The organism is Streptomyces sp. HSS9-12, assembly GCF_054963655.1.
Map to the genome: position 1 here is coordinate 1 of NZ_JBUEGC010000048.1, position 51,447 is coordinate 51,447.

Genomic DNA, 51,447 nt, shown 5'->3' on the forward strand with positions numbered 1-51,447 from the left:
CGCCCTCTGCACCGCAACAGGCTGACCCTCACAAGATCGCCAACAGAGTCCTGGCATTGCAACTAGCCCCGGACTTCGCAGGTCACCCGATCGTGAAGATCAAGTGGTCGTAGTCGATCACTCGCCAATCGGGACCGTAGCGACGATAGCGGTCACCGTCCGGCTCGGTCGAGATCGGACACCGAGAGGCCGCTGCGGCGAACCTTTTCGGTGACCTGCGAAGTACGGGAACTATGCCGCGTCAGCCGACTGACGGCGGCAAGCCCCGAAGACAACAAGGCCCGCCCCCACCGATTGGTGGGGGCGGGCCTTCGTCGTACCCGTGGTCCTCGGGGCCGTCAGCTGCCGGTCGGTCCGGTGTCCGTCAGCGCTGCCCGGCCAGGGCGTACGGCTGAAGTTCCGCGGCCAGCTCCTCATGGACGCGCGCCTTGAGGAGCGTGCCCTTCTCGGTGTGCTCGGCGGAGATCACCTCGCCGTCCGCGTGCGTGCGCGAGACCAGCTGGCCCTGCGTGTACGGCACCAGCACCTCGACCTCGACCCGCGGCCGCGGCAGCTCGGCGTCGATGAAGTCCATCAGCTCGTCGATGCCCTGCCCGGTACGGGCCGACACCGCGAGCGCGCGCTTCTCCATGCGCATCAGCCGCTGGAGCACAAGCGGGTCCGCCGCGTCAGCCTTGTTGATCACCACGATCTCGGGCACGTTGACGGCGCCCACATCGCGGATCACTTCGCGCACGGCCGCGAGCTGCTCCTCCGGAGCCGGGTGCGCACCGTCCACCACGTGCAGGATCAGGTCGGCGTCGCCGACCTCCTCCATGGTGGAGCGGAAAGCCTCGACGAGGTGGTGCGGCAGGTGCCGTACGAACCCGACCGTGTCGGCGAGGGTGAAGGTCCGCCCGTTGGGCGTCTCGGCCCGGCGCACGGTCGGGTCGAGGGTGGCGAACAGCGCGTTCTCCACCAGGACTCCCGCACCCGTCAGCCGGTTGAGCAGCGAGGACTTCCCGGCGTTGGTGTATCCGGCGATGGCGACCGAGGGCACCTTGTTGCGCCGGCGCTCCTGCCGCTTGATGTCGCGGCCGGTCTTCATCTCCGCGATCTCCCGGCGCATCTTCGCCATCTTCTCGCGGATCCGGCGCCGGTCCGTCTCGATCTTCGTCTCACCGGGGCCACGGGTGGCCATACCGCCGCCCGAAGAACCGGAGCCACCGCCACCCATCTGCCGGGACAGCGACTGACCCCAGCCGCGCAGCCGCGGCAGCATGTACTGCATCTGCGCCAGCGAAACCTGCGCCTTGCCCTCTCGGGACTTGGCGTGCTGGGCGAAGATGTCGAGGATCAGGGCGGTGCGGTCGACCACCTTGACCTTGACAACGTCCTCGAGGTGGATGAGCTGGCCCGGAGTGAGCTCACCGTCGCAGACGACGGTGTCGGCCCCGGTCTCCAGCACGATGTCGCGCAGCTCCTGGGCCTTGCCCGAGCCGATGTACGTGGCCGGGTCCGGCCTGTCGCGGCGCTGGATGACGCCCTCCAGCACCAGCGCGCCCGCGGTCTCGGCGAGCGCGGCCAGCTCCGCGAGGGAGTTCTCCGCGTCCTGCACGGTGCCCGAGGTCCAGACGCCGACCAGCACCACACGCTCAAGGCGCAGCTGCCGGTACTCGACCTCGGTGATGTCCTCAAGCTCGGTGGAAAGGCCCGCAACGCGGCGCAGCGCCGCCCGGTCCGAGCGGTCGAACTGATGGCCGTCCCGCCCCTCGTCGATCGCGTGGCCCCAGGCGACGTCCTCTTCCATCAGGGCGTCGGCCCGAAGGCTTGCGGAGAAGCGCTGGGCGTCCTGGGAAGGGGAAGAAGAGGAGGTCATTTGATCCTTACGTCGATGGGATTCTCATCGGGGACAACAGCGACCGAGTTCGGAAGATTCCCCGCCCGGCCTCGCCTCGCGTCGCCGACGTGAAGATGGTCCCACGGCGGACCGCGGCCGTCACCTGTGTTTTCCGTGCACCACAGTGTTCGCCGGCGCGGCAGGCGGGTCGGTCTTCCAGTCGGGGTGGCCGGGCATCGGCGGAGTCTTGGTCCCGTACAGCCACGGCCGCAGAAAGCCCGAGAGGTCCTGTCCGGAGACTTCGGAGGCGAGCGCGATGAAGTCGGCGGTGGAAGCGTTGCCGTCCCGGTGCCGGCTGACCCAGGCGCGTTCGAGCCGGTCGAAGGCCGCCGCGCCGATCCGCTGCCGCAGGGCGTAGAGCACCAGCGCGGCACCGTCGTAGACGACCGGACGGAAGATGCCGATCTTCTGGCCGGCGCCGGATGGCTTGGGTGCGGCGGGTGGCCCGCCGGCGGCGCGCCAGGCGTCGGACCGGGCGTAGGCCAGACGCATCCGCTCAGTGAGCGGCACTCCGGCCTTCTCCTGGGCATACAGCGCTTCGTACCAGGTGGCGTGGCCTTCATTCAGCCATACGTCGGACCAGCGGGCCGGGCTGACGCTGTTGCCGAACCACTGGTGGGCCAGCTCGTGCACCATGATCGATTCGACGATCGGCTGCGCCCGCCCGGTGGTCGTGAACAGGCTGCGCTCGAAGAGCGAGAGCGTCTGGGTTTCCAGCTCGAAGCCGGTGCGGGTGTTGGCGATCAGCACTCCGTACGCCTCGAAGGGGTACCGGCCGACCTTGTGCTCCATCCAGGCGATCTGCCCAGGGGTTCTGGCCAGCCAGTCGGCCAGCCGCGCTTTGTCCGCCGCCGGGACCACATCGCGGACCAGGAGCCCGTGCGGGCCGGTGTGCCGGAGTACGGCGGAGCGGCCGATGGAGACCTGCGCCAGTTCGGTGGCCATGGGGTGGGCGGTGCGATAGGTCCAGGTGGTGGAGGTCGTACCGGGGGTCCGGTTCAGAGGCAGTCCGCCCGCGACGGCGACGAGGTGGTTGGGGGCGGTGATCCGGAAGGTGAAGACTGCCTTGTCGGAGGGGTGGTCGCTGCAGGGGAAGACCCGGTGGGCGGCGTCGGCCTGGTTGGCCATGGCCAGCCCGTCCTCCGTCCGCACCCAGCCGCCGTCCGCGCTGGCACGCGGATCGCTGGTGTGCTCCACGGTGATCCGCATCCGCGTGCCGCCACGGACCGGTCTCGTGGGAGTGACGGCCAGGTCCTCGCCCGCGGTCGCGAAACGTGCGGGCTTGCCGTTGACGGTGACGGACCGTACCTCCCCGCGGGCGAAGTCGAGGTTGAAGCCCCTCAGCGGCGAGGTGGCGCGGGCGTCGATGCGCGTGACCGCCCGCAGCGGCTTGGTGTTGTCACCGGTGTAGTCGAAGGCGATGTCGTAGGCCAGAACGTCGTACCCGGGGTTTCCCAGGTGTGGGAAGAGCCCGTCGCCGATCCCCAGTGGAGTGGGCGCCGGCACACCGGCCGCGACGAGGGTGGCCATGGCGGCAGCGACGAGGGCTGCCCTGCGCTGTGGGGATCGGATCATGTCCTCATCGGTATCAGCGCACGTGATGCCTGTTGCGGCGCCGCGCGCCGCTCCACCCGAACGGGCGGATCCGGGAACCGCTCGGGACCGCCGCCACTCAGGTCGTGGCCCGCCGCACCGCGGGGGCGGGGCTCTGGGCGCGAGACACGTCGTACACCCCAGGCACGTTGCGCATGGCGCGCATCAGGGCGGGGAGCCGGGCGGCATCGGGGAGCTGCAGGGTGTAGGTGTGGCGGACGCGTTGCTGCCGGGGCGGTTCGATGGCTGCGGAGACGATGGTGGCGCCCTCCAGCGCGATGACTTCGGTGAGATCCGCGAGCAGGTGGGGCCGTCCGAACGACTCCGCGAAGAGCGTGACCCGGTAGTCGCCCATGGCCCCGTCTGCCTGGCCGCGCCAGTGCACCGGGACGGTACGGTGCCCGGACAGGGTCATTCGCACCACGGCGGGGCACTGCGAACGGTGGACGGTGACGGTTCCGCCGCGGACGGCGAAGCCGGTGACCGCGTCCGGCGGCACAGGGGTGCAGCAGCCCGCGAGCCGTACGGTCGCGCCCGGCAGGTCCGCAACGGCGGCCACACGGGTCACCCTGCCCGCTCCGTCCCCGCTCTCCCCATCAGCCGCCGCTCGCCCGCGCTCCGCGGACGGGCCTGCCGCGGGGGCGCCGTCAGTCCCGGTTCCGTCGGCCGCCACCGGATCGGCCGGGGCCGCAGGGTCCTTCGGATGCTCGGGGTGGGCCCGCAGCCAGCGGCTGATGGCGATCCGGGCCGCCGGGGTGCGGGCGTGCTCGAGCCACTCCGGGGAAGGCCCCGCGGACGAGTCCTGGGTCATGATCACCTGGAGGGTGTCACCGTCGCCGAGGACAGTGGCGAGCGTCGCGAGACGGCCGTTGACGTGCGCCCCGACGCAGGCGTGCGCGGCCTCACCGTGCAGCGCGTACGCCGCGTCCACGCAACTGGCCCCGGCCGGGAGGCGGAAGGCCCCGCCATCGGCCCGGAACACCGTGATCTCCCGGTCCTGCGCGAGGTCGTCACGCAGCGAGGTCCAGAACGTGTCCGGGTCGGGGACCGCCTGCTGCCACTCCAGGAGCCGCGAGAGCCAGCCGGGACGGGTGGGGTCGGCACGCTCGCCGTCCGCCGCCTCGCCGCGGTCCCACGTGCCGGAGGCTGCGGATGCGTCCGTGGCCTCGGGTGGCGCGGCGTACGGGTTGCCGAGGGCGACCACGCCGGCCTCGGCGACCCGGTGCATCTGGTGCGTACGGATGAGGACTTCGGCGACCTCGGCGCCGGGCCGGGTGGCCACGGCGGTGTGCAGCGACTGGTAGAGGTTGAACTTGGGAACGGCGATGAAGTCCTTGAACTCCGAGATGACCGGTGTGAAGCAGGTGTGCAGTTCACCCAGGACCGCGTAACAGTCGGCGTCCTCAGCGACGAGCACGAGCAGCCGTCCAAAGTCGGTACCGCTGAGCTCGCCGCGTTTGAGGCGTACCCGGTGGACCGAGACCAAGTGCCGCCGTCTGAGGAGGACTTCGGCGGCGATCCCGGCCTCGCGCAGCACCGACCGCACCTCCCGCGCGATTCCGGCCAGCGGATCGGGGCGCCCCGCGTTCTCGAGCACCAACTCACGTGCCAGGGCGTACTCCTCGGGGTGGAGGATGGCGAAGACCAGGTCCTCCAGTTCGGTCTTGAGAGCCTGGACCCCGAGCCGCTCGGCGAGCGGGATGAGGACGTCGCGGGTGACCTTGGCGATCCGTACCTGCTTCTCCGGGCGCATCACTCCGAGGGTGCGCATGTTGTGCAGGCGGTCGGCGAGCTTGATGGACATCACGCGGACGTCGTTGCCGGTGGCGACGAGCATCTTGCGGAAGGTCTCCGGCTCGGCCGCCGCGCCGTAGTCCACCTTCTCGAGCTTGGTGACGCCGTCGACGAGATAGCGGACCTCCTCGCCGAACTGCTCCCCCACCTGCTCCAGCGTCACATCCGTGTCCTCGACCGTGTCGTGGAGCAGCGAAGCGGTCAGCGTCGTCGTCTCGGCGCCGAGTTCGGCGAGGATCAGGGTCACGGCCAGCGGGTGCGTGATGTACGGCTCGCCGCTCTTGCGCATCTGACCGCGATGGGAGGACTCGGCCAGGACATACGCCCGGTGCAGGGGGCCGAGGTCAGCCCTCGGATGGTGTGCGCGGTGCACCTTCGCCACGTGTTCGATCGCATCCGGCAGCCGGTGCCGGGGTGCGGGACCCAGCGCGGCGAGGCCGAGTCTGCGCAGGTCGATGCGGGGGCGGCCGCGCCTGCGGCCGAGAGGACCAGGGTTGGTGGCCTCTGCGCTCATGGGCACCTCCGGCGGCGTCGACCGGCGGGGCTGCTCCGGGCCCGTGCCCGTCGGCGTCCCGTCGGGCATCCGGATCCGGGCGCCCCAGGACGCCCGGTGGGCGCCCAGGCCGGTAGTTGATGCTACCGAGCCCACCACCTAGCGGAGTACGGCTCTCGCTGAGCGTGAACCAGATCACCCATCCGAGCGAATCAGACGAATGCCGTGGCGATCCACGCGGGGTCGATGACGCCTTCGGCCACGATCTCGGCGGGGCCGGTCATCTCGATGGTGCCGTCGGGCTGCTCGGAGATCACCAGCCGCCCGCCGGGGACGTCCACGGTGTACGTGGCGGGGCGGCCGGTGTCGGCCGGGTCGACGCCGTCGCGGCGGGCGGCGGCGACCATCACGGCGCAGGCGCCGGTGCCACAGGAGCGGGTCTCGCCGGAGCCGCGCTCGTGCACGCGCATCGCGACGTGGGACGGACCGCGGTCGACGACGAACTCGACGTTCGTACCGTCCGGGTACGCGCTCGCGGGCTGCACCTCGGGAGCTGTGAGCAGGTCCCCGGCCTGGTCGAGGTCATCGACGAACGCGACGGCGTGCGGATTGCCCATGTTGACGTTGCGGGCGGCCCAGCGGCGGTCCCCGACGGCAACGCTGACCTCGCCCTCGGGGAGGAGGGCCTTGCCCATACCGACGGTGATGTCACCGTCTGCGGTGGAGCCGCCCTGGGGCGCCGCCTTGGCGATGTGCACATGGCGCACTCCGGCGCGGGTGGCGATCGCCAGGTCGCCCGCGTCGGCGAGGCCCGCGCGCTGCAGGTAGCGCGCGAAGACGCGGACGCCGTTGCCGCACATCTCGGCGATGGACCCGTCGCTGTTGCGGTAGTCCATGAACCACTCGGCCTCGGCGGCCATCCCGGCCGCCTCGGGGTGGGCCTCGGACCGTACGACGCGCAGCAGACCGTCTCCCCCGATGCCGGCCCGCCGGTCGCAGAGACGGGCGACGGCCGCCGCGGGCAGGTCGAGGCTGTTGTCGGGGTCGGGAACGATCACGAAGTCGTTCTCGGTGCCGTGGCCCTTGAGGAAGCGGATCTGTGCGGTGCTCACCCCACGATCCTAAGGGGCGGCGGTCCGAGGGGCCCGCTCGCGGCGGCGGGCGCTGCCCCGGCCTCGGCGGGAGCCGTCAGCGCAGGCGGGCGACCCGCCAGATGGCCAGGGCGGCGACCGTGCCGACGATCACGACGTAGCAGGCGACCACGCGCCAGTCCGGTCGGGCGCCGGAGCCCCGGGGCGGCAGGCCCGGCCAGGTGTAACCGACGCGCCGGGCGGCCATCATGCCCCACCCCGCCGCGCAACTGCTGATCAGCAGGCCGAGCATCGCCACGACCGCCCCGCCGTCGCCGAATTCGAAGGCGAGCGGGAAGGCGAACATCAGCGACCCGAGAGCCGCGAGCCCGACGATCGGTGCGAGCTGCCAGATCCGCAGCCGCCGCGGCGGGCGGAGTTCGCGGAACGACTCGCCGCCGGGGACCACGCTGTCGGGCCCGTCGGGTGTAAGTTCTTCCGGCTGTTCGCCCTGCGGCAGCGGCTGATCCGGTCTGTCGCGAGGGCCGGCCTCCATCGCCACGCGCCCTCCCAACTCAGACATCACGGCTCGATCGAAGGTCGATGATGACACGCCCGCCGAGGCCCGGAAGACGGCTGGAGCGTCCCGATGCCATCACGTGATCAGGCTGTGACCGCCCGTTCGACCAACGTCAACGCCTCACCCGGAAGTTCCGGAATCCGGTCGCCGGCGCCGCAGAGCCAGTGCACGCGGGGGTCGCGGCGGAACCACGAGTCCTGCCGGCGTGCGAAGCGTTTGGTGGCGCGTACGGTCTCTGCGCGCGCCTCCTCCTCGGTGCACTCCCCCGCGAGGAAGGCGAGGACCTGCTGGTAGCCGAGGGCCCGGGAGGCGGTACGGCCCTCCCGCAGCCCCACTGCCTCCAGCGCGCGCACCTCGTCGACGAGCCCCGCCTCCCACATGCGGTCCACCCGCGCCGTGATCCGCTCGTCCAACTCGGGCCGCTCGACGTCGACTCCGATCTGGATGGTGTCGTAGACCGCCTCGTGCCCCGGCAGATTCGCCGTGAAGGGGCGGCCCGTGATCTCGATGACCTCCAGCGCGCGCACGATGCGACGGCCGTTGCTGGACAGAATCGCCCGCGCGGCCTCTGGGTCGGCGGCGGCGAGCCGGGCATGCAGCACGCCGGAGCCGTGAGCCTCCAGTTCGGCCTCGAGCCGGGCGCGTACGTCCGGGTCGGTGCCCGGAAATTCCAAGGCGTCGATGGCCCCGCGTACGTACAGTCCCGAGCCGCCGACGAGGACCGGAGTGCGCCCCTCTGCGAGCAGCCGGTCGATCTCCCGCCGAGCCAGCCGCTGGTACTCGGCGACGCTCGCCGTCTCGGTGACGTCCCAGATGTCGAGCAGCCGGTGCGGCACCCCCTTCCGCTCGGCAGGTGTGAGCTTGGCGGTGCCGATGTCCATCCCGCGGTACAACTGCATCGAGTCGGCGTTGATGACCTCGCCGTCGAGGTGCTGGGCGAGGGCGACACCCAGATCGGACTTTCCGGCCGCGGTGGGCCCGACAACGGCGATGACCCGCGGCGCGGGCGTTGTGCTTCTCACCGCCACAGTCTCCCAAACCTCCAGGCCTCTCCTCGAACGAGTGACGTGACGGCCTGCCCCCGGGGGTCGTTGCCTGTTTCGAGGTTCCACAGGCCGGTATCCGGGCGGGCGCCACAGGGCGAGCAAGCAGGCGCCCCCGATCGGCGCGGTGATCGCCCACACGAGTACGGGATGGAGTTGTTATGGGTATTTTCGCTCGATTTCGCCGTCGTTCGTCCGAGGCGTCAGGCGGGGAGGCGGCGACCACCGCTCGGACGGGGGAAGCCGCGGAGCCCGCAGTCGAAGAGACGGTCAGAGGCATGACCTCACCCGAGTCGGGGGACGCGGTCGGAATCCCCAAGCAGCAGTCCGCTGAGGAGGCTGCCGACAGCGAGGCCGGTGAGACCGCTCGCCCGTAGTCGTCGGGGCTGATCGCGGAACGAGACGCATGGCCGCGAAGCCCCTGGTTTCGCGGCCGTCTCCGTGCCCGGCGCCGGGGCCTTCGTGACGGACCGGCGGCTACGACCAGCTGGCGACGAAGTAGCCGACGCCGTACGGAGCGTCGTCGTAGAGCAGCTTTCCGCTCAGCCCGGCCCCCTCACCCGCACCGGCGAGGACCTGCCAGGGGGCGCGGCCCACGGCCTTCAGCTCGGACGCCAGCTCCTCGTCCAGCGCCATCAGCGCCACCGTGTCCGCCGCTCCCAGCGCGCGTGCGGCCTCCGCGTCGAACCCGGCTGCCCGGTCGTCGAGGTAGCCGGGCGCCTTGACCGTCCGGCAGGCGCTGCCGTCGCCCATGACCAGCAGAGCGATCCGCTCGGCACCGGCCACGATCTCGCGGCCCGTCTGCGCGCACCGCTCCGCGGCGAGCGGTTCTCCGACTCCCAGCCCCTCAACCGGGGCCGCGTCCCAGTCCGTACGCTCCAGCAGCCAGGCGGCCACGGCGAGCGACGGCGGCAGCGGCTCCTGGGCGCCGTGGCCTCCCGCTCCGAGACGGACCTCGTGGTCGACGCCGAAGCCGCGGAAGGATCCGGTCGCGCCCTGCGGGTACGGGCCCCGGGCATTCTGCTCCGCGGGACCGATCACCACGAGGCGGTCCGGGCGGGCTCCGGCGAGCACGGCGACGGCGTCGACGCAGGCGGCGCGCAGCGGCTCGAGCTCGTGTGCGGCACCGGCCGCGACCTGCGGAACGAGGAGTGGCGGACAGGGGCAGACAGCGGCGGCGACGAGCATGGGCCGCAGCCTATCTCCGGGCTCCCGGCGAATGCGTGCTGCCAGCGGTGCGGGCGACGGGTCTGTGGACGCTCGCGCGGGTTCAGTCGCAGCCGCAGCCCGCGGCAGGCACCGCCGGGGCGGGCGCCGGGACGCCCACCGTCGGCAGGCCGAGCATCACGCCCTTCGGCGCCGGGGGCGCCGCGTTGCGCATCTCCCAGGCGTCGCCCGCGCGCGTACGGCGCACGCCCTTCGCCGGGCCTTCGGCCAGCAGGTGGTGCGGCGCTGCGTAGGTGATCTCGACGGTGACGACATCGCCCGGGCGGACCGGCTCCTCCGGCTTGCTGAAGTGCACCAGCCGGTTGTCGGGCGCGCGGCCGGACAGCCGGTGGGTGGCCTCGTCCTTGCGACCCTCGCCCTCGGCGACCAGGACCTCCAGCGTCCGGCCCACCTGCTTCTTGTTCTCCTCCCAGGAGATCTCCTCCTGGAGGGTGACCAGCCGCTCGTAGCGCGCCTGCACGACCTCCTTCGGGATCTGGCCGTTCATCCCGGCGGCCGGCGTGCCGGGGCGCTTGGAGTACTGGAAGGTGAAGGCCTGCGCGAAGCGGGCCTCGCGCACGACGTGCAGCGTCTGCTCGAAGTCCTCCTCGGTCTCTCCGGGGAAGCCCACGATGATGTCGGTGGAGATGGCGGCGTCCGGCATCGCGGCGCGCACCTTCTCGATGATGCCGAGGTAGCGGTCCTGCCGGTACGAGCGGCGCATCGCCTTCAGTACGGCGTCGGAGCCGGACTGCAGCGGCATGTGCAGCTGCGGCATGACGTTCGGTGTCTCGGCCATGGCGGCGATGACGTCGTCGGTGAAGTCGCGCGGGTGCGGTGAGGTGAAGCGGACCCGCTCCAGGCCCTCGACCTTTCCGCAGGCGCGCAGCAGCTTGCTGAAGGCCTCGCGGTCGCCGATGTCGGAGCCGTATGCGTTGACGTTCTGGCCAAGCAGCGTGATCTCGGTGACGCCCTCGGCGACAAGCGCCTCGACCTCGGCGAGGATGTCGCCCGGCCGCCGGTCCTTCTCCTTGCCGCGCAGCGCTGGGACGATGCAGAAGGTGCAGGTGTTGTTGCAGCCGACGGAGATGGAGACCCACGCGGCATAGGCGGACTCACGGCGGGTCGGGAGCGTGGAGGGGAACTGCTCCAGCGACTCGGCGATCTCGACCTGCGCCTCCTGCTGGACGCGCGCCCGCTCCAGCAGCACCGGCAGCCTGCCGATGTTGTGCGTGCCGAAGACGACGTCCACCCAGGGCGCCTTCTTGACGATGGTGTCGCGGTCCTTCTGGGCCAGGCAGCCGCCGACGGCGATCTGCATCCCGGGCCGCTTGGCCTTGATCGGGGCGAGCCGGCCGAGGTTGCCGTACAGCCGGTTGTCGGCGTTCTCCCGGACCGCGCAGGTGTTGAAGACGACGACGTCGGCTTCGCCCTCCGCGGTGCCCTCGGGCGCCCGCACATACCCGGCGTCCTCCAGCAGACCGGAGAGCCGCTCGGAGTCATGGACGTTCATCTGGCACCCGTAGGTGCGCACCTCGTATGTCCCCTTGACGTCCACTGCCTGGCTGCGGTCGCTGCTGCTCATGCCACAAGGGTAGGCGGTGCCGGAGCGTCTCCCGACCGCCGAGCCCAGCGCGGACTCTGCGCTGAACCGGCGCTTTGATGGCGCCAAGGTCATCGTGATCAAGTGGCCCGGCCCACATGCCTGGCCCTCTCGGGGAGTGGGCTGGCAGGATCGCGCGCATGGCCACAGCACTCACCAGAACCATCTGCAGGCGTCGCGCCGTACAGGCCGCGGGCGTCGGCGCGCTGGTGCTGGCGCTGCTGCTGTGGTGGCTGGTGCCCTTCGGGAAGGGCACCTCGCCACGGGGGACGGTGGTGTTCACCACAGGTGTGCCCACGGGGGTGTACGCGCGCTACGGCGAGCTGCTCAAGCGCTATCTGGCCAAGGACCTCCCGGACGTGGACGTGCGGCTGCAGTACAGCGAGGGGTCCGTGCAGAACATACGGCGGGTGGTCGCGGGCAAGGCCGGCTTCACCATAGCCACCGCCGACGCGGTCGCCGCCTACCGCGACAAGGGCGGCAAGGGGGCGGAACGGCTGCGGGCATGCGCCCGGCTGTACGACGACTACATGCAGCTCGTCGTCCCGGCCGGTTCGTCGGTGCGCAGTGCCGCCGACCTGCGCGGGCGGCGGGTCGCCGTCGGGCAGCCGGGCTCGGGCGTGAACCTGATAGCCGGGCGGTTGCTGCGGGCCGCGGGGCTGGATCCGGAACGCGACATCAAGCCGGTGCGGGTGGGGATCGACAAGATGCCCGAGTTGCTGCGCGAGGGGAAGATCGACGCCTTCTTCTGGTCCGGAGGGCTGCCGACGGGCGCGGTCTCAGACCTCGCGGACGACTTCCGGATCCGGCTCGTACAGCTCGGCGACCTCGTCGACAAGCTGCAGCGGCAGGGCGCGGCCACGCGCTACTACCGGGCCGCGGTGATGCCGGCCGACGCGTACCCCAAGGTGCAGAAGGGGGAGGCGGTGAAGACGATCGCGGTGGCCAATCTGCTGGTGACCACGGACCGTACGGATCCTGGGCTCACCGAGGGCATCACCCGGACGGTGATCGACAGCCGCGACCGGATCGGCAGCCGGGTGCACGCCGCGCAGCTGGTGGACCTGCGGACGGCGATCTTCACCGATCCGCTGGCACTGCACGAGGGCGCACGCCACTACTACCGCTCCGTGAAATCCTGACAGCACGCCGCTCCGGGCCCCGACGGGATCGTGCGGCCGGCCACCCCCGCCGCACAGGAGAAGGGCCGGAGCCACCGGTCAGTTCTGCGGCGCCGTACGCGGGACGGTCAGCGTCACCCGCAGGCCGTGCGGCTCGTTCGGCGCGTAACCGATCGAGCCGCCACCGGCCGCCAGCAGCACACGGGAGATGGACAGCCCCAGCCCCGAACCGGAGACGTTCTGGTGGCGGCTGCTGCGCCAGAAGCGGTCGCCGATGCGAGCCATCTCCTCGTCGTTCAGCCCCGGCCCCTCGTCGGCGACCGTGACGGCGGCCGTCTCCCCGTTCGCTCTGACGGACACCGTCACCCCCTTCCCCTCGGGCGTGAACTTCAGCGCGTTGTCGACCACCGCGTCCAGCGCGCTGGACAGCGCCACCGGGTCGGCCCACCCGGTCGCCCCGCACGGCCCCTCGTACGCCAGGCTGACGCCCTTCTCGTCCGCGACCGGCCGCCAGGCGCCGATCCGCTCCTTCGCCAGCTCGGCGATGTCCGTGAGCTGGAGGTCCGCGGCCGCGTGCTCGGCCAGGGCCAGGTCGAGGAGGTCGTCGAGCACACGGGCCAGCCGCTTGCCCTCCGTACGGACCGAGGCGATCTCCTCATTCCCCTCGGGAAGTTCGAGCGCGAGCAGTTCGATCCGCAGCAACAGCGCCGACAGCGGATTGCGCAGTTGGTGGGAGGCGTCGGCGACGAACGCGCGCTGCTGCTCCAGGACCTGCTCGACGTTGTCGGCCATCTCATTGAAGGAGCGGGCCAGCCGGCGCAGTTCCGGCGGCCCCCCGGCGGCCGCGACCCGGGAGTTCATCCTGCCCGTGGCGATGTCGTGCGTGGCCGCGTCCAGGATGCGTACGGGTCGCAGCACCCACCCCGTGAGGCGGACGGCCGCCCCCACCGCGAGCAGCATCGCCGCGAACTCGCCCGCGGCGATCCAGACCCAGCCGTGCAGGATGCGGGAGCGCATCTGGCCGGTGGGCGAGTCGGTGAACACGACCGCGATCACATCGCCGTCCCGGACCACCGGAGAGGCGACGGCCAGCCGGCCCTCCTGCCATGGCCAGACCTGGTGCGGGTCGTGGCTGCGGCGGCCGGCGAGGGCCTCACGGAAGGCCTGGGCGCCCTCGCCCTTGTCGGGTACGGCCCAGCCGCGCGGAGCCACGGCCATCGCCGTCCGGTCGCGGTAGAAGACACCGGCCCGGATGCCGTACAGGCCGTGGTAGCGGATGAGTTCGGAGCGCAGCGTGGCCAGGCGCCCGCTCTCGTCACCGGGGCCCTCGGCCGCGGGCCGGGCGGTCACGAACTGGGCGAGGGCCGCGAAGCGCGCCGTGTCGTCGATCCGGTCGACGACCACCCGCTGCTGCTCGGCCGCGGCCAGGCTTCCGGCGAGCGGGAACCCGAGCGCGAGCAGCACGCCCGCCATGAGGACGATGAGGAGCGGAAGAAGTCGGGTGCGCACCTGGCCGTACGGTCCTTTGGTCCCTAGGCCTGGACAGCCGGGGCGACGAGCCGGTAGCCGACCCCGCGCACCGTCTCGATCAGGGCGGGCATCCGCAACTTGGAGCGCAGAGAGGCAATGTGCACCTCGAGGGTGCGTCCGGTGCCCTCCCAGCTGGTGCGCCACACCTCGCTGATGATCTGCTCGCGCCGGAAGACGACGCCGGGGCGCTGGGCGAGCAGCGCGAGCAGGTCGAACTCCTTACGGGTCAGCGATACGAAGGCTCCGTCGACGGACACCCGGCGCGTGGGGAGTTCGATCACGACGGGGCCGATGCGCAGCGGCTCGGCCGGGCCGTTGGCCGTGTCGTCGGAGCCACTGCCGCCACCGCCCTCACCGGTGACGGTGCGGCGGCTGACCGCGTGGATACGGGCCAGCAGTTCGCCGGTGTCGTACGGCTTGACGACGTAGTCGTCGGCGCCGAGGTTCAGGCCGTGTATCCGGGAACGCACGTCGCTTCGGGCCGTCACCATGATCACGGGGGTGCTGGTGCGCGCACGGATCTTGCCGCAGACCTCGAAGCCGTCCCGGTCGGGCAGGCCGAGGTCGAGCAGTACGACACCGAAGGGCGCGCCCGCGTCGGGCAGCAGCGCCTGGAGGGCCTCTTCGCCGCTGCGGGCGTGGGTGACCTCGAAGCCGTGCCGTGCCAGCACCGCGGACAGGGCCGCGGCGACATGGTCGTCGTCCTCGACGAGCAGCAGTCTCATCGGTCCCCCTTCCTCCCCGGTTGCGGTGCCATTCCGTCCATATTGTCCGTTTCGCACATTCGGTGGTGCTGTGCTCTCAGGGCATCCAGCCCGATGCCCGCGGCGCACGTCAAGAGCTGTCCGGCCGCAGGCAGCCATCCGTTACGGAGACGGTAAGAAACGGGTCATGCGTGGATGCTTTCCACCGTCACCCACGGTCGCGGCCGGTAGCCGTATCGTTATGCTCAATTTCCGCTCAGATGTAATGACGCTGATCCGCGCGGCTCACTAAGGTCCTCCCAACCGAGGAGGACGGAGCAACAAGCCGATGACCGACGTATCGGTGACCAAGGACGCCGTGTCCGCGGCCGACGACCTTGTCGTGCTGAGCAATGTCAACAAACACTTCGGCGCGCTGCATGTACTCCAGGACATCGACCTGACCATCGCGCGCGGCGAGGTGGTCGTCGTCATCGGACCGTCCGGGTCCGGCAAGTCGACGCTGTGCCGCACGATCAACCGGCTGGAGACGATCGACTCCGGCAGCATCACCATCGACGGGAAGCCGCTGCCGCAGGAGGGCCGCGAGTTGGCCCGGCTGCGCGCCGACGTCGGCATGGTCTTCCAGTCCTTCAACCTCTTCGCGCACAAGACGGTGCTGGAGAACGTGATGCTGGGCCAGCTCAAGGTCCGGCGCACGGAGAAGAAGGCGGCGGAAGAGAAGGCCCGCGCCCTGCTCGACCGGGTGGGCGTCGGCACCCAGGCGGACAAGTACCCGGCGCAACTGTCCGGCGGGCAGCAGCAGCGCGTGGCGATCGCCCGCGCCCTGGCCATGGACCCCAAAGTCATGCTCTTCGACGAGCCGACCTCCGCCCTCGACCCGGAGATGATCAACGAGGTGCTGGAGGTCATGCAGCAGCTCGCCCGGGACGGCATGACGATGGTCGTCGTCACCCACGAGATGGGCTTCGCCCGCTCCGCGGCGAACCGCGTCGTGTTCATGGCGGACGGCCGAATAGTCGAAGAGGCCACGCCCGACCAGTTCTTCAGCAATCCGCGCAGCGACCGCGCCAAGGATTTCCTGTCGAAGATCCTGCACCACTGACGGCCCAGCGTCCTGCCCACGCCTGACGAGACAAAGGATGTCCAGATGAAGTTCCGCAAGACCGCCGCCGCGGCGTTCGCCGTCCTCGCCCTCACCGCCACCGCCACCGCGTGTGGCGGAAAGGAGGGCGCGGCGGGCGACAAGCAGTCCGCCAAGCCCGGTGACAAGAACGCTCCCAAGGCTCCGACCTACACGGTGGCCAAGGACGTCAAGCTGGACTCGGCGACGCTGAAGAAGGCCCAGAAGCGCGGCAAGATCATCATCGGCTCCAAGGCCGACCAGCCGTACCTCGGCTTCGAGGACCAGGCCACCAAGGAGCGCTCCGGCTTCGACATCGAGATCGCCAAGATGCTCGCCGCCGACCTGGGCTTCTCCGAGGACCAGATCGAGTGGAAGACGGTCGACTCCGGCGTTCGCGAGACCGCGATCTCCAAGGGCCAGGTCGACTTCTATGTCGGCACGTACACGATCAACGACGAGCGCAAGAAGCTCGTGGGCTTCGCGGGCCCGTACTACAAGGCCGGCGCCGACCTTCTCGTCCGCAAGGACGAGAAGAGCATCCAGGGCAAGGACTCCGTCAAGGGCAAGAAGGTCTGCTCCATCGTCGGGTCCACCCCGCTGCAGGAGATCAAGAAGCCGGAGTACGGCGCCAAGGTCGTCGAGCTCGCCAAGTACTCCGACTGCGTGCAGCAGCTGCTCACCCAGCAGGTCGACGCGGTGACCACCGATGATGCGATCCTCAAGGGCTACGCCGCCCAGAACCCCGAGAAGCTGCGGGTGGTCGGCAAGCCGTTCACCGACGAGCCGTACGGCGTCGGCCTGAACAAGTCCGACAAGGCGCTGCGGGACTTCTTCGCCGACAAGCTCGAGGCGCACGCAAAGGACGGCACCTACAAGAAGATCTACGACGCCACGCTCGGCCTGTCCGGCTCGGCGTTCGTCGAGCCGCCGGCCGTCGAGCGCTACTGATCGGCACTGCACGATCCGTACCGCCGGTGACCGAACGGCCCCGTGCGCCCGCCTCCGGGCGTGCGCACGGGGCGCGGTGCTGACCCCTGTCTGCCCTCTGCTGCCGCCCGACGCGGAGACCTCATGAACGTACTGCTCGACTACTGGCCGGAATTCCGCGCCGGCTTCATAGGAACCGTCTCGATCACGGCGGTCAGCGCGGTGATTGCGCTCGTGCTCGGCGTACTCATAGCCGGCTTCCGCGTTTCCCCTGTCCCGCCGCTGCGGTTCTTCGGTTCGGCCTGGGTCACGCTGCTGCGCAACACCCCGCTGACCCTGCTCTTCCTGGTCGCGACCTTCGTCGTGCCGGAGATCCTCTTCCCCGGTCTGAGCCCCTTCCTGCTCGCCGCCCTCGCGCTCGGCTTCTACACCTCCTCCTTCATCTGTGAGGCGGTGCGCTCCGGTATCAACACCGTGCCGCTCGGCCAGGCCGAGGCCGCCCGCAGCATCGGTATGACCTTCGGTCAGACTCTGCGCCTGATCGTGCTGCCGCAGGCCACCCGGACCGTGCTGCCGCCGCTGAGCAGCATCTTCATCGCGCTCACCAAGAACTCCGCGATCGCGGGCGCCTTCAGCGTCACCGAGCTGTTCGGGGTGCAGAAGCTGCTCAGCGACAAGGGCTACAACATCGTCCCGATCTTCTTCTGGGTCACCTGCGGCTATCTGATCGTCACCTTCGCCATCAGCGGCGTCTTCCGGCTGCTGGAGCGCCGACTGGAGGTCGCCCGATGAGCGCCAGCGTTCTCTACGACGCACCCGGTCCCAAAGCCGTCGTCCGCAACCGCATCTACGGGGTGCTTGGCACCGCCGCCATCCTCGGGCTGATCGCCGTCAGCGTCGTACGCCTCTACGACAAGGGGCACTTCGCCCCCGAGATGTGGGACATCTTCAACTACGCCGGCATCCGGCAGAACATCCTCGACGGTGTCATCGCCACGCTCAAGGCGTTCGGGATCGCCGCAGTGGGCTCCCTGGTGCTGGGCGTCATCCTGGCCGTGAGCCGGCTCTCCGAGCACCGGCCCATCAGCTGGCTGGCCACCGGCTTCATCGAGGTCTTCCGGTCCGTCCCGCTGCTCATCACCATCTACGCGGTGTGGGTGGGCTTCCTGTCCGACTACTCGATGTGGGCCCTGGCCCTCGGGCTGACGATCTACAACGGCTGTGTACAGGCCGAGGTGCTGCGCGCCGGAGTCAACGCGGTGCCCAAGGGCCAGCGTGAGGCGGCGTACGCCCTGGGTTTGCGCAAGAGCCAGGTCATGACCAGTGTCCTGCTGCCCCAGGCCGTGCGGGCCATGATGCCGACGATCATCAGCCAGCTGGTGGTGACGCTGAAGGACACCTCGCTCGGCTTCATCATCCTCTACCCGGAGCTGCTGCAGAGCGCGCGGCTGATCGCCAGCAACACCCTGGTCAACGGCCTCTACCCCTACGTCTCGACCATCACGGTCATCGGCGTCATCTATATCGCGATGTGTCTGGCGCTCTCCGGTCTCGCCAACTGGATCGAGAAGCGCGGGCGGCGTACGAAGACCGGTATCGCGGTGGCCGCGGCCGCCCAACCGGTCGTGGACATGGGTGGTCATGTCGATACGCCCGACATCCCCGAAGGGCCCACTGACAAGGCAAACTGACGACATATAGGCAGCGGCGACCGCGCCGCTGCCTACGTCACTTGACGCAAGCACCCGCAGTGGGTTGCATACGTTCTGTGATCGTGCACCGGGCCCCAACTGCCAGCTCCCGCAAGACCCGACCGGTCGAAGGAGCCGCGCCGTGGACCCGGTGATCGTCGTCGGGGCGGGGCCTGTCGGTCTGTCCCTCGCTCTTGCCCTCACCCGCAACGGCGTGCCCGTCGTCGTCCTCGACGAGGGCGCGGGGCAGGAGGACGCGCGCCCCGCCCGTACCGCCGTGCTCCGGCAGGACACCGCGGACTTCCTCGCACGGCTCGACTGCGTCGCGCCGCCGTCCGCCACACAGGACGATGGGTGGACGGCATGGCGGACGATGCGGCGGCGGCAGCTGCTGCGCCGGGTGGAGTTCAGCGCTGACGGCTCTGCCGGGGTACAAGCGCCGCCCCTGCATCTGCCGCAGCATGTACTGACCCGGCGGCTGCGGGCAGCCCTCGAAGAGGAAAGCCTCGCCCAGATCGCCACCGGCAGCCCGCTCGACTCCCTGGAACAGGACGAGAGCGGCGTCACCGCACACACCCGCGGCCTGTCGGGCACCTGGTGGCGAGGCAGCTATCTGGTCGGCTGCGACGGCGCGCGGTCCACCGTCCGCAAGCTCCTGGACGTCCGATTCCCGGGGCGTACGGCCGTCGAACGGCACGCCGTGGCAGTGCTGCGCACCGAGCTGCCCTGGCCCGGGGAGGCCGTGCTGCACCGGTCGCCGCCCCGCACCGGGGAAGTCCGCGCGGAGGTGACGGCCCGTCCGCTGCCGGACGGCACCTGGCGGATCGACTGGCTGCTGCCGCCGCGCGGCGACCTCGTCACGCCGGACATGCTCGTCGCCCGGATCCGCGACACCCTCGCGCTGTGGTGCGGCGACGTCGTCCCGCCATACGAGCTGCTGGACACCGGCGTGCACACCGTGCACCACCGGCTCGCCCGGAACTGGCGGGTCGGCCGCGCCTTCCTCGCCGGGGACGCCGCCCATCTGCTGGGCGCGCTCGGCACACAGCAGCTCGACGAGGGACTGCGTGACGCCGCCAATCTCGCCTGGAAGCTGGCGCTGGCCTGGCACCGCAGCGCTCCCGACACGCTGCTCGACAGCTACCAGGCCGAGCGCCGCGGGGCGGTCGGGGCACGGCTGCGCGTGGCTGACGAGGCGCTCGCACAGCTGCGGGCCGACGGCAGCTGGCCAACCGTACGCCGCGCCCTGCCGGGGGCGGCCCGCGGGCATGACGCGCTGCTGACCGACAGCCATCTGGGCCACGGTCTGCTGGGCGCACTCCCGGTGTACGCACGCTCCCCGCTCACGCCTCCCGCGCCGGCCAGTGCCGTGCCGGTGGACACGGCGCCCGGTGCCCAGGTGGCGGATGTGGAGGTGACCGCGCCGGACGGCTCGCCGGCCCGGCTGCGGGACCGGCTCGGCCGCGGCATGCTGGTGGTCCTGATCGCCCCCGGGACAGGAGTGTGGGAACGGAAGCACTGGCTGCGCGCCGGGCTGATGCCACGGCTCGCGGCCGCGGTCACCGCTCTTCCCGTACGGGCCGAACTGCTCGTCGCCGAGGGGTACCCGGGCGCCCCCGCGCACACCGTGCTGCTCGTACGGCCGGACGGGCATCTGGTCGCGGCGATGTCCGGCGTGCGACCGGCGGATCTGTACGCGTGCGCCGACCGGGCCCGCGGGGGTACGTCGGTCCCTCCGCAGGCCACGGTAGAGCGCGGGACGGATTCCGCGCGGAAGGCATCGACGCACGGCTGACCGAACCGCCCAGCTGGAAACAGGCCCGTTCGGAACTGGACCGGCTCTGCCCGCGGGAGGCCGCCGATGCGGCGGCGTCGGGCGCGCTGCTGGTCGACATACGGTATGCCGCGCTGCGCGAGCGCGACGGCACCATCCCCGGTGCGCTGGTCGTCGAGCGCAACGAGCTGGAGTGGCGGCTGGACCCGCTGTGCGACTACCGGCTCCCCGAGGCGCCGACCACGATCTGACCGTTGTGGTGGTGTGCAACGAGGGCTACGCGTCCGGCCTCGCGGCGGTGTCCTTGCGGCAGTTGGGCCTGCACCGGGCTACGGATCTGGACGGCGGATTCCAGGCGTGGCGGGCAGCGGGCCTGCCCGTGGTGGTGCCATCCGCCGCGCGCTGACGGCGGCATCCCGGCGGTCGGAGCCCTGGCCGCCGGGTCAGAGGTCAGGCAGATGCTGCTCCAGCAACTCCGGGTCCTCGCCCTCCTCTTCCAGCGCGCGCCGTACGACCCGCAGGGCCAGCCCCTCGGAGTAGCCCTTGCGGGCCAGCATCCCGGCCAGCCGACGGATGCGCTTCTCGCGGTCGAGGCCGCGCGTGGTGCGCAGCTTGCGCTCGATGAGCTGCCGGGCGGTCTCTTCCTCCTGCTCGGGGTCGAGCTGTCCGACGGCCTCGTCGATCAGCGCCGAGTCCACGCCCTTGGTCCGCAGTTCGCGGGCGAGGGCGCGGCGGGCGAGGCCCCGGCTGTGGTGGCGCGACTCCACCCATGCCTCGGCAAAGGCGGCATCGTCGATCAGCCCGACGTCCTCGAACCGGGCCAGCACCTCGTGCACCACATCGCCGGAAATGCCGCGCTTGTGCAGGGCGTCGGCAAGCTGCCTGCGGGTGCGCGGGGTTCCGGTGAGCAGACGCAGGCAGATCGCCCGCGCCTGCTCCTCCGGTGTGCGCGGTGCCCCCTGCTCGGCCCTCGACGAGCAGAGGCCACCGCTGTCTGCGCGTGCTCCCTCGGGGGGCGCTGCCGCTGGGGGTGCCCCCATACCGCTGTCTCCCCAGTCGGTCCGCCGCGTCACGGCCGGCTAGCTCTTGGCCGCGGCGGCCTTGGTGGCCTTGGTGGCCTTGGCCGCTGGGGCGGACACCGCCTTCGCCGGCGCGGCCTGCTCCGCCGCGGCACCCGCTGCCGCGTCCGCGCCGGGCTCCGCCACCGGGTCCTGCGGCTTCACCCCGATGCCCAGCTTCTCCTTGATCTTCTTCTCGATCTCGTTGGCGAGGTCGGGGTTGTCCTTGAGGAAGTTGCGGGCGTTCTCCTTGCCCTGGCCGAGCTGGTCGCCCTCGTAGGTGTACCAGGCACCGGACTTACGGATGAAGCCGTGCTCGACGCCCATGTCGATCAGACCGCCCTCGCGGCTGATGCCCTGGCCGTAGAGGATGTCGAACTCGGCCTGCTTGAAGGGCGGGGCGACCTTGTTCTTGACGACCTTGACGCGGGTGCGGTTGCCGACCGCCTCGGTGCCGTCCTTGAGGGTCTCGATCCGGCGGATGTCCAGGCGGACGGAGGCGTAGAACTTCAGCGCGCGCCCGCCAGTCGTGGTCTCCGGGCTGTTGTGGACCATGACGCCGTCCACAAAGTAGTTGTGCGTACCGTCGATCTCGATGTCGAACTTCTTCATCGAGCGGGTCGGCGGCTTGACGCGGATGTCCAGCACTCGTGCAGGGACCAGCCGTTGGGTCTCCTCCTCGAACTCCGGCTCGACTGCGAACTGTCCCTGGTAGCGCGGCAGCAGCTTGTAATCCATGGAGGGGTGGATGTACGGAGCCACCATCTCATGGAACCGGGCCGAGGATTCAGTACTGAACGTCAGCACTGCCACCTGCCGCTCGCCTGCGAAACGCACCTTCACGTCGAGCCCATGAGTGTCCCGCAGGTAATCGACGATGCGCTCGCGAGAACCCTCACTCAGTGCCTCAACACAGATCTCGACACGGCGGCCGCTGCCGCCCTCGGTGCGGGCCTGAACGCCCTTGGAACGCAATGCGAAGCCGCCGTCGTCCATGTACCAGATGGCAAGTGCCAAGGGCGTCAGAGCCTTCAGGTACTCCCACGTGATGTGCTTTTTACCGTCGCCGAAGTAGACGACCTGGCGCAGCTCGTCGAGTTCCGGGAGCGGGGTGAAATCGGCGAAGACCGCACCCTTCTCGTTCTTCGTACGACTGCATGGGATGGTGCCGAGGAGCGAGACCTTCCAGTCGAGGTAGTCAGCTTGCTGGGCCCCGTGCCCCATCCTGAAGCGCACCCCAGTGCGCCCACGACGGTTCGGCGAGAGATTTCCATCGCCCAAGATCGAGCCCAGCACCACCTGGAACTGCTGGTCGCTGAGCCGCTTCGGCTCGGCCACCAGAACCCGGTCGCCGGCGATGAGCTCACCGGCCTCGCGCCATCCGCCGGGGGTACGGACCAGGTGGTTCTCCGTCGCAGCGAACTGCGCCTTGCCATTTCCACCGGACTTGGCGACGGTGAACTGCAGAAACCGCTCGGCGTTGCCGTTATCGAACCAGTTGGTGATCCGTCGAGGCACGATCCGGTCGGTCTCCGGGTCGTATGACAGGACCTCGACGTCCATCTTCTGATTGACGATCTTGCCGATCTTCTCCTGCGTGCCGTCCGCGAGCGTCACGCGTGTCCCGTAGGACATGCAGCCGAACATGACGCCGACCTTCTCGCGGAGCTGGTTGATGAAGATCGCGGTGGTCTTGGACTGGTTCAGCGCGCCCGTGATCTTGCGAAGCGCCTGGCTCATGAGCCGTGCCTGGAGGCCGACGTGGGAGTCGCCCATCTCGCCCTCGATTTCCGCGCGCGGCACCAGGGCGGCGACGGAGTCGATGACGATGAGGTCGAGCGCGCCGGAGCGGACCAGCATGTCGGTGATCTCGAGCGCCTGCTCGCCGTTGTCCGGCTGGGAGAGGATCAGCGAGTCGATGTCCACGCCGAGCTTCTTGGCGTACTCGGGGTCCAGGGCGTGCTCGGCGTCGACGAACGCGACCGTGCCGCCGGCGCGCTGGGCGTTGGCCACGGCGTGCAGCGTCAGGGTCGTCTTACCGGAGGACTCCGGGCCGTAGACCTCCACGACCCGGCCGCGCGGCAGGCCGCCGACACCGAGGGCGACGTCGAGAGCGGTCGAACCGGTGGGGATGACCTCGATGGGCTCGTTCGGCCGCTCCCCCAGACGCATGACGGCGCCCTTGCCGAATTGCCGTTCAATCTGCGCGAGCGCGGCGTCGAGCGCCTTCTCGCGGTCGGTTCCTGCCATGGGTTCCACCCGGTTTGCTTGAGTCGATCGCTTCACGTCCACGACGCTAACGCCTGCCACTGACAATGCGCCCGGGCGTCGTGCGGCCTGTGGAAAACCCGGCCGCCAGACCATAAGAATGGATGTTCGATTTTGGTGTCAAGCGCACCACAGGCCCCAGGCGTTGGGGCCTCCCGGCCGGCCCGTCAGCGGCTACGGCGCAGCGCCCGCCGCATCCGTACCAGAGCCGTGACGCCGCGGCCGCGGCGCGGCCGGCCGTGCACCCTCGGGTCGTCCGTCACGTCGTAGCGCTTCACATACGCCCCGAGGAAGGCCTGCAGCGTCGCGGTCGCCGGGATGGCGATGAGCGCGCCCACGGCGCCCAGCAGGGCAGTGCCCGCGACCACCGAGCCGAAGGCGACGGCCGGGTGGATGTCCACGGTCCGGGCGGTGATGCGCGGCTGCAGCAGATAGTTCTCGAACTGCTGGTAGATCACGACGAAGCCGAGCACCCACACCGCGTACCAGGGGTTCACGGTGAAGGCGAGCAGCATCGGCAGAGCTCCTGCCAGATAGGTGCCGATCGTCGGGATGAACTGCGAGACCACGCCGACCCACACCGCCAGCGCCGGCGCGTAGGGAACGCCCAGGATCTGCAGCAGGATGTAGTGCGCGACCCCGGAGATCAGCGCCATCAGGGCGCGCGAGTAGAGGTAACCGCCGGTCTTGGCCACCGCGATCTCCCAGGCGCGCAGCACCTCGGCCTGCCGGGCCGGCGGCAGGACGGAGCACAGAGCACGTCGCAGCCGGGGCCCGTCGGCCGCGAAGTAGAACGAGAACAGCGCCACGGTGAGGATTTTGAACAGCCCGCCGAGGACGGTCGCCGATACATCCAGGACGCCGGACGCGTTGTTCTGCACATACTTCTTCAGCCAGGCCGAGCGGAGCAGGCTGTCCTGGATCTCCAGGCGGGACAGGCTCGTGTGGAACGTGGAGTTGATCCAGTTGATCACCGAGTCCAGGTACGAGGGGAAGTGCTCCACCATGGTCACGATCTGGTCCGCCAGCATCGAACCCAGGAGGATGACGAACCCCGCGAAGAACACCGCGATGCCGGAGAAGACGGTCGCGGTGGCGAGGCCACGGCGCACTCCCCTGGCCGCCATCCGGTCCACGGCGGGCTCGACCGCGAGCGCCAGGAAGAACGCGATCAGGATGTTCAGGAGCAGCCCGATGAGCTGGTGGAGGGCCCAGCTCGCGAACTGAAAGCAGGCCACGAGGGCAAGCGCCAGCACCATGGCCCGCGGCAGCCAGCGCGGCATCCGGTCGCGGGGGGCCGCGGGCGGATTCGGTCGGGTGTCGTCCGGGAGAGTGTCGTCTGCTGCCACCCGGCAAGTGTGTCGTACCCCGCGGGCCGGCTCCCCCGCCGACCTCGGAACGGCCGCGGCTCAGCGCTTGTCGGCGGGGATCTCCATGGCCGCGCAGACTCCGCGCCACACGTCCTTGGCGTCCCACCCGGCTGCCAGCGCCTGGTACACGGTCCGGCCTCCGAGCTCGGTCATCACATGGTCGCGGGCGAAGGAGTCGGCGTACGCATCACCGAAGTAGTCCGCCATCCGCTGCCAGAACACCGTCAACCGCATGCGCTCAGTATCCCGCTATCCCGCTCCGGGAAGGCAGCCACGCCCGTGCCTCCCGCCGACGGGCACGGCCGCGCGCCGGAGCCCGGTCTGCGCGGCCCGGCCGGCCAGCCGCCGCACGCCGCGTACGCCCTGTCCGTCCTTGACGGCATCGGACGCTGCGGCCGGCAGCGGGTGGAGCGCGCGTGCCGCCGTCTGACCGCGATCTCGACGAGGACGCGGCCGACGGGGCGGCTATCCGCCCAGCGCGCGTATGGCCGCTGTGACCACCACCGCGACGGCGACCACCAGCAGGAAGGGGGCGCGCAGCAGCAGTGCGAGCGCCGCTGCCGCAAGCCCCGCCGCGCGGGCGTCCAGCACCAGCACGCTGCCGTCGCTGAACGTCTGCTGGGCGGTGAGCGCGGCCAGCAGGGCGACGGGCAGGAGGGCGGCGAGCCGCTTGACCAGAGGGCGTTCGAGCGCCCCGGCCGGTACGGACAGGCCGAGCAGCTTGACCAGGTAGCAGCCGACAGCGGTCAGCCCGATGGCGATCCAGGTACTCACCGGGCCTTCCCCTCCCGGACATTGCCGTCACGGACCTGGGACGCGCGCCCTCGCAGCGCGAGCACGACAGGCGCGGCCAGCGCCGCCACCAGCACCGGCACGCCGGCCGGCAGCAGCTGCACACAGCCGAGCACCAACACCACCGCCAGTCCGGCGACCGCGCGCTCGACCGTCGTGCGCAGCATGGGCGCGAGCAGGGCGAGGAAGACGGCGGGACCCGCAGCGTCCAGTCCCCAGGCCTTCGGGTCGCCCAGAGCGGAGGCCCCGAGCGCCCCGAGCAGGGTGGTGAGGTTCCAGAGCAGGTAGAGGCTCACACCGGTGACGGTGAAGCCGATCCGGGCGCGGCGCCGGTCGGTCTGCGCCAGTGCGACGGCGGAAGTCTCGTCGATCACCCAGTGCGCTGCGAGCGGGCGCACGGCGCGCGGCAGGCTCAGCAGCTGCGAGAGGCGCAGCCCGTAGAAGGCGTTGCGCACCCCGAGGAAGAAGGCCCCGGCCGCGGCGGTGAACGGGTTGCCGCCCGCGGCGAGCGCGCCGACCAGGGCGAACTGCGAGGCACCGGTGAAGACGAGCAGGCTGAGCGCACAGGTTTGCAGGAGGGTGAGGCCGGAGCCCGCGGAGGTCACGCCGAAGGCGAAGCCGGACAGACCGACGGCGACGCCGACGCCGAGCGCGTCCCGCACCACCGCCGCGTCCGGGCGCGGCGCCGGTTCTGTAGGTATCTCTGCCTGTGCTGTCTGTTGTGCCACGCCCGCATTCTAGGAACTCGGCGCGGCGGGTCTTGTACGTTCTTGCGCCCGCGGCGCCCGCCGCGGGCGGAGCCTTTAGGCCGCCCGCTCACGCTGTACGCCCCGGGCGGCACCCCGACGATGCGGCTGAAGTGCCGGGTCATCCCAAGTTCGGGTGATCGCCGGACCGGACCGGGCCGGCACGCTCGAGCGTCCCCCGGTGGTGGAAGGCCTCGACACCTTCGGTGATCGCGGCGACGACGAACGACTCGTGGGTGCGCCGGACGAAGGCCTTGCGGACGTACCGGGCGCGCAGCAGGTCGACGCCCGGCAGCCCGGGGTACTGCCAGTGCCGCGCGCTCTCCCGCCTGCCCCGCTGTCCCACCCGGCCATTGTGCCTGAGCCCCGGATCCTCGCCGAAAGGGCCTGTGACCTGCGAGGCCGGTCGATTGTCGGTGGCGGGGTGCACGATGGAGGGCACGATGAAAGACACAGACGACCCGATCTCGGCCCTCGACACCTTCTCCCCCGCGACACGCGCCTGGTTCACGGGGGCCTTCAGCGCGCCCACCGCCGCGCAGGCGGGCGCCTGGCGGGCGATCAACGAGGGTTCGGACGTGCTGGTCGTCGCCCCGACCGGCTCGGGCAAGACGCTTGCCGCGTTCCTCGCGGCCCTGGACCGGCTGGCGAGCGTGCCGCCGCCTGCCGAGCCGAAGAAGCGCTGCCGTGTGCTGTACGTCTCACCGCTCAAGGCCCTGGCGGTGGACGTGGAGCGCAACCTGCGCAGCCCCCTGACGGGGATCCGGCACGAGGCCGTGCGCCTCGGCCTGCCCGAGCCGGAGGTGCGGGTGGCCATCCGCTCCGGCGACACCCCGGCCGCCGAGCGCCGCTCGATCGCCAACCGTCCGCCGGACATCCTGATCACCACCCCCGAGTCGCTGTTCCTGATGCTCACCTCCTCGGCGCGGGACGCCCTGAGCGGCGTGGAGACGGTCATCCTGGACGAGGTGCACGCCGTCGCGGGCACCAAGCGCGGCGCGCACCTGGCCGTATCGCTGGAGCGGCTGGATCAGCTCCGCTGTGCTGAATCTGCGCGGCTCCGCCACGACCGCCCGGCGCGGCGGATCGGGCTGTCGGCGACCGTACGGCCCGTCGAGGAAGTCGCGCGCTTTCTCTCGCCCCAGCGCCGGGTGACGATCGTGCAGCCGCCGTCCGCCAAGGAGTTCGACCTGTCGGTGGTCGTTCCGGTGGAGGACATGGGCGAGCTGGGCGGCTCCCCGGCCTCGGACCCGGAGTCCGGGGGAAACGGTGAGAAGCCCTCGATCTGGCCGCATGTGGAGGAGCGGATCGCGGATCTGGTGGAGGGGCATCGCTCCACGATCGTCTTCGCCAACTCCCGCCGCCTCGCCGAGCGGCTGTGCAACCGGCTCAACGAGATCGCGTACGAGCGGGCCGTGGGCGAGCCCCTGCCCGAGCACCACTCTCCGGCCGAGATCATGGCCGAGGCGGGCGCGGCCAAGGGAGCGCCGCCGGTGCTCGCCCGGGCGCACCACGGATCGGTGTCCAAGGAGCAGCGCGCGCTGGTCGAGGAGGACTTGAAGGCGGGCCGGCTGCCCGCCGTCGTCGCCACCTCCAGCCTGGAGCTGGGCATCGACATGGGCGCGGTCGACCTGGTCGTGCAGGTCGAGTCGCCGCCCTCGGTCGCCTCCGGACTGCAGCGGGTCGGCCGCGCGGGCCACCAGGTGGGCGCGGTTTCGACCGGTGTGGTCTTCCCCAAGTACCGGGGCGATCTGGTACAGGCGGCCGTGGTGACCGAGCGGATGCGCGTCGGGGCCATTGAGGCGCTGCGCATCCCGGCCAACCCACTGGACGTTCTGGCCCAGCAGCTCGTGGCGATGACGGCGATGGACAGCTGGGACGTGGACGAGTTGCTGGCGGTGGTGCGGCGGGCGGCCCCGTTCGCGTCGCTGCCGGAGTCGGCGTACACCGCGGTCCTGGACATGCTCGCGGGCCGCTATCCGTCGGACGCTTTCGCCGAGCTGCGGCCGCGCGTGGTGTGGGACCGGGTGGCGGGCACGGTCTCCGGCCGGCCGGGGGCGCAGCGTCTGGCGGTGACCTCGGGCGGCACGATCCCGGACCGCGGCCTGTTCGGGGTCTTCCTCGCCGGGTCCGACCCCAAGAAGGGCGGGGGCCGGGTCGGGGAGCTGGACGAGGAGATGGTCTACGAGTCCCGGGTGGGCGATGTGTTCACGCTGGGCACGACCAGCTGGCGGATCGAGGACATCACCCGCGACCGGGTGCTGGTCTCCCCCGCCCCCGGGGTGCCGGGCCGGCTGCCGTTCTGGAAGGGCGACCAGCTGGGTCGCCCGCTGGAACTGGGCCGCGCGGTGGGCGCGTTCCTGCGCGAGATCGGCGGCCTGGCTCCCGACGACGCCCGGCTGCGGCTGCTCGCGGCGGGGCTGGACGCCTGGGCCGCGGACAACGTGCTCGCGTATCTGGCCGAGCAGCGCCAGGCGTGCGGGCATGTCCCCGACGACCGGACGATCGTCGTGGAGCGGTTCCGGGACGAGCTCGGCGACTGGCGGGTGGTGGTGCACTCGCCGTTCGGCGCCCAGGTGCACGCCCCGTGGGCGCTCGCGCTCGGCTCCCGGCTCTCCGAGCGTTACGGCATGGACGCGCAGGTGATGCACGCCGACGACGGCATCGTGCTGCGGCTGCCCGACGCCGACCTGATGGGCCTCGACCTGCTCGATATGGACTCCGACCCGGCGCGGCGCGGCACGGAGTACGACACCGAGCAGTCCCCGGTCGGTGCCGCCGATGTCGCCTTCGACCAGGGCGAGATCGAACAGATCGTCACCGACCAGGTCGGCGGATCCGCCCTGTTCGCCTCCCGCTTCCGGGAGTGCGCCGCGCGCGCCCTGCTGCTCCCTCGCCGTAACCCGGGCAAGCGCACCCCGCTGTGGCAGCAAAGACAGCGCGCCGCGCAACTGCTGCAGGTCGCGAGCGAGTTCGGCTCGTTCCCGATCGTCCTCGAAGCCGTCCGCGAATGCCTCCAGGACGTCTTCGACGTCCCTGGGCTGCGGGAGCTGATGGGCGACATCGAGGCCCGCCGGGTCCGGCTCGTCGAAGTCACCACCCCCGAGCCGTCCCCGTTCGCGCGCTCCCTCCTGTTCGGCTATGTCGCGCAGTACCTGTACGAGGGCGACTCCCCGCTCGCCGAACGCCGCGCCGCCGCCTTGTCGCTGGACTCCCGTCTGCTGGCCGAGCTGCTGGGCCAGGCCGAGCTGCGCGAGCTGCTCGACGCCGAGGTGCTGGCCGGGCTGGAGCGCGAGCTGCAGTGGCTGACCGAGGACCGCCGCGTCAAGGACCGCGAAGGGGTCGCCGACGCGCTCCGCGTCCTCGGCCCGCTCACCGACGCCGAGCTGGCCGAACGCGGGGCCGAAGCGTCATGGCTGCGGGAGCTGGCGGACGCCCGCCGCGCCATCCGGGTGCGGATCGCCGGAGCCGGCCACTGGGCGGCCGTGGAGGACGCCGGCCGGCTCAGGGACGCGCTGGGCACGGCACTGCCGGTTGGCGTGCCCGAGGCGTTCACCGAACCGGTCAAGGATCCTCTCGGCGACCTGCTGGCCCGCTATGCCCGCACGCACGGCCCGTTCACCTCCGCGGAAGCCGCCGAGCGCTTCGGGCTGGGAACGGCCGTCACGGACGGGGCCCTGCACCGCCTCGCCGCCGCGGGCCGGGTCGTTCAGGGCGAGTTCCATCCGGCCGGCATCGGCCAGGAGTGGTGCGACAGCGGCGTGTTGCGCCGACTGCGGCGCCGCTCCCTGGCGGCGCTCCGGGAGGAAATGGAGCCGGTGCCGCCCGCGGCGCTCGCCTCCTTCCTCCCCCAGTGGCAGCACGTGGGCACCCGCAGCCTGCGCGGCATCGACGGGCTGGTGCGCGCCATCGAGCAATTGCAGGGCGCCGCCGTTCCGGCCTCGGCGCTGGAAAAGCTGGTGCTGCCGTCCCGGGTCGCCGACTACTCCCCCGCGATGCTCGACGAGCTGACCGCCGCCGGAGAGGTCGTGTGGTGCGGCGCCGGAGCCCTGCCCGGCAAGGACGGCTGGGTGTCACTGCTGCTCGCCGACAGCGCACCCCTGCTGCTGCCCCCGCCCCACCCGCTCGAGATCGGCCCGCTGCACCAGGCGGTGCTCGACGCGCTCTCCGGCGGTTACGGCCTGTTCTTCCGCCAGATCGCCGACCAGGTCCGCGCCACGGATCCCGGCGTCACCGACCAGCAACTGGCCGAGATCATATGGGATCTGGCCTGGTCCGGCCGGCTCACCAACGACACCCTGGCCCCGCTCCGCTCTCTGCTGGGCTCCGGCCGTACCGCGGGCGCCACGGCCCACCGGGCAAAGCGCTCCGTCCCCCGCGGCCGCTACGGATCGTTCACGAGCCTCGCCCCCCGTACGGTCCGCGGCACCGCCTCCCGGTCCGGCCCGCCGACCGTCGCGGGCCGCTGGTCGCTGCTCACGGAGCGGGAGACCGATCCCACCCACCGCGCGCACGCGCTGGCTCATACGCTTCTGGACCGGCATGGCGTGGTCACACGTGGCGCGGTCGCCGCCGAGGGCGTGGAGGGCGGCTTCGCAGCCGCGTACCGCGTTCTGTCCGCCTTCGAGGACAGCGGGCAGGCCCGCCGTGGCTATGTCGTGGAGGGGCTGGGCGCCGCACAGTTCGCGATGGACGGGGCCGTCGACCGCCTGCGGGCGGTGGCCACCGCTCGCGACCGCCAGGCGGCGGAGAGCCCGGAAGGCCCGTACGCCCCCGGTGGCGGATGGGCCGGAGGCCGGGGAGACCGGGCGGCCAACGGCAGGGCCACTGTCCTGGCCGCCGCCGATCCGGCCAATGCGTACGGCGCGGCGCTGCCGTGGCCGGAGCCGCCGACCGGAGCCGGCCACAAGCCGGGCCGCAAGGCGGGTGCGCTGGTCGTGCTGGTCGACGGCGACCTCGTGCTCTATGTGGAGCGGGGCGGCAAGTCTCTGCTGGCCTGGCCGGGGCCCGACGCCGACGCCCCGGAGGCCGACGCCCGGCTGCACCTGGCGGCCGAGGCGCTGGCGCACGCCGCCCGAGACGGGGCGCTGGGCACCGTCACCGTGGAGCGCGCCAACGGCTCTCCCGCCCTGTCGTCGCCCATAGGCCGCGCCCTGGAGGCTGCGGGCTTCCACCCGACCCCCCGGGGACTGCGCCTGCGCCCGCTCTGAGGCGGAAGCCACGGCCGAAGACTTTCCCGGTCTGCGGCGAGAAAGCGACCGTCCTTGGAGCGGCGCCGGGCTGCATCATGGCTGCATGCCCGAAGGAGACACCGTCTGGCGGACCGCCCAGAAGCTGCACGAGGCCCTCTCGGACAAGGTCCTCGTCCGCTCTGATCTGCGCGTGCCCAAACTGGCCACCGTCGATCTGTCCGGTCGTCGGGTCGTCCAGGTCGTCCCCCGTGGCAAGCATCTGCTGACCCGTATCGAAGGCGGCCTGACCCTTCACTCCCATCTGCGGATGGACGGCGCCTGGTACCTCTACGCCGCGGGCGAGCGCTGGCGCGGCGGGCCGGAGCACCAGATCCGTGCCGTGCTGGCGACTCAGACCCGGGCCGCCGTCGGCTACCGCCTCCCCGTTCTGGACCTCCTGCGCACCGCGGACGAGTCCACCGTCGTGGGCCATCTCGGCCCCGATCCGCTCGGCCCGGACTGGGACCCGGACGAGGCACTGCGCCGACTGCTGGCAGATCCGTCGCGCCCCCTCGGTGAGGCGCTGCTCGACCAGCGCAACCTGGCCGGCCTCGGCAATGTGTACAAGTCCGAGCTGTGTTTCCTGCTCCGCTCCACCCCCTGGCTGCCGTTGGGCGAGGTGCCGTCTCCGGAGCGCCTGGTGGCCCTGGCCAAGCGGCTCCTGGAGGCCAACAAGTCCCGCACCGCCCGGATCACCACGGCCCACGCCCGCCCCGACCGCCGGCTGTGGGTGTACGGCCGGGCCGGCAGGTCCTGTCTGCGCTGTGGCGCGGCCGTACGCGTCGCCGACCAGGGAACCGCGGGCCAGGAGCGCACCACCTTCTGGTGCCCGAACTGCCAACGTGGCCCGGCCCCTGAGGGCTCATAGCCGTTACGGCTGCCGACAGCACCCGTCATTGACGACCCGTCACAGATCGGGCACTTCATCGTTCACAGCGGGCCGGAATCCCCTCCCGACCGGCGGAGTCGCGATGCCGTGGTCGTCGCGGTCGTGGCGCGCCACCAGGCCCTGGCGGCCGCGGCACGCCACCACGGCCCGTCACTCCTGCCCGCCTCACCGGCCCCGGTGTGCCTCCCGGGTCTCGTGGCCGACCGCGGAACGCAGTGCACGGGCAGCAGGCTCAGCCCCCAGCCACCGGCGGCCACGGCCACCTCCACCGGACCGGAGTGTGCGGGCTCCAGCGCCAGCCGCAGTACGGCTCCCCACCACACCCCGCCGAGAGCCGTAGTGACGGCCCAGCGAACCCTCCGATGGCCCCAGACGTCACGCCACGCCATGGCTGCCTCCTCCGGCCGACGCTAGACGGACGCAATCACGCCGCGGGAGGGCGTACAGAAGCGCGACGAGCGCCCGCCGTGACTGGCACACGCCGCGCTCCACCGCCCGCAGAACCGGTCAGGCCCCTACGCCGACACGTTCTCGGCCGCGAACATCCACCGGTGCTTCTCGAGGTCATGCGTGAGCCCGAGGAAGATGTCCTGCGAGACCAGGTCGGGCTCCTCCGTCGCCTTGATGCGCTCGCGCATCCGCGCGATCACGCCGTCCAGTGCGGCGACCATGCTCTGCACGGCGTCGGTGTCCTTGATCCATCCGTCCTTGACGTGGTCGACCCCGCTGCTCTTCGCCACAGTCTCGGCCCGCCCGTCCGGAGGGACGCCCAGCGCCGAAGCCCGCTCGGCCACCGTGTCCGAGTACGCGCGCGCGGTGGCGACAAGCTCGTCGAGCTGGAGGTGGATGGGGCGGAAGCGCGGACCGACTATGTTCCAGTGCACCTGCTTCGCCACCAAGGAGAGGTCGATCAGGTCCACCAACGCGCCCTGCAGTGTGTCAACAACGGTCCGGCGGTCCTCATCGGAGAGCGGGCTCTTCACCACAGACATCCCATTCCTCCTCTTCGTCCGAACAGTCCTTCTCCACCATCGCACACCCCTCCAGCACCAGGCATGCGGACGAATTCCAGGGCAGAGACGCCCGAGCCCCGGTCGGCGGTGCCGACCGGGGCTCGACGGAATGCTGTTCCGGCTGGGCTGACTGTCAGGCTGCGACGACGTCCACGGCCTCCGCAGGCGCCTTGATCACGCGCTCCTCCGGGACACCTGTCACGGACGTCACCGAGACCGAATTGAACATCGGCCGCATCGGTGCGGGTACCGGCTCGCTCGCCGCGGCCGACTGCGCCAGCTCGGCGAGCGACAGCTCGTCGCTCACCTCACGCATGACCTCGGACATCCGCACGTCCAACGCGTCACAGATCGCGGAGAGCAGCTCGGAGGATGCCTCCTTCTGCCCTCTCTCGACCTCCGAGAGATAGCCGAGGGAGACCCGCGCCGACGAGGAGACTTCGCGCAGGGTTCGGCCCTGGCGCTGGCGCTGCCGACGCAGCACGTCACCCAGCAGGCGACGGAGCAGAATCATCGGTGGCTCCCTCCTAGGACCTCGGATCCCGATCCTTCTCGCCCCACCGTACCGCCTTGGGCCGCGGCCGTGCGGGGAGCGATGATGTGTTCACTCAGGGCTGCAAACATCAAATCCCCCCGTGTTGTTCCGTATCCTGTGCCCGCTCATTTTCGATCAGTTCCCCCAGAAGCAGTCCGAGCGCCTCCTCGACGCTTTTCTTACGGATACCCGCTCTGTCTCCATCGAGCCTCAGCTCGCGCGTCGCGTTGCGGCCGCCAGGCCCTGCGACGGCCACATGGACCGTGCCGACCGGCTGTCCGTCCTGCGCTTCGGGCCCGGCGACCCCGGTGGTCGCGGCGCCCCAGTCGGCTCCCAGCAGCCGCCGTACGCCCTCGGCCATCTGCCGCGCGACCTCGGTGTCGACCGCCCCGCGTTCGGCGAGCAGGGCGCCGTCCACGCCCAGCACGGCGCGCTTCACCTCGGTCGCGTACGCCGTCACCGAGCCCTGGAAGACCCGGGAGGCCCCCGGCACACCGGTCAGCTCCGCGGACACCAGCCCGCCCGTGAGCGACTCGGCGACGGCGAGCGTCTGGCCACGCGCGACGAGCTGCTCCAGCACCTGGGCGGCCCGTGCGCCGGTCATCGCCCCGCGCCCCCAGCTGCCGCACGCCGCTGCTCCCGCTCCACGGCCAGGCCGGCCCTGCGCAGGGTGACGGCCTGCCGTACGTAGTCCAGGCCCGTCGCCACGGTCAGCACCACGGCGACCGCCATGACCCAGAACCGCAGACTGGCCAACGGCCCGGTCAGCGCCAGGATATACATCCCGACCGCCGCGCCCTGCGCGAGCGTCTTCATCTTGCCACCGCGGCTGGCCGGGATGACGCCATGCTTGATCACCCAGAACCGCATCAGCGTGATGCCGATCTCCCGGAAAAGGATCACGCCCGTCACCCACCAGGGCAGGTCGCCCAGGGCGGACAGACAGATCAGCGCGGCTCCCATGATCGCCTTGTCGGCGATCGGGTCGGCGATCTTCCCGAAGTCGGTGACCAGGTTGTACCGGCGGGCCAGATGCCCGTCGAACAGGTCGGTGATCATGGCGATCGCGAACGCCGAGAAGGCGAACGCCCGCCATGCCGGGTCGTACCCGCCATTGTGCAGCATCAGCAGGACAAACGCGGGCACAAGGAACAGCCGCAGCATGGTGAGGATGTTGGCGATGTTCCACAGCCCGGCCTGCTGGGCAGCCGGCGCCGAGATCCTGCCGCCGCGCGCGGGCACCCGTCCGGCACCGCCCGCCGCGGACGCGGGGGCCCCGTTCATCCGCCCGCCTCCTCACAACACGCCACGCCGGCCAACGGCTCGGCGACCAGGTCCACGCCTTCCGTCGCCACCACCTTGGCCTCGACCATCCGCCCGGGGGTGAGCCCCTCCCGGGCCGTGAGGATGGTCTGCCCGTCGGTCTCCGGCGCCTGGTGCGCGCCGCGCCCGACCGCACCGTCCTCGTCATCGTCGACCGACTCGACGAGCACATGGACGGTCTCGCCCAGCCGCTCCTCGGCGCGCTGCGCGGTCAGCTCCTCCGCCAGCTGCGAGATGTACGCCAGCCGCTCGGCGACGACGTCCTCATCCAGCTTGTTCTCGTAGGTCGCCGCCTCCGTGCCCTCCTCGTCGGAGTATCCGAAGACGCCGATGGCGTCCAGCCGCGCATGGCTCAGGAAGCGTTCCAACTCGGCGAGGTCCTCCTCGGTCTCGCCGGGGAAGCCGACGATGAAGTTCGATCGCACGCCCGCCTCCGGCGCCTTGGACCGGACCTGGTCGAGCAGTTCCAGAAAGCGGTCGGTGTCGCCGAAGCGGCGCATCGCGCGCAGCACGCCCGGCGCCGAGTGCTGGAAGGACAGGTCGAAGTACGGCGCCACCTTCGGCGTCGACGTCAGCACGTCGATCAGGCCGGGGCGCATCTCGGCGGGCTGGAGGTAGCTGACCCGGATCCGCTCGATGCCGTCGACCGCCGCCAGCTCCGGCAGCAGCGTCTCCAGCAGCCGGATGTCGCCGAGGTCCTTGCCGTACGAGGTGTTGTTCTCGGAGACCAGCATGACCTCCTTGACACCCTGCTCGGCGAGCCAGCGCGTCTCGGTGAGCACATCCGAGGGGCGGCGGGAGATGAACGAGCCGCGGAAGGACGGGATGGCGCAGAACGAGCAGCGCCGGTCGCAGCCCGAGGCGAGCTTCACCGAGGCCACCGGACTGGAGTCCAGGCGGCGGCGCAGCGGCGCCCGCGGCCCGGAGGCCGGGGCCACGCCCTCGGGCAGGTCTTCCGGCCCCTGGGGGAGGTCACCGTGGCCGGGCAGGGCGACGGCCGCTCCCTGCCGCTGCACCGGGCTGATCGGCAGCAGCTTGCGCCGGTCACGCGGCGTGTGCGGAGCGTGCACGCCCCCGGAGAGGATCGTCTGCAGGCGGTCGGAGATGTTGGCGTAGTCGTCGAAGCCGAGCACGCCGTCCGCCTCGGGCAGGGCGTCCGCGAGTTCCTTGCCGTACCGCTCCGCCATGCAGCCGACGGCGACGACGGCCTGGGTGCGGCCCTGTCCCTTGAGATCGTTGGCCTCGAGGAGGGCGTCGACGGAGTCCTTCTTCGCGGCCTCGACGAAGCCGCAGGTGTTGACGACGGCAACATCCGCGTCGGCGGCGTCCGGGACGAGATCCCAGCCATCCGCCGCCAGACGGCCTGCGAGCTCCTCCGAGTCCACCTCGTTACGGGCGCAGCCAAGAGTGACAAGAGCGACGGTACGGCGTTCGGGCATGAGCTCAGACTACTTTGTCCCGGCCGCGATCTTCGCTGCCAGGGTTCTCTCCTGCCCTTCGCCGGCTACCTTCTGGCTACCTCCCCAAGGTGCCCCAGGGCCGGCGTGTCAGCCCGCCTCAGGATCGCCCTTGGTGTAGCTCAGCCGCTGCACCTGCCCGGCTCCGCCCCGGTCGTGGATCTCCTTGCCGTTGACGTACAGCTGGACAGCCGCCGCGTTGCCCAGCACCAGATCGATCCGCTTCTCGTCGGTGAAGGTCTTGGAATCGCTCTGCTTGAGCACGCCTTCGTACAGCAGCCGGCCGCTGTGGTCCTTCGCCGAGATCCAGCTCGCTCCGTCGTCCGCGGTGAGCTTCACGGTGACCTTGTCCGCCGGTACTGCGGCGATGGCGCTGTCGGTCGGTTCGGGCTTCGGCGGGGCGGGCTTGCTGGAGCTCTTCGTCGGGCTGGGCTTCGCCGACGCGCCCGAGCCGTCCGCCGCGGCCTCGTGACCGCCGTTGTCGTTGCCGCTGAAGAGCGTGAAGCCGACGAATCCGATGACGGCGACGATCGCGGCGACCATCGCGGCGGTCCAGTTCGGGCGGATCGGTTCGGCCCGCACCCGCTCCGCCTCGAAGAGCGGCGCGACCGGCGTGGGCTCGGGCCGCCCGCCGTGCTCGGCGTCGTACTGCTCGACCAGCGCGGAGGGGTCCAGCCCGACAGCGCGCGCCAGCGTTCGGATGTGGCCCCGGGCATAGACATCGCCGCCGCAGCGCGTGAAGTCATCGTCCTCGATCCCCCGCACGAGGGGGACACGCACCCGTGTAGTGGAACTGACCTCCTCAACGGTCAGTCCGGCGTCGATACGGGCCTGCCTGAGGGCCTGACCGACCGAAGGTCGGTCATCGTGAACGGGGACGTCTTCGACGGAAGGCCGGTCGTCTTCGGGGGAGTTGCCGATGGACACGGGGGCGCCTTTCGAGCGTGTAGCCACCTGCTGGATGTTCAGTCTAGGGGTCCTGCGAAAGGGTGGGGCAACCGGGAGGACGAGGTTTGTACGCCATCGGGACGGTCACACCGTCCGATGGTCGCCTACCCACCTGTCGCCTCATTCAACTTGACGTGGCAACAGCGGAAACGGTTGCCCTCTACCTCTCAACAGTTGGCCCTTACGGGTGAGTCTCCCCCCTGATCACGGCGAGCACTCCGTCCAATTCATCCGGCTTTACGAGGACGTCGCGTGCTTTCGACCCCTCGCTCGGGCCGACCACTCCGCGCGACTCCATGAGATCCATCAGCCGGCCCGCCTTGGCGAAGCCGACCCGCAACTTGCGCTGCAGCATCGAGGTGGAGCCGAACTGGGTCGAGACCACCAGCTCCGCCGCCTGGCACAGCAGGTCCAGATCGTCGCCGATCTCCTCGTCGATCTCCTTCTTCTTCGCCGTCCCCACGGTGACGTCGTCGCGAAAGACCGGCGCCATCTGGTTCTTGCAGTGCTCGACGACCGCCTCGACCTCGACCTCGGTGACGAAGGCGCCCTGCATCCGGGTCGGTTTGCTGGCCCCCATCGGCAGGAAGAGGCCGTCGCCCTTGCCGATCAGCTTCTCGGCGCCGGGCTGGTCGAGGATGACCCGGCTGTCGGCGAGCGAGGAGGTGGCGAAGGCAAGCCGGGACGGCACGTTCGCCTTGATCAGACCGGTGACGACATCGACGCTGGGCCGCTGCGTCGCCAGCACCAGGTGGATGCCCGCGGCCCGCGCGAGCTGGGTGATCCGGACGATGGCGTCCTCCACATCGCGCGGCGCGACCATCATCAGATCGGCCAGCTCGTCAACGATCACCAGCAGATACGGGTACGGGGACAGCTCGCGCTCGCTGCCCTCGGGTGCGCTCACCTTGCCGCTGCGCACCGCAGCGTTGAAGTCGTCGATGTGCCGGAAGCCGTACGCCGCCAGATCGTCGTAGCGCAGGTCCATTTCGCGGACGACCCACTGCAGGGCCTCGGCGGCACGCTTGGGGTTGGTGATGATTGGTGTGACGAGATGTGGAATGCCCTCGTATGCGGTGAGTTCGACGCGTTTGGGGTCTACCAGCACCATCCGGACGTCGTCCGGCGTGGCGCGCACCATCACCGAGGTGATCAGGCAGTTGATGCAGGAGGACTTTCCAGAGCCGGTCGCGCCGGCCACCAGCACATGCGGCATCCTCGCCAGATTCGCCGTGACATAGCCGCCCTCGACGTCCTTGCCGAGCGCCACGAGCATCGGATGGTCGTCACCCACGGAGTCTGCCGACCGCAGCACATCGCCAAGATTCACCATCTCGCGGTCGCTGTTGGGGATCTCGATGCCGACCGCTGACTTGCCCGGGATCGGGCTGATGATGCGGACGTCCGGGCTGGCGACGGCGTAGGCGATGTTCTTGGTGAGGGCGGTGATCCGCTCGACCTTGACCGCCGGGCCGAGCTCGACCTCGTACCGGGTGACCGTCGGGCCCCGGGTGAAGCCGGTGACGCGGGCGTCGACCTTGAACTCGGAGAAGACGGTGGTCAGTGAGTTCACCACGGCGTCGTTCGCGGCACTGCGCGTCCTGCCCGGGCCGCCGCGCTCCAGAAGGTCGAGCGAGGGCAGCGCGTAGGTGATGTCTCCGGCCAGCTGCAACTGCTCGGCACGCGGCGGCAGCACAGATCCGGGCTCCGGCGCGGCCTTGGTCAGATCGGGCACGGGCGCACCTGCGCCGGGAGGCTCGGCGGCCTTGGCTTCCGATGTGGGGGCCTTGGCCGTCCCCGCGTCGGCCGCGGTGTCCGTCCGCGCGCCGCGCGCTGTGGCCACGGCGCCCGACCGCTCCGCGGCAGAGATCCCATGGCTGAGCCCCGCCACGAGCGGGGAAGGCTGTACGCCGTGCAGGACGGCGCCGTCCAGCGCCGCGGCAGCGGCCGCCGCCACGTCCACGGCGTCCATCGGCCGGTCCGGCACCGGTTCCACAGACGCCGACGAGGGAACGGAGGTCCGACGCGTACGGCGTCGCCGGGCGAGCGCCTGCTCCTCGGCCCGGTCCGGGTCGAGGCCGTCGGCGGCCTCGGTACCGCTCCGCGGGCGGCGGGCAGACCCCTCGCGCCAGTCGTCCGCGTACTCCTCGCCCTGCCCGCCCGTATCCCCGGGAGCCGCCGAGTCGTCCACCAGCCCGAGCTTGGACCACAGCAGCCGCAGCCGCTGCGGGATCGCGTTGACCGGGGTCGCGGTGACCACCAGCAGCCCGAAGATCGTGAGGAGGACCAGCAGCGGTACGGCCAGCACCTCGCCGACCGTGAACAGCAGCGGCCTGGAGACGGCCCAGCCGATCAGCCCGCCCGCATCCTTGATCGCCTCGATGCCCTCACCACGGCCGGGTGCGCCGCACGCCAGATGCACCTGGCCGAGGACTCCGATCACCAGCGCGGAAAGCCCGATGACGATCCGTCCGTTCGCCTCCGGCTTCTCCGGGTGGCGGATGAGCCGTACGGCGATGGCGCCTACGAGGAGCGGCACCAGCAGATCGAGGCGGCCGAACGCCCCCGTCACCAGCAGCTCGACGAGGTCGCCGACGGGGCCGCGCAGATTGGACCAGGTGCCGGCCGCGACCACCAGCATGATGCCGAGCAGAAGCAGCGCGAGCCCGTCCTTGCGGTGGGCCGGGTCGAGGCCCTTCGCACCGCGCCCTATGCCACGGAGCATGGCACCGACCGTGTGCGCGAGGCCGAGCCACACGGCGCGGGTGAGGCGGTAGATACCCCCGGTCGGGGACGGCGCGGGCCTGGCGGCGGCCTTCTTGGCAGCCGCCTTCCGCGCGGACGTCTTCTTGGCCGGAGCCTTCTTCGCGGGCGCCTTCTTGGCGGGCGCCTTCTTCGCGGCGCTCCCGCTACGGCCGGCGCGCGGTTTCGAGGTGCCCGCCGTGCCCTGGGAACCCTTGCCGGACGTACGTGAGGCCATGGTGCCGAGGTTACCCGCGTGGGCCGTACGGGACAGCTGTGCCCACCCGTTAACCCTTTCGTGTCGCGCTCATGCGGGCCATGGTGACGTCGCGTCAACCTGGTGCGTACCGGTCGGCCCGGGGCTGGTTCCCGGAGCCGGTTCAGGAACCGGAGTCCGTACCCGGCTCCAGCGCGTCCAGCGCCCGCCGCAGCCCGGTGAGTTTGCGCTCCAGATGCGCCGCCGTGGCCACGGCGGCCGCGTCCCCCGACTCGTTCAGCTGCTTGGACAGCGCCTCGGCCTGCTCCTCCACCGCGGCGAGCCGCGCCGACAGCTCCGCCAGCACCCCGGCGGACTCCTTCGCCGCGCCCGGCACCGCCTGGCCGGACTCCAACTGCAGCCGCAGCAGCCCCGCCTGCTCACGCAGCTGGCAGTTCTTCATGTAGAGCTCGACGAAGACGGAGACCTTCGCGCGCAGCACCCATGGGTCGAACGGCTTGGAGATGTAGTCCACCGCGCCCGCCGCATAGCCGCGGAAGGTGTGGTGCGGTCCATGGTTGATGGCCGTGAGGAAGATGATCGGGATATCACGGGTGCGCTCGCGCCGCTTGATGTGCGCGGCGGTCTCAAAGCCATCCATGCCCGGCATCTGGACATCCAGCAGGATGACCGCGAAGTCATCCGTCAGCAGCGCCTTGAGCGCTTCCTCCCCTGACGATGCCCGCACCAGCGTCTGATCGAGCGCGGAGAGAATGGCCTCCAACGCCAGCAGATTCTCCGGCCGGTCATCGACCAGGAGGATCTTGGCCTTCTGCACCATGCCCCGTCCTCCTCGTCCCGGCTTTGGGTCACCCCAGCTTGATGCGCCGGGGGAAGCACCGGGCGCCGCCCCAGGGGACGACTCCCTTGCGCCGTCCGTCCTTGTGCCGGTCATGGTAGCCGCACCCCACCTGTCGCCACACCCTGTCACCGCGATGTCACTGTGCACGTACCGGAAACGCGGTCAGGGACCAGAAGGTTCCCCCGATGCTTCCCCGGAGAGCACGCTTCCACACGCACTATTTCCGTCCGCCCCTCACTCGGCGACCCGCCGCATCCATTCCGCCATGACCTGCAGCAGATGGTCGGTATCGACCGGCTTGGTGACGTAGTCGGAAGCGCCGGACTCGATGCTCTTCTCCCGATCGCCCTTCATCGCCTTGGCGGTAAGGGCGATGATGGGCAGTCCGGCGAACTGCGGCATCCGGCGAATCGCCGCCGTTGTCGCGTAACCGTCCATCTCGGGCATCATGATGTCCATCAGAACGACCGCCACATCCTCGTGCTGCTCCAGGACTTCGATGCCCTCGCGGCCGTTCTCGGCGTACAGCACCGACAGCCCGTGCTGCTCCAGCACGCTGGTGAGCGCGAAGACGTTACGGATGTCGTCATCGACAATCAGCACCTTCTCGCCGTGGAACCCGCCCTCGAAGCCACGCTCCACCAGGTCCTGGCCGGTACCGAGCCACACGTCCTCAGAGCCCTCCGCGCGGTCGGCGCCGCCACCCCGGCCGGGCGCCGCGGGCCGCTGCTCCACCGCCCGAGAGGGCCTGCGGCGGCGCCCCAGCGCCCCGGCCCCGCTCCGCGGCGCCGGCTCGTCGACCGGCTCCTCGGCGGCGGGCTCCGGCATGGTCAGGGCCTGCTCGGCAGTGAGCGCGAGCGCGCGTACGGGACCGCCGGCGGTCAACTGCGGGTAGCCCTGCGGCGGCAGCTCTCCGGGGTTCAGCGGCAGGTACAGGGTGAACGTGGAGCCGCGGCCGGGCTCGCTGGCCGCGTGGATCTCCCCGCCCAGCAGCCGGGCGATCTCCCGGCTGATGGACAGTCCCAGACCCGTACCGCCGTACTTCCGGCTGGTCGTGCCGTCGGCCTGCTTGAACGCCTCGAAGATCACCCGCATCTTGCTGGCCGCGATGCCGATGCCGGTGTCAGTGACCGAGAAGGCGATCATCTCGGCGTCGGGGTCGCTGAGCGAGCCGTGCTCCAGCAGCTGCTCCCGGATGGCGTTCGGCACATCGTGCCCAGCCGGCCGGATGACCAGCTCCACGGCACCGCTGTCGGTGAACTTCACCGCGTTCGACAGCAGGTTGCGCAGCACCTGCAGCAGCCGCTGCTCGTCGGTGTGCAGAGTGGCGGGCAGCTCCGGCGAGACCCGCACGGAGAAGTCCAGGCCCTTCTCCGCGGTGAGCGGCCGGAACGTCGCCTCGACGTAGTCCACGAGCTGAACCAGCGCGATACGGGTCGGGCTGACGTCCATCTTGCCCGCCTCGACCTTCGACAGGTCCAGGATGTCGTTGATCAGCTGCAGCAGGTCCGAGCCCGCGCCGTGGATGGTCTCGGCGAACTCCACCTGCTTCGGGGAGAGGTTGCCGTCGGCATTGTCGGCGAGCAGCTTGGCCAGGATGAGCAGCGAGTTGAGCGGGGTGCGCAGCTCGTGCGACATGTTGGCCAGGAACTCGGACTTGTAGCGCATGGAGACGGCGAGTTGCTCGGCGCGCTCCTCCAGGACCTGCCGGGCCTCCTCGATCTCGGTGTTCTTCACCTCGATGTCACGATTCTGCCGGGCGAGGAGCTCGGCCTTCTCCTCCAGTTCGGCGTTGGACGCCTGGAGGGCCTTCTGCCGGTTCTCCAGCTCTGCCGAGCGCTCGCGCAGCTGCTCGGTCAGCTCCTGCGACTGCTTGAGCAGCACCTCGGTCTTGGTGTTGACGCTGATGGTGTTGACGCTCGTCGCGATCATCTCGGCGATCTGGTTGAGGAAGTCCTTCTGGATTTGCGTAAAGGGCTGGAAGGAGGCCAGCTCGATCACACCGAGGACCTTGGCCTCGAACAGCACGGGAAGGACGATCACATGGGCCGGGGGCGCCTCGCCGAGGCCGGAGGAGATCTTCAGATAGCCGGGCGGCACGTTGTCCACCAGGATCGTGCGCTTCTCCTCCGCGGCGGTGCCGATCAGCGACTCACCCGGCCGGAAGGTCGTGGGCATCGAGCTGCGCGAGTAGCCGTACGAGCCCGTCAGGCGCAGCTCGAAGGACCCGTCCTCGGGGGAGGCGCCGACGTCCGTGCTGTCGCCGGTCGGCGTCGCCAGGAAGAACGCGCCGTGCTGTGCGGAGACCACCGGGGTCAGCTCGCTCATGATCAGGCGGGCGACGTCCTGGAGGTCGCGGCGGCCCTGCATCAGACCGGAGATACGGGCGAGGTTGCCCTTGAGCCAGTCCTGTTCCTTGTTGGCGAGCGTGGTCTCGCGCAGGGTGGCGATCATCGTGTTGATGTTGTCCTGGAGTTCCAGGATCTCGCCCGCGGCATCCACGTCGATCTTGAGGTTGAGGTCGCCGCGGGTCACGGCGGCGGCGACCGCCGCGATCGCGCGCACCTGGCGGGTCAGGTTGCCCGCCATCTCGTTCACCGACTCGGTGAGGTCCTGCCAGGTACCGGCCACGTCACGTACGCGCGCCTGGCCGCCCAGGATGCCCTCGGTGCCCACCTCGCGGGCCACCCGGGTCACCTGCTCGGCGAAGGAGGACAGCTGATCCACCATCGTGTTGATGGTGGTCTTCAGCTCGAGGATCTCGCCGCGGGCGTCCACGTCGATCTTCTTCGTCAGATCACCCTTGGCGACCGCGGTGGTGACCATCGCGATGTTGCGCACCTGGCCGGTCAGGTTGGAGGCCATCGAGTTCACGGACTCGGTGAGGTCCTTCCACGTGCCGGACACGCCCGGTACGCGCGCCTGACCGCCGAGGATGCCCTCGGTGCCCACCTCGCGGGCGACTCGGGTCACCTCGTCCGCGAAGGACGACAGCGTCGTCACCATCGTGTTGACGGTGTCGGCGAGTTGTGCGACCTCACCACGCGCCTCGACCGTCACCTTCTTCGTCAGATCGCCGTTGGCGACGGCGGTCGAGACCTGGGCGATGTTGCGCACCTGTGTGGTCAGGTTCGACGCCATCAGGTTGACGTTGTCGGTCAGGTCCTTCCAGATGCCCGAGACGTCAGGCACTCGCGCCTGACCGCCCAGCTGGCCTTCCGTACCCACCTCGCGGGCCACCCGCGTAACCTGCTCGGCGAACGAGGACAGCTGGTCGACCATGGTGTTCACGGTGGTGACGAGTGCGAGGATCTCGCCCTTCGCATCGACCGTGATCTTCTTCGACAGGTCGCCCTGGGCGACCGCGGTCGTCACTTCGGCGATGTTGCGCACCTGCGAGGTGAGGTTGTTCGCCATGAAGTTGACGGACTGGGTGAGGTCCTTCCAGGTGCCGGAGACGCCCTGCACCTCCGCCTGACCGCCGAGCATGCCCTCGGTGCCCACCTCGCGGGCCACTCTCGTCACCTGGTCGGCGAAGGAGGAGAGCTGGTCCACCATGGTGTTGAGGGTGTTCTTCAGCTCCAGAATCTCGCCGCGCGCATCCACGTCGATCTTCTGCGACAGGTCACCGCGCGCCACCGCCGTCGCGACCTGCGCGATGTTACGGACCTGGGCGGTGAGGTTGCTCGCCATGCCGTTCACGGAGTCGGTCAGATCGCGCCACACACCGGCGACGCCGGGCACCTGCGCCTGACCGCCCAATCGGCCTTCCGTGCCCACCTCGCGGGCGACTCTGGTCACTTGCTCGGCGAATGCCGAGAGCTGGTCGACCATCGTGTTGATGGTGTTCTTCAGCTCCAGGATCTCGCCGCGGGCGTCGACCTCGATCTTCTGCGACAGGTCACCGCGCGCCACAGCGGTCGTCACCTGCGCGATCTGCCGCACCTGCGAGGTGAGGTTCCCGGCCATGAAGTTGACGGAGTCGGTGAGGTCCTTCCAGGTGCCGGACACACCGTCCACCCGCGCCTGACCGCCCAGCCGGCCCTCCGTACCCACGTCACGCGCCATGCGCGTCACCTGGTCGGCGAACGACGACAGCTGGTCCACCATGGTGTTCACGGTGTTCTTCAGCTGGAGCATCTCGCCGGAGACATCCACGGTGACCTTCTGCGACAGATCACCATTCGCCACCGCCGTCGTCACCTGCGCGATGTTGCGCACCTGCCCGGTGAGGTTGCGGAAGGCCGTGTTCACCGAGTCCGTCAGGTCCTTCCAGGTGCCCGCCGCACCCGGCACCTGCGCCTGACCGCCGAGCTCACCCTCCACGCCGATCTCCCGCGCCACACGGGTCACTTCGGCACCGAAGGCGGACAGCTGGTCCACCATCGTGTTCACGGTGTTCTTCAGCTCGAGCATCTCGCCGGAGACATCCACGGTGACCTTCTGCGACAGATCACCATTCGCCACCGCCGTCGTCACCTGCGCAATGTCCCGGACCTGCGCGGTGAGGTTACGGAACGCGGTGTTCACCGAGTCCGTCAGGTCCTTCCACGTACCCGCCGCACCCGGCACCTGCGCCTGACCGCCGAGCAGACCCTCCGCGCCGACCTCGTTGGCGACCCGTGTCACCTCGTCCGCGAAGGTGCGCAGCGTCTCCGTCATCGTGTTGATGGTGTCGGCGAGCTGCGCGACCTCGCCGCGCGCGCTCACCGTGACCTTCTGCGACAGGTCGCCGTTGGCGACCGCCGTCGTCACCTGAGCGATCCCCCGCACCTGAGCGGTCAGATTGCCCGCCATGAGGTTGACGGAGTCGGTGAGGTCCTTCCATACGCCGGCAACGCCCGGCACCTTCGCCTGGCCGCCCAGCTCGCCCTCGGTGCCCACTTCCCGCGCGACTCGGGTCACCTCGGAGGAGAACGAGGAGAGCTGGTCCACCATCGTGTTGACGGTGTTCTTCAGCTCCAGCATCTCGCCGGCCACATGGACGGTGACCTTGCGGGACAGATCCCCCTTGGCGACCGCGGTCGTCACCAGCGCGATGTCCCGGACCTGCGCGGTCAGCCGGTACGCCATGGTGTTGACGGAATCTGTCAGATCCTTCCAAGAACCAGACATTCCACGGACTTTGGCCTGACCGCCGAGCTTGCCCTCGGTGCCGACTTCGCTGGCCACCCGGGTCACTTCATCGGTGAACGCCGACAGTTGATCGACAAGCCCGTTGACCGTACGGCCCACCTTCAGGAACTCACCCCGCAGCGGGTGGGCGGATCCGTCAGCGCCAAGCGCCCGCAGATCCATCCGCTGCTCGAGGTCACCCTCGGCGACCGCCGACAGCACCCGGCCCACCTCGGACACGGGCCGTACGAGATCGTCGACGAGCGCGTTGGACGCGTCGATCGCGGCCGCCCAGGAGCCTTCGCAGGCGCCCGTCTCGAGCCGCTCGGTCAGCTTGCCCTCGCGGCCGACCACCCGGCGGACCCGCGCGAGCTCACCCGTCAGGTGCAGGTTACGGTCGGCAACCTCGTTGAACACCGCGGCGATCTCGGACATCACGCCTTCGCCCGACACCGTGAGCCGCTTGCGGAAGTTCCCGTCCCGCATGGCCACCAGCGCGGAGAGCAATCGGTTCAGCGCCGCCGTATCCACTTCAGTCGTCCCGTTGCTACGGGATCGGCCGCCCTTCGCGCGCGTGCTTGCGCCCCGCGCCGCTGCGCCAGACTCCACCGTGTCCCTCCCGCAGGGTCGACTGTTCTACCCGGGCCTTCTGTGAAGGCCTTCCCAGTCTTTCACTGATGCTCGCGGCCCCGCCTAACAGTCGCGGCTCAGATATACGTTGTTCGACTGCCACTTCACACTCACTCGCCGTAGCCTTCCCGTGTCGGCGTGTGAACCCAAAAGCGCACAACGGCACGATGCCGTGGATACGGTGGCAGAGCACCGAATCAAATCGGAGACACCGCAGCGGCTGCCTGAAGAACATGCCATTGCGGCGTGGGTGGCTGTCAACCTGTTCTTGCCGAGGTCAGCCTCCCGTGGACGTGGAAGGTTGCGCCACAGCCAGTGGCGGCCGAGTCGGACGGAACTCAACGCCGCACCGCCCCTCACTGTCCGCCACCACACGGTCTAACCTGGCATCGGCTGTCGTCAGCCCCTCGGGGCGTGTGACGGCACGGACCGGTTGGGCAGGTACCCGGGGGGACGACGAGACCTTGATGAGGAGTTCAGTGATCACCGCGCGTGCAGCGGGCACATTCGAGCCGGTCGGACGCTCAGTCGCCGCCGCCCGCGCCTTCGTCCGGGACACGCTGCAGGGCTGGGGCTTCTCAGACATCGTCGACGACGCCGTCGTCCTCACCAGCGAACTGGTCACCAACGCCGTGGTGCACGCCGGCACCGCCGCCGATGTGCTCTGTCTCCGTTCGGACAGCGGCGTACGCGTCGAGGTGGCCGACCGCTATCCCGAGCGTGAACTCCCGCTGCACAAGAGCAGTTGCCACATCGCCGCCCCTGACCGGGAGGGCGGCCGCGGCCTGCTGCTGTGCGGCGCGCTCGCCAACCGCTGGGGCGTGGAGTACACCGCCACCCACAAACGCGTCTGGTTCCATCTCGACCTCGCCGAGCGGCCCGCCGGCACCCGCTCCGCCGGTCCCGCCCTCCCCACCGACGCTCTGCCCGTCGCCGACTCCCGGGTGCGCGTGGCCGTCGTGCAGATCGATCGCGGCGGAGCCATCAGCTCCTGGAGCGACGACGCTCAGGTTATTTTCGGCTACCCGGCGGACCAGGTCGTCGGCAAGCCCTTCACCGATCTCGCCGCCTGGCCGCACACCCCGGGCACCGGCACAGGCATCGCCGAGGCCCTGCAGCTGTCCCGCTGGGAGGGCTCGTACGGCATCCGCAGCGTGGACGGCCGGGTCGTACCCGTCTACGGCTCCCACCTCCGCGTCCGCGATGCCGACGGCGAGCCGTCCACCGTCTGCCTGCTGGTCCGCGACCACGAACGGGCAGTGCTGCAATCCTCGCCGCGCGCGTCGTCGGGTGACAGCGCCACGGCGACCGGCGAGGGCCGGGGACCGGCAGCGGATCCGTTCGAGGTGTTCATCGGCTCCCCGGCCCCCGACGACCTCGACGGGCTGCTGCAGCGCACGGTCGAGCGCGCCCGCGACATGCTCGACGGCGACGCCGCGTATCTGCTGCTCGCCACGGACGACGAGACCGAGCTGGAGGTACGTGCCTCCACCGGCCTGCCCTCGGCCCGCCAGCGCTTCGCACGCGTCCCGGTCGAGGCCGGCACGGGGCGCTACGGCTCCGCCCGGATGCCCGCCGTTCACGAGGACCTCACCGTCGTCCCCGGCGCCGTACCGCTCCTGGCCGGCACCGGCATGCGCTCGGTGGTCACCGTCCCGCTCAAGGTCGAGGGCCGGCTCACGGGCTCGCTCGGTGTCGCCGCCGAAGCCCCCGGCCGCTACACCAACGAAGAGGCCCTGCGGCTGCAGTTCGCCGCCGACCGCATCGCGCTCGCCGTCGAACGCGCCCGCCTCACCGAGTTGGAGCGCCTGCGCCGCGGCTCCCTGTCGTTCCTCGTCGAGGCGTCCGATCTGCTCGCCGGCACCCTCGACCGCAACCAGACGCTGGCGCTCATGGCCCAGATGACGGTCCCGACCCTCGCCACCTGGTGCGCCGTCTACACCGTCGCCGACCCGTCCTCCGAACCCGAACTGTCCTACGTTCTGCACGAGGACGAGGACCGCATCGACGGGCTCAAGACGCTGCTGTCCAAGCTGGATCCGCCGGACCCGGTGCCCACCCCGGGCGCCCGGGTGTGGGCCGCGCCCGGGGACGCCGCGCACTCGGCCGCGATCCGCTCCTCGCTGCGCGACCTGGGTCTCGAGGACACCGCCGACCTCACCGTGGGCCCCGGCCCGTCACTGGCCACCGCCTCGGCGGTTGGCGGCGAGACGGTCGTACTGCCGCTGGTGGCCCGTAACCGCGTCATCGGCATGCTGTGCCTTGGCAGGCCCGCCGAGGAGCACTTCCGCCAGGAGATCCTGGAGCTGGCCGAGGACCTTTCCCGGCGGTCCGCACTCGCCCTCGACAATGCGCGGCTGTACTCGGAACGCACGGCCATCAGCCAGTCCCTGCAGCGCAGCCTCCTTCCGCCCGAGCTTCCCGAGGTCTCCGGCGTCGAGGTCGAGGTCATCTACCGCGCGGCGGGCGAAGGCAACGAGGTGGGCGGCGACTTCTACGACCTCTTCCCGATCCGCGACGGCGCCTACGGCTTCGCGATCGGCGATGTGTGCGGTACCGGCCCGGAGGCCGCCGCGGTGACCGGCCTGGCCCGGCATGCCCTGCGCCTGCTGGCACGTGAGGGATTCTCCGGCCCGGCCGTACTGCAGCGGCTCAACGCGGCGATCCTCGACGAGGGCGCCCGCAGCCGCTTCCTCACGCTGCTGTACGGCGAACTGTGGCCGCAGGAGGACGGCAGCGCGGTCCTCAAGGTGGTCTGTGCGGGCCATCCGCTGCCCCTGCGCCTGCGGCAGGACGGCACCGTTGAGCCGGCCGCCGAACCTCAGCCGCTGCTCGGTGTGATGGAGGACTTGGAGCTGTACGAGCAGACGGTGACGCTCGACCCCGGCGATGTCCTGCTGTGCGTCACCGACGGCGTGACCGAGCGCCGGGAGGGCACTCGCATGCTCGGCGACGACGGTCTGATGGACGTGCTGACGATGTGTACGGGCCTGACGGCCGGCGCGGTCGCCGCGCGCATTCTGCGAGCCGTGGAGCGTTTCGCCGCGGAGCCGGCGTCCGACGACATGGCGATCCTGGCCATGCGCGTCCCGGAGCCGCACAACGAGGAGAACGGCGTCTGATCCGGGCACGCTGTGGGCTGCGTGCCCACATACGCCAAAGGCCCCCGCTATATCCCGGGGGCCTCGGTGTGTGGAGCCCCAATACGGAATCGAACCGTAGACCTTCTCCTTACCATGGAGACGCTCTGCCGACTGAGCTATTGGGGCGCGGCAACGCGATAGATCATACCCGAACTTGCATGCGCTCCTGACCACCGGCACCTGGCGGAATTCAAGCGGGCTGCAGCAGACCACCGAGCGCGTTGCAGACTGAGGCCACCCTCTGCACCTCCCGCCTGGTCATCCGGGCGTCTATGGGCAGCGCAAGGCACTCGTCAGCGGCGCGCTCGGTCTCCGGCAGCCACACCTCCCGCCGGAACTGAGGCATCCGGTGTACGGGAGTCTGTACCGGCACGCTGCAGCGAACTCCCTTGGCCCGCAAGGTCCGAGCGAAGGCGTCCCGGTCCGGCCGGCCATTCCCAGGCACGCGCACCACGTACTGGTGGAAGAGGTGCGCGGAGCCCGGCTTTATGCGCGGGGTGACGACGTCTGTGAGGCGCCGAGTGAGATACGCGGCGTGGGCCTGACGTATCGCCGTCTCGGAGGGCGAAGTCCGGAATTCCTCGTACTCGGCCACGAACAGCCCGTGCTGGTCCGCGAGTTTCCGTATGCGTATGAGGTCCGCTCGGTGCCCGAAGCGGTGTACGGGCACGACGGCGGCCGTGCGGGGCGTCAACGCTGACTCGACCGCGGCGGGGTCGATACAGAAGCTGTCCGGCTCGATGTCGACGAAGACCGGCATGCCACCGCTCCTCCGCACGGCGTCAGCGACGTCGACGGTTGCGTACGACGGCACGACCACCTCGTCGCCGGCGCCGACCCCCGCGCCGGTCAGCGCTCCCCGAAGCATCTCTGCAGGATGACCCAGTCCCATGACACGGATGGTGCCCACGCAATGTGAACACCAAGTGGCGTACAGCACAACATAAGAAAGCCCTGCCGGGAACCGAAGTTCCCAGCAGGGCTTTCCATAAAAC

General features: G+C 70.5%; 35 protein-coding genes, 1 tRNA gene and 4 pseudogenes. 10 read left to right on the forward strand and 30 right to left on the reverse strand.

The genetic code is table 11. The features are described from left to right. Positions 1-364 precede the first annotated feature (364 nt). The 8 genes from hflX to miaB all read right to left on the reverse strand — a co-directional run bounded on the left by hflX (position 365) and on the right by miaB (position 11,243). The gene (gene hflX, locus ACY34J_RS22745) at positions 365-1,858 is read right to left on the reverse strand and encodes a GTPase HflX (protein WP_462728462.1); all 1,494 of its coding nucleotides are present in this window, start codon (positions 1,856-1,858) and stop codon (positions 365-367) included. 120 nt (positions 1,859-1,978) lie between these two features. Then, complete coding sequence (locus ACY34J_RS22750) at positions 1,979-3,454, reverse strand: M1 family metallopeptidase (RefSeq protein WP_462728463.1); 1,476 nt, start codon at positions 3,452-3,454, stop codon at positions 1,979-1,981. Between the two features lie 97 nt (positions 3,455-3,551). Continuing rightward, positions 3,552-5,780: a RelA/SpoT family protein gene (locus tag ACY34J_RS22755; protein ID WP_462728464.1), complete on the reverse strand. Its 2,229-nt coding sequence runs from the start codon at positions 5,778-5,780 to the stop codon at positions 3,552-3,554. Positions 5,781-5,971: 191 nt separating this feature from the next. Beyond that, on the reverse strand, positions 5,972-6,871 hold the full coding sequence (dapF, locus tag ACY34J_RS22760) for a diaminopimelate epimerase (protein WP_462728465.1): 900 nt from the start codon (positions 6,869-6,871) through the stop codon (positions 5,972-5,974). Between the two features lie 76 nt (positions 6,872-6,947). Then, positions 6,948-7,412: a hypothetical protein gene (locus ACY34J_RS22765; RefSeq protein ID WP_462728466.1), complete on the reverse strand. Its 465-nt coding sequence runs from the start codon at positions 7,410-7,412 to the stop codon at positions 6,948-6,950. A gap of 80 nt (positions 7,413-7,492) precedes the next feature. Continuing rightward, entirely contained in the window at positions 7,493-8,431 is a 939-nt protein-coding gene (gene miaA / locus ACY34J_RS22770) for a tRNA (adenosine(37)-N6)-dimethylallyltransferase MiaA (RefSeq protein ID WP_462728467.1), read from the reverse strand. A 498-nt stretch (positions 8,432-8,929) separates the two neighbouring features. Continuing rightward, positions 8,930-9,640: a class III extradiol dioxygenase subunit B-like domain-containing protein gene (locus tag ACY34J_RS22775; protein ID WP_462728468.1), complete on the reverse strand. Its 711-nt coding sequence runs from the start codon at positions 9,638-9,640 to the stop codon at positions 8,930-8,932. Between the two features lie 82 nt (positions 9,641-9,722). After that, on the reverse strand, positions 9,723-11,243 hold the full coding sequence (miaB, locus tag ACY34J_RS22780; protein WP_462728469.1) for a tRNA (N6-isopentenyl adenosine(37)-C2)-methylthiotransferase MiaB: 1,521 nt from the start codon (positions 11,241-11,243) through the stop codon (positions 9,723-9,725). A 158-nt stretch (positions 11,244-11,401) separates the two neighbouring features. On the opposite strand from miaB, the gene ACY34J_RS22785 reads away from it, so the two are divergent. Continuing rightward, on the forward strand, positions 11,402-12,403 hold the full coding sequence (locus tag ACY34J_RS22785) for a TAXI family TRAP transporter solute-binding subunit (protein ID WP_462728470.1): 1,002 nt from the start codon (positions 11,402-11,404) through the stop codon (positions 12,401-12,403). A 78-nt stretch (positions 12,404-12,481) separates the two neighbouring features. On the opposite strand, the gene ACY34J_RS22790 is transcribed toward ACY34J_RS22785, so the two are convergent. Together ACY34J_RS22790 and ACY34J_RS22795 are read right to left on the reverse strand one after the other, a co-directional pair. Beyond that, entirely contained in the window at positions 12,482-13,891 is a 1,410-nt protein-coding gene (locus ACY34J_RS22790) for a sensor histidine kinase (RefSeq protein ID WP_462728471.1), read from the reverse strand. A gap of 23 nt (positions 13,892-13,914) precedes the next feature. Beyond that, a complete protein-coding gene (locus tag ACY34J_RS22795) occupies positions 13,915-14,637 on the reverse strand; it encodes a response regulator transcription factor (protein WP_462728472.1) in 723 nt (240 codons plus the stop codon). Positions 14,638-14,944: 307 nt separating this feature from the next. Between ACY34J_RS22795 and ACY34J_RS22800 the strand changes: the two genes are divergently transcribed. From ACY34J_RS22800 to ACY34J_RS22825, 6 genes and pseudogenes are all read left to right on the forward strand, one after another. Further along, positions 14,945-15,721, forward strand: coding sequence for an amino acid ABC transporter ATP-binding protein (locus tag ACY34J_RS22800; protein WP_462728473.1), 777 nt, complete (start codon positions 14,945-14,947; stop codon positions 15,719-15,721). Between the two features lie 45 nt (positions 15,722-15,766). After that, positions 15,767-16,690 (forward strand): glutamate ABC transporter substrate-binding protein, encoded by a 924-nt coding sequence (locus ACY34J_RS22805; RefSeq protein WP_462728474.1) that lies wholly within the window; start codon positions 15,767-15,769, stop codon positions 16,688-16,690. A gap of 123 nt (positions 16,691-16,813) precedes the next feature. Continuing rightward, positions 16,814-17,461: an amino acid ABC transporter permease gene (locus tag ACY34J_RS22810; RefSeq protein WP_462728475.1), complete on the forward strand. Its 648-nt coding sequence runs from the start codon at positions 16,814-16,816 to the stop codon at positions 17,459-17,461. Then, complete coding sequence (locus ACY34J_RS22815) at positions 17,458-18,360, forward strand: amino acid ABC transporter permease (RefSeq protein ID WP_462728476.1); 903 nt, start codon at positions 17,458-17,460, stop codon at positions 18,358-18,360. Before ACY34J_RS22810 ends, ACY34J_RS22815 begins: the two co-directional genes overlap by 4 nt. Before the next feature lie 142 nt (positions 18,361-18,502). Further along, entirely contained in the window at positions 18,503-20,155 is a 1,653-nt protein-coding gene (locus ACY34J_RS22820; RefSeq protein WP_462728477.1) for an FAD-dependent monooxygenase, read from the forward strand. After that, a pseudogene (locus ACY34J_RS22825) lies at positions 20,152-20,540 on the forward strand (rhodanese-like domain-containing protein). Before ACY34J_RS22820 ends, ACY34J_RS22825 begins: the two are co-directional and overlap by 4 nt. Before the next feature lie 37 nt (positions 20,541-20,577). Here ACY34J_RS22825 and recX read toward each other — a convergent pair. The 9 genes and pseudogenes from recX to ACY34J_RS22870 all read right to left on the reverse strand — a co-directional run. After that, the gene (gene recX, locus ACY34J_RS22830; RefSeq protein WP_462728478.1) at positions 20,578-21,207 is read right to left on the reverse strand and encodes a recombination regulator RecX; all 630 of its coding nucleotides are present in this window, start codon (positions 21,205-21,207) and stop codon (positions 20,578-20,580) included. 6 nt (positions 21,208-21,213) lie between these two features. Next, positions 21,214-21,804 carry a hypothetical protein gene (locus ACY34J_RS22835; protein WP_462728497.1) on the reverse strand — a complete coding sequence of 197 codons (591 nt, stop codon included), beginning with the start codon at positions 21,802-21,804 and terminating at the stop codon, positions 21,214-21,216. Between the two features lie 171 nt (positions 21,805-21,975). Beyond that, positions 21,976-22,839, reverse strand: a pseudogene (locus tag ACY34J_RS22840) (LAGLIDADG endonuclease); the annotation flags it as partial. After that, a pseudogene (gene recA, locus ACY34J_RS22845) lies at positions 22,831-23,442 on the reverse strand (recombinase RecA); the annotation flags it as partial. The pseudogenes recA and ACY34J_RS22840, both read right to left, overlap by 9 nt. Positions 23,443-23,627: 185 nt before the next feature. Further along, on the reverse strand, positions 23,628-24,809 hold the full coding sequence (locus ACY34J_RS22850; RefSeq protein ID WP_462728479.1) for an AI-2E family transporter: 1,182 nt from the start codon (positions 24,807-24,809) through the stop codon (positions 23,628-23,630). Between the two features lie 60 nt (positions 24,810-24,869). Continuing rightward, entirely contained in the window at positions 24,870-25,064 is a 195-nt protein-coding gene (locus ACY34J_RS22855; protein ID WP_462728480.1) for a DUF3046 domain-containing protein, read from the reverse strand. Between the two features lie 231 nt (positions 25,065-25,295). Further along, positions 25,296-25,604: an AzlD domain-containing protein gene (locus ACY34J_RS22860; protein WP_462728481.1), complete on the reverse strand. Its 309-nt coding sequence runs from the start codon at positions 25,602-25,604 to the stop codon at positions 25,296-25,298. Beyond that, positions 25,601-26,350, reverse strand: coding sequence for an AzlC family ABC transporter permease (locus ACY34J_RS22865; RefSeq protein ID WP_462728482.1), 750 nt, complete (start codon positions 26,348-26,350; stop codon positions 25,601-25,603). The genes ACY34J_RS22860 and ACY34J_RS22865 overlap by 4 nt, the downstream gene beginning before the upstream one ends. Positions 26,351-26,525: 175 nt before the next feature. Then, positions 26,526-26,714: pseudogene (locus tag ACY34J_RS22870) on the reverse strand (AraC family ligand binding domain-containing protein); the annotation flags it as partial. Positions 26,715-26,811: 97 nt separating this feature from the next. On the opposite strand from ACY34J_RS22870, the gene ACY34J_RS22875 reads away from it, so the two are divergent. Both ACY34J_RS22875 and ACY34J_RS22880 read left to right on the forward strand, forming a co-directional pair. Next, positions 26,812-31,578, forward strand: a complete 4,767-nt coding sequence (locus ACY34J_RS22875; RefSeq protein WP_462728483.1) for an ATP-dependent helicase — start codon at positions 26,812-26,814, stop codon at positions 31,576-31,578. Between the two features lie 85 nt (positions 31,579-31,663). Next, positions 31,664-32,467, forward strand: coding sequence for a DNA-formamidopyrimidine glycosylase family protein (locus ACY34J_RS22880; RefSeq protein WP_462728484.1), 804 nt, complete (start codon positions 31,664-31,666; stop codon positions 32,465-32,467). Positions 32,468-33,003: 536 nt separating this feature from the next. On the opposite strand, the gene ACY34J_RS22885 is transcribed toward ACY34J_RS22880, so the two are convergent. The 9 genes from ACY34J_RS22885 to ACY34J_RS22925 all read right to left on the reverse strand — a co-directional run bounded on the left by ACY34J_RS22885 (position 33,004) and on the right by ACY34J_RS22925 (position 47,288). Then, on the reverse strand, positions 33,004-33,480 hold the full coding sequence (locus ACY34J_RS22885) for a Dps family protein (RefSeq protein WP_462728486.1): 477 nt from the start codon (positions 33,478-33,480) through the stop codon (positions 33,004-33,006). 154 nt (positions 33,481-33,634) lie between these two features. After that, complete coding sequence (locus tag ACY34J_RS22890; RefSeq protein WP_462728487.1) at positions 33,635-34,015, reverse strand: helix-turn-helix domain-containing protein; 381 nt, start codon at positions 34,013-34,015, stop codon at positions 33,635-33,637. Between the two features lie 109 nt (positions 34,016-34,124). Next, positions 34,125-34,640: a CinA family protein gene (locus ACY34J_RS22895; protein ID WP_462728488.1), complete on the reverse strand. Its 516-nt coding sequence runs from the start codon at positions 34,638-34,640 to the stop codon at positions 34,125-34,127. Continuing rightward, positions 34,637-35,320: a CDP-diacylglycerol--glycerol-3-phosphate 3-phosphatidyltransferase gene (pgsA, locus tag ACY34J_RS22900; RefSeq protein ID WP_462728489.1), complete on the reverse strand. Its 684-nt coding sequence runs from the start codon at positions 35,318-35,320 to the stop codon at positions 34,637-34,639. The genes ACY34J_RS22895 and pgsA overlap by 4 nt, the downstream gene beginning before the upstream one ends. Further along, complete coding sequence (gene rimO, locus ACY34J_RS22905; protein ID WP_462728490.1) at positions 35,317-36,798, reverse strand: 30S ribosomal protein S12 methylthiotransferase RimO; 1,482 nt, start codon at positions 36,796-36,798, stop codon at positions 35,317-35,319. The genes pgsA and rimO overlap by 4 nt, the downstream gene beginning before the upstream one ends. 108 nt (positions 36,799-36,906) lie before the next feature. Next, positions 36,907-37,743, reverse strand: coding sequence for a helix-turn-helix domain-containing protein (locus tag ACY34J_RS22910; RefSeq protein ID WP_462728491.1), 837 nt, complete (start codon positions 37,741-37,743; stop codon positions 36,907-36,909). Between the two features lie 202 nt (positions 37,744-37,945). Then, positions 37,946-40,744 (reverse strand): DNA translocase FtsK, encoded by a 2,799-nt coding sequence (locus ACY34J_RS22915; RefSeq protein WP_462728492.1) that lies wholly within the window; start codon positions 40,742-40,744, stop codon positions 37,946-37,948. A 142-nt stretch (positions 40,745-40,886) separates the two neighbouring features. Next, on the reverse strand, positions 40,887-41,543 hold the full coding sequence (locus ACY34J_RS22920) for a response regulator (RefSeq protein ID WP_462728493.1): 657 nt from the start codon (positions 41,541-41,543) through the stop codon (positions 40,887-40,889). Between the two features lie 255 nt (positions 41,544-41,798). Beyond that, complete coding sequence (locus tag ACY34J_RS22925) at positions 41,799-47,288, reverse strand: HAMP domain-containing protein (RefSeq protein WP_462728494.1); 5,490 nt, start codon at positions 47,286-47,288, stop codon at positions 41,799-41,801. Between the two features lie 500 nt (positions 47,289-47,788). Between ACY34J_RS22925 and ACY34J_RS22930 the strand changes: the two genes are divergently transcribed. Next, positions 47,789-50,431 (forward strand): SpoIIE family protein phosphatase, encoded by a 2,643-nt coding sequence (locus ACY34J_RS22930; RefSeq protein WP_462728495.1) that lies wholly within the window; start codon positions 47,789-47,791, stop codon positions 50,429-50,431. A 71-nt stretch (positions 50,432-50,502) separates the two neighbouring features. On the opposite strand, the gene ACY34J_RS22935 is transcribed toward ACY34J_RS22930, so the two are convergent. Beyond that, positions 50,503-50,578: transfer RNA gene (locus ACY34J_RS22935), tRNA-Thr, on the reverse strand. 64 nt (positions 50,579-50,642) lie between these two features. Further along, positions 50,643-51,320, reverse strand: a complete 678-nt coding sequence (locus tag ACY34J_RS22940; protein ID WP_462728496.1) for a DegT/DnrJ/EryC1/StrS family aminotransferase — start codon at positions 51,318-51,320, stop codon at positions 50,643-50,645. Positions 51,321-51,447 lie beyond the last annotated feature (127 nt).

Excerpts from the sequence above, each read along its gene's own strand:
- hflX (WP_462728462.1), bottom strand. The coding sequence starts at position 1,858 with ATGACCTCCTCTTCTTCCCCTTCCCAGGACGCCCAGCGCTTCTCCGCA.
- ACY34J_RS22750 (WP_462728463.1), bottom strand. The coding sequence starts at position 3,454 with ATGATCCGATCCCCACAGCGCAGGGCAGCCCTCGTCGCTGCCGCCATG.
- ACY34J_RS22755 (WP_462728464.1), bottom strand. The coding sequence starts at position 5,780 with ATGAGCGCAGAGGCCACCAACCCTGGTCCTCTCGGCCGCAGGCGCGGC.
- ACY34J_RS22765 (WP_462728466.1), bottom strand. The coding sequence starts at position 7,412 with ATGTCTGAGTTGGGAGGGCGCGTGGCGATGGAGGCCGGCCCTCGCGAC.
- ACY34J_RS22775 (WP_462728468.1), bottom strand. The coding sequence starts at position 9,640 with ATGCTCGTCGCCGCCGCTGTCTGCCCCTGTCCGCCACTCCTCGTTCCG.
- miaB (WP_462728469.1), bottom strand. The coding sequence starts at position 11,243 with ATGAGCAGCAGCGACCGCAGCCAGGCAGTGGACGTCAAGGGGACATAC.
- ACY34J_RS22785 (WP_462728470.1), top strand. The coding sequence starts at position 11,402 with ATGGCCACAGCACTCACCAGAACCATCTGCAGGCGTCGCGCCGTACAG.
- ACY34J_RS22795 (WP_462728472.1), bottom strand. The coding sequence starts at position 14,637 with ATGAGACTGCTGCTCGTCGAGGACGACGACCATGTCGCCGCGGCCCTG.
- ACY34J_RS22800 (WP_462728473.1), top strand. The coding sequence starts at position 14,945 with ATGACCGACGTATCGGTGACCAAGGACGCCGTGTCCGCGGCCGACGAC.
- ACY34J_RS22805 (WP_462728474.1), top strand. The coding sequence starts at position 15,767 with ATGAAGTTCCGCAAGACCGCCGCCGCGGCGTTCGCCGTCCTCGCCCTC.
- ACY34J_RS22810 (WP_462728475.1), top strand. The coding sequence starts at position 16,814 with ATGAACGTACTGCTCGACTACTGGCCGGAATTCCGCGCCGGCTTCATA.
- ACY34J_RS22815 (WP_462728476.1), top strand. The coding sequence starts at position 17,458 with ATGAGCGCCAGCGTTCTCTACGACGCACCCGGTCCCAAAGCCGTCGTC.
- ACY34J_RS22835 (WP_462728497.1), bottom strand. The coding sequence starts at position 21,804 with ATGAAGAAGTTCGACATCGAGATCGACGGTACGCACAACTACTTTGTG.
- ACY34J_RS22855 (WP_462728480.1), bottom strand. The coding sequence starts at position 25,064 with ATGCGGTTGACGGTGTTCTGGCAGCGGATGGCGGACTACTTCGGTGAT.
- ACY34J_RS22875 (WP_462728483.1), top strand. The coding sequence starts at position 26,812 with ATGAAAGACACAGACGACCCGATCTCGGCCCTCGACACCTTCTCCCCC.
- ACY34J_RS22880 (WP_462728484.1), top strand. The coding sequence starts at position 31,664 with ATGCCCGAAGGAGACACCGTCTGGCGGACCGCCCAGAAGCTGCACGAG.
- ACY34J_RS22885 (WP_462728486.1), bottom strand. The coding sequence starts at position 33,480 with ATGTCTGTGGTGAAGAGCCCGCTCTCCGATGAGGACCGCCGGACCGTT.
- ACY34J_RS22890 (WP_462728487.1), bottom strand. The coding sequence starts at position 34,015 with ATGATTCTGCTCCGTCGCCTGCTGGGTGACGTGCTGCGTCGGCAGCGC.
- ACY34J_RS22895 (WP_462728488.1), bottom strand. The coding sequence starts at position 34,640 with ATGACCGGCGCACGGGCCGCCCAGGTGCTGGAGCAGCTCGTCGCGCGT.
- pgsA (WP_462728489.1), bottom strand. The coding sequence starts at position 35,320 with ATGAACGGGGCCCCCGCGTCCGCGGCGGGCGGTGCCGGACGGGTGCCC.
- rimO (WP_462728490.1), bottom strand. The coding sequence starts at position 36,798 with ATGCCCGAACGCCGTACCGTCGCTCTTGTCACTCTTGGCTGCGCCCGT.
- ACY34J_RS22915 (WP_462728492.1), bottom strand. The coding sequence starts at position 40,744 with ATGGCCTCACGTACGTCCGGCAAGGGTTCCCAGGGCACGGCGGGCACC.
- ACY34J_RS22920 (WP_462728493.1), bottom strand. The coding sequence starts at position 41,543 with ATGGTGCAGAAGGCCAAGATCCTCCTGGTCGATGACCGGCCGGAGAAT.
- ACY34J_RS22940 (WP_462728496.1), bottom strand. The coding sequence starts at position 51,320 with ATGCTTCGGGGAGCGCTGACCGGCGCGGGGGTCGGCGCCGGCGACGAG.